General features: G+C 61.2%; 56 protein-coding genes and 1 pseudogene (2 of these 57 running past the window's edge). 35 read left to right on the forward strand and 22 right to left on the reverse strand.

Features of this window, described 5'->3' with window-relative positions:
- From ACD578_RS17655 to ACD578_RS17710, 12 genes are all read left to right on the forward strand, one after another.
- On the forward strand, positions 1-344 hold the 3' portion of the coding sequence (locus ACD578_RS17655) for an NAD(P)-dependent oxidoreductase (RefSeq protein WP_404287047.1). It extends 589 nt beyond the left edge of the window; 344 of the gene's 933 nt are visible here — the last part of the coding sequence; its start codon lies off the left edge, out of view; the stop codon is at positions 342-344.
- A gap of 16 nt (positions 345-360) precedes the next feature.
- Entirely contained in the window at positions 361-1,044 is a 684-nt protein-coding gene (locus tag ACD578_RS17660; protein ID WP_404287049.1) for an amino acid ABC transporter permease, read from the forward strand.
- A gap of 10 nt (positions 1,045-1,054) precedes the next feature.
- On the forward strand, positions 1,055-1,723 hold the full coding sequence (locus tag ACD578_RS17665) for an amino acid ABC transporter permease (RefSeq protein ID WP_404287051.1): 669 nt from the start codon (positions 1,055-1,057) through the stop codon (positions 1,721-1,723).
- 1 nt (position 1,724) lies between these two features.
- Positions 1,725-2,480: an amino acid ABC transporter ATP-binding protein gene (locus ACD578_RS17670; RefSeq protein ID WP_404287053.1), complete on the forward strand. Its 756-nt coding sequence runs from the start codon at positions 1,725-1,727 to the stop codon at positions 2,478-2,480.
- Positions 2,481-2,514: 34 nt separating this feature from the next.
- A complete protein-coding gene (locus ACD578_RS17675) occupies positions 2,515-3,306 on the forward strand; it encodes a transporter substrate-binding domain-containing protein (RefSeq protein WP_404293922.1) in 792 nt (263 codons plus the stop codon).
- A 65-nt stretch (positions 3,307-3,371) separates the two neighbouring features.
- On the forward strand, positions 3,372-3,818 hold the full coding sequence (gene rpiB, locus ACD578_RS17680; RefSeq protein WP_213566088.1) for a ribose 5-phosphate isomerase B: 447 nt from the start codon (positions 3,372-3,374) through the stop codon (positions 3,816-3,818).
- A gap of 33 nt (positions 3,819-3,851) precedes the next feature.
- On the forward strand, positions 3,852-4,772 hold the full coding sequence (locus ACD578_RS17685; RefSeq protein ID WP_404287056.1) for a ribokinase: 921 nt from the start codon (positions 3,852-3,854) through the stop codon (positions 4,770-4,772).
- A gap of 2,126 nt (positions 4,773-6,898) precedes the next feature.
- Complete coding sequence (locus tag ACD578_RS17690) at positions 6,899-7,156, forward strand: DUF6894 family protein (protein WP_404287058.1); 258 nt, start codon at positions 6,899-6,901, stop codon at positions 7,154-7,156.
- 356 nt (positions 7,157-7,512) lie between these two features.
- Positions 7,513-7,881, forward strand: a complete 369-nt coding sequence (locus tag ACD578_RS17695) for a hypothetical protein (protein ID WP_404287060.1) — start codon at positions 7,513-7,515, stop codon at positions 7,879-7,881.
- A gap of 236 nt (positions 7,882-8,117) precedes the next feature.
- Positions 8,118-8,462: a hypothetical protein gene (locus tag ACD578_RS17700; RefSeq protein ID WP_404287062.1), complete on the forward strand. Its 345-nt coding sequence runs from the start codon at positions 8,118-8,120 to the stop codon at positions 8,460-8,462.
- A gap of 28 nt (positions 8,463-8,490) precedes the next feature.
- Positions 8,491-8,763, forward strand: coding sequence for a hypothetical protein (locus ACD578_RS17705; protein ID WP_404287064.1), 273 nt, complete (start codon positions 8,491-8,493; stop codon positions 8,761-8,763).
- Positions 8,764-9,108: 345 nt separating this feature from the next.
- Entirely contained in the window at positions 9,109-9,345 is a 237-nt protein-coding gene (locus ACD578_RS17710; protein WP_404287066.1) for a hypothetical protein, read from the forward strand.
- A gap of 419 nt (positions 9,346-9,764) precedes the next feature.
- Here ACD578_RS17710 and ACD578_RS17715 read toward each other — a convergent pair whose 3' ends face one another.
- Positions 9,765-9,986 (reverse strand): DUF2934 domain-containing protein, encoded by a 222-nt coding sequence (locus ACD578_RS17715; RefSeq protein ID WP_404287068.1) that lies wholly within the window; start codon positions 9,984-9,986, stop codon positions 9,765-9,767.
- Between the two features lie 321 nt (positions 9,987-10,307).
- Here ACD578_RS17715 and ACD578_RS17720 point away from each other — a divergent pair, with 321 nt between their 5' ends.
- On the forward strand, positions 10,308-11,042 hold the full coding sequence (locus ACD578_RS17720; protein ID WP_404293924.1) for a PRC-barrel domain-containing protein: 735 nt from the start codon (positions 10,308-10,310) through the stop codon (positions 11,040-11,042).
- A 58-nt stretch (positions 11,043-11,100) separates the two neighbouring features.
- Here ACD578_RS17720 and ACD578_RS17725 read toward each other — a convergent pair whose 3' ends face one another.
- The 5 genes from ACD578_RS17725 to ACD578_RS17745 form a co-directional block, all read right to left on the reverse strand.
- Entirely contained in the window at positions 11,101-11,508 is a 408-nt protein-coding gene (locus tag ACD578_RS17725) for a response regulator (RefSeq protein WP_404287070.1), read from the reverse strand.
- A 134-nt stretch (positions 11,509-11,642) separates the two neighbouring features.
- On the reverse strand, positions 11,643-12,755 hold the full coding sequence (locus ACD578_RS17730) for a histidine kinase dimerization/phosphoacceptor domain -containing protein (protein WP_404287072.1): 1,113 nt from the start codon (positions 12,753-12,755) through the stop codon (positions 11,643-11,645).
- A gap of 66 nt (positions 12,756-12,821) precedes the next feature.
- On the reverse strand, positions 12,822-13,199 hold the full coding sequence (locus ACD578_RS17735; RefSeq protein ID WP_404287074.1) for a DUF6481 family protein: 378 nt from the start codon (positions 13,197-13,199) through the stop codon (positions 12,822-12,824).
- Positions 13,196-13,387, reverse strand: coding sequence for a hypothetical protein (locus tag ACD578_RS17740; RefSeq protein WP_404287076.1), 192 nt, complete (start codon positions 13,385-13,387; stop codon positions 13,196-13,198). Before ACD578_RS17740 ends, ACD578_RS17735 begins: the two co-directional genes overlap by 4 nt.
- A gap of 116 nt (positions 13,388-13,503) precedes the next feature.
- Complete coding sequence (locus tag ACD578_RS17745) at positions 13,504-13,713, reverse strand: cold-shock protein (protein WP_404287078.1); 210 nt, start codon at positions 13,711-13,713, stop codon at positions 13,504-13,506.
- A 341-nt stretch (positions 13,714-14,054) separates the two neighbouring features.
- Here ACD578_RS17745 and ACD578_RS17750 point away from each other — a divergent pair, with 341 nt between their 5' ends.
- Both ACD578_RS17750 and ACD578_RS17755 read left to right on the forward strand, forming a co-directional pair.
- The gene (locus tag ACD578_RS17750) at positions 14,055-14,336 is read left to right on the forward strand and encodes an aldo/keto reductase (protein WP_404293926.1); all 282 of its coding nucleotides are present in this window, start codon (positions 14,055-14,057) and stop codon (positions 14,334-14,336) included.
- 183 nt (positions 14,337-14,519) lie between these two features.
- Positions 14,520-15,151: pseudogene (locus tag ACD578_RS17755) on the forward strand (tyrosine-type recombinase/integrase).
- A 154-nt stretch (positions 15,152-15,305) separates the two neighbouring features.
- Here the strand turns inward: ACD578_RS17755 and ACD578_RS17760 are convergent.
- Complete coding sequence (locus ACD578_RS17760; protein WP_404293928.1) at positions 15,306-15,881, reverse strand: IS630 family transposase; 576 nt, start codon at positions 15,879-15,881, stop codon at positions 15,306-15,308.
- The gene (locus tag ACD578_RS17765) at positions 15,865-16,266 is read right to left on the reverse strand and encodes a helix-turn-helix domain-containing protein (protein WP_404287080.1); all 402 of its coding nucleotides are present in this window, start codon (positions 16,264-16,266) and stop codon (positions 15,865-15,867) included. Before ACD578_RS17765 ends, ACD578_RS17760 begins: the two co-directional genes overlap by 17 nt.
- A gap of 276 nt (positions 16,267-16,542) precedes the next feature.
- Here ACD578_RS17765 and ACD578_RS17770 point away from each other — a divergent pair, with 276 nt between their 5' ends.
- From ACD578_RS17770 to ACD578_RS17780, 3 genes are all read left to right on the forward strand, one after another.
- A complete protein-coding gene (locus tag ACD578_RS17770; protein WP_404287082.1) occupies positions 16,543-17,403 on the forward strand; it encodes a peptidyl-prolyl cis-trans isomerase in 861 nt (286 codons plus the stop codon).
- Positions 17,400-18,383, forward strand: a complete 984-nt coding sequence (locus ACD578_RS17775; protein ID WP_404287084.1) for a HupE/UreJ family protein — start codon at positions 17,400-17,402, stop codon at positions 18,381-18,383. Before ACD578_RS17770 ends, ACD578_RS17775 begins: the two co-directional genes overlap by 4 nt.
- An 88-nt stretch (positions 18,384-18,471) precedes the next feature.
- Positions 18,472-20,409: a DUF3604 domain-containing protein gene (locus ACD578_RS17780; RefSeq protein WP_404287086.1), complete on the forward strand. Its 1,938-nt coding sequence runs from the start codon at positions 18,472-18,474 to the stop codon at positions 20,407-20,409.
- Positions 20,410-20,574: 165 nt separating this feature from the next.
- Here ACD578_RS17780 and ACD578_RS17785 read toward each other — a convergent pair whose 3' ends face one another.
- Positions 20,575-21,489 carry an alpha/beta fold hydrolase gene (locus ACD578_RS17785; RefSeq protein ID WP_404287088.1) on the reverse strand — a complete coding sequence of 305 codons (915 nt, stop codon included), beginning with the start codon at positions 21,487-21,489 and terminating at the stop codon, positions 20,575-20,577.
- A 134-nt stretch (positions 21,490-21,623) separates the two neighbouring features.
- Here ACD578_RS17785 and ACD578_RS17790 point away from each other — a divergent pair, with 134 nt between their 5' ends.
- Together ACD578_RS17790 and ACD578_RS17795 are read left to right on the forward strand one after the other, a co-directional pair.
- Positions 21,624-22,523, forward strand: coding sequence for a LysR family transcriptional regulator (locus ACD578_RS17790; RefSeq protein WP_404287090.1), 900 nt, complete (start codon positions 21,624-21,626; stop codon positions 22,521-22,523).
- A gap of 266 nt (positions 22,524-22,789) precedes the next feature.
- Positions 22,790-23,332, forward strand: a complete 543-nt coding sequence (locus tag ACD578_RS17795) for a YqhA family protein (RefSeq protein WP_162003519.1) — start codon at positions 22,790-22,792, stop codon at positions 23,330-23,332.
- A 191-nt stretch (positions 23,333-23,523) separates the two neighbouring features.
- Here ACD578_RS17795 and ACD578_RS17800 read toward each other — a convergent pair whose 3' ends face one another.
- Positions 23,524-24,108 carry a helix-turn-helix domain-containing protein gene (locus ACD578_RS17800; protein WP_404287092.1) on the reverse strand — a complete coding sequence of 195 codons (585 nt, stop codon included), beginning with the start codon at positions 24,106-24,108 and terminating at the stop codon, positions 23,524-23,526.
- 189 nt (positions 24,109-24,297) lie between these two features.
- On the opposite strand from ACD578_RS17800, the gene ACD578_RS17805 reads away from it, so the two are divergent.
- The 3 genes from ACD578_RS17805 (at position 24,298) to ACD578_RS17815 (ending at position 26,253) form a co-directional block, all read left to right on the forward strand.
- Positions 24,298-24,798 (forward strand): fasciclin domain-containing protein, encoded by a 501-nt coding sequence (locus ACD578_RS17805; protein ID WP_404287094.1) that lies wholly within the window; start codon positions 24,298-24,300, stop codon positions 24,796-24,798.
- Positions 24,799-24,967: 169 nt separating this feature from the next.
- The gene (locus ACD578_RS17810) at positions 24,968-25,693 is read left to right on the forward strand and encodes an SDR family NAD(P)-dependent oxidoreductase (protein ID WP_404287096.1); all 726 of its coding nucleotides are present in this window, start codon (positions 24,968-24,970) and stop codon (positions 25,691-25,693) included.
- A 410-nt stretch (positions 25,694-26,103) separates the two neighbouring features.
- Entirely contained in the window at positions 26,104-26,253 is a 150-nt protein-coding gene (locus ACD578_RS17815; protein WP_404287098.1) for a hypothetical protein, read from the forward strand.
- Between the two features lie 348 nt (positions 26,254-26,601).
- On the opposite strand, the gene ACD578_RS17820 is transcribed toward ACD578_RS17815, so the two are convergent.
- Together ACD578_RS17820 and ACD578_RS17825 are read right to left on the reverse strand one after the other, a co-directional pair.
- A complete protein-coding gene (locus ACD578_RS17820) occupies positions 26,602-29,376 on the reverse strand; it encodes a PAS domain-containing protein (protein ID WP_404287100.1) in 2,775 nt (924 codons plus the stop codon).
- Positions 29,377-29,597: 221 nt separating this feature from the next.
- On the reverse strand, positions 29,598-29,972 hold the full coding sequence (locus tag ACD578_RS17825; protein WP_404287102.1) for a response regulator: 375 nt from the start codon (positions 29,970-29,972) through the stop codon (positions 29,598-29,600).
- A 300-nt stretch (positions 29,973-30,272) separates the two neighbouring features.
- Here ACD578_RS17825 and ACD578_RS17830 point away from each other — a divergent pair, with 300 nt between their 5' ends.
- Complete coding sequence (locus ACD578_RS17830; protein ID WP_404287104.1) at positions 30,273-33,641, forward strand: PAS domain-containing protein; 3,369 nt, start codon at positions 30,273-30,275, stop codon at positions 33,639-33,641.
- A gap of 475 nt (positions 33,642-34,116) precedes the next feature.
- Here ACD578_RS17830 and ACD578_RS17835 read toward each other — a convergent pair whose 3' ends face one another.
- From ACD578_RS17835 to ACD578_RS17850, 4 genes are all read right to left on the reverse strand, one after another.
- A complete protein-coding gene (locus ACD578_RS17835; protein ID WP_404287106.1) occupies positions 34,117-34,932 on the reverse strand; it encodes a sugar phosphate isomerase/epimerase family protein in 816 nt (271 codons plus the stop codon).
- Positions 34,933-34,981: 49 nt separating this feature from the next.
- Positions 34,982-35,854, reverse strand: coding sequence for a carbohydrate ABC transporter permease (locus tag ACD578_RS17840; RefSeq protein ID WP_404287108.1), 873 nt, complete (start codon positions 35,852-35,854; stop codon positions 34,982-34,984).
- Between the two features lie 10 nt (positions 35,855-35,864).
- A complete protein-coding gene (locus tag ACD578_RS17845) occupies positions 35,865-36,818 on the reverse strand; it encodes a carbohydrate ABC transporter permease (RefSeq protein WP_404293929.1) in 954 nt (317 codons plus the stop codon).
- Between the two features lie 97 nt (positions 36,819-36,915).
- Positions 36,916-38,217 carry an ABC transporter substrate-binding protein gene (locus ACD578_RS17850; protein ID WP_404287110.1) on the reverse strand — a complete coding sequence of 434 codons (1,302 nt, stop codon included), beginning with the start codon at positions 38,215-38,217 and terminating at the stop codon, positions 36,916-36,918.
- A 219-nt stretch (positions 38,218-38,436) separates the two neighbouring features.
- Between ACD578_RS17850 and ACD578_RS17855 the strand changes: the two genes are divergently transcribed.
- From ACD578_RS17855 to ACD578_RS17905, 11 genes are all read left to right on the forward strand, one after another.
- Positions 38,437-39,507 (forward strand): LacI family DNA-binding transcriptional regulator, encoded by a 1,071-nt coding sequence (locus tag ACD578_RS17855; RefSeq protein ID WP_404287112.1) that lies wholly within the window; start codon positions 38,437-38,439, stop codon positions 39,505-39,507.
- Positions 39,508-39,523: 16 nt separating this feature from the next.
- Positions 39,524-40,252: an SDR family oxidoreductase gene (locus tag ACD578_RS17860; protein WP_404287114.1), complete on the forward strand. Its 729-nt coding sequence runs from the start codon at positions 39,524-39,526 to the stop codon at positions 40,250-40,252.
- A gap of 41 nt (positions 40,253-40,293) precedes the next feature.
- Complete coding sequence (locus ACD578_RS17865; protein WP_404287116.1) at positions 40,294-41,046, forward strand: SDR family NAD(P)-dependent oxidoreductase; 753 nt, start codon at positions 40,294-40,296, stop codon at positions 41,044-41,046.
- Between the two features lie 153 nt (positions 41,047-41,199).
- Complete coding sequence (locus ACD578_RS17870; protein WP_404287118.1) at positions 41,200-42,231, forward strand: hydroxyacid dehydrogenase; 1,032 nt, start codon at positions 41,200-41,202, stop codon at positions 42,229-42,231.
- A gap of 481 nt (positions 42,232-42,712) precedes the next feature.
- Positions 42,713-43,633 carry a hypothetical protein gene (locus tag ACD578_RS17875; protein WP_404287120.1) on the forward strand — a complete coding sequence of 307 codons (921 nt, stop codon included), beginning with the start codon at positions 42,713-42,715 and terminating at the stop codon, positions 43,631-43,633.
- 32 nt (positions 43,634-43,665) lie between these two features.
- Entirely contained in the window at positions 43,666-44,985 is a 1,320-nt protein-coding gene (locus ACD578_RS17880) for a protein kinase (RefSeq protein WP_404287122.1), read from the forward strand.
- Between the two features lie 302 nt (positions 44,986-45,287).
- Positions 45,288-46,373, forward strand: a complete 1,086-nt coding sequence (locus tag ACD578_RS17885) for a metallophosphoesterase (RefSeq protein ID WP_404293931.1) — start codon at positions 45,288-45,290, stop codon at positions 46,371-46,373.
- Complete coding sequence (locus ACD578_RS17890; RefSeq protein ID WP_404287124.1) at positions 46,373-46,948, forward strand: hypothetical protein; 576 nt, start codon at positions 46,373-46,375, stop codon at positions 46,946-46,948. The genes ACD578_RS17885 and ACD578_RS17890 overlap by 1 nt, the downstream gene beginning before the upstream one ends.
- Before the next feature lie 472 nt (positions 46,949-47,420).
- Positions 47,421-47,837 carry a hypothetical protein gene (locus ACD578_RS17895; RefSeq protein WP_404287126.1) on the forward strand — a complete coding sequence of 139 codons (417 nt, stop codon included), beginning with the start codon at positions 47,421-47,423 and terminating at the stop codon, positions 47,835-47,837.
- Positions 47,838-48,904: 1,067 nt separating this feature from the next.
- Positions 48,905-50,041, forward strand: coding sequence for a S8 family serine peptidase (locus ACD578_RS17900; protein ID WP_404287128.1), 1,137 nt, complete (start codon positions 48,905-48,907; stop codon positions 50,039-50,041).
- A 239-nt stretch (positions 50,042-50,280) separates the two neighbouring features.
- Positions 50,281-50,646 (forward strand): hypothetical protein, encoded by a 366-nt coding sequence (locus ACD578_RS17905; protein WP_404287130.1) that lies wholly within the window; start codon positions 50,281-50,283, stop codon positions 50,644-50,646.
- Here ACD578_RS17905 and ACD578_RS17910 read toward each other — a convergent pair.
- From ACD578_RS17910 to ACD578_RS17935, 6 genes are all read right to left on the reverse strand, one after another.
- The gene (locus tag ACD578_RS17910; protein WP_404287132.1) at positions 50,615-51,172 is read right to left on the reverse strand and encodes a hypothetical protein; all 558 of its coding nucleotides are present in this window, start codon (positions 51,170-51,172) and stop codon (positions 50,615-50,617) included. The genes ACD578_RS17905 and ACD578_RS17910 overlap by 32 nt on opposite strands.
- Positions 51,173-51,651: 479 nt before the next feature.
- Positions 51,652-52,470 (reverse strand): M55 family metallopeptidase, encoded by an 819-nt coding sequence (locus tag ACD578_RS17915; protein ID WP_404287134.1) that lies wholly within the window; start codon positions 52,468-52,470, stop codon positions 51,652-51,654.
- A 34-nt stretch (positions 52,471-52,504) separates the two neighbouring features.
- On the reverse strand, positions 52,505-53,398 hold the full coding sequence (locus ACD578_RS17920; protein ID WP_404287136.1) for an ABC transporter permease subunit: 894 nt from the start codon (positions 53,396-53,398) through the stop codon (positions 52,505-52,507).
- Positions 53,395-54,315 (reverse strand): glutathione ABC transporter permease GsiC, encoded by a 921-nt coding sequence (gene gsiC, locus ACD578_RS17925; protein ID WP_404287138.1) that lies wholly within the window; start codon positions 54,313-54,315, stop codon positions 53,395-53,397. The genes ACD578_RS17920 and gsiC overlap by 4 nt, the downstream gene beginning before the upstream one ends.
- A gap of 53 nt (positions 54,316-54,368) precedes the next feature.
- Positions 54,369-55,997 (reverse strand): glutathione ABC transporter substrate-binding protein, encoded by a 1,629-nt coding sequence (locus ACD578_RS17930; protein WP_404293933.1) that lies wholly within the window; start codon positions 55,995-55,997, stop codon positions 54,369-54,371.
- Positions 55,921-56,742: the 3' end of a dipeptide ABC transporter ATP-binding protein gene (locus ACD578_RS17935; RefSeq protein ID WP_404293934.1), read on the reverse strand. The gene runs 1,020 nt beyond the window's last position; only the last 822 of its 1,842 coding nucleotides appear in the window; its start codon lies beyond the right edge, outside the window; its stop codon occupies positions 55,921-55,923. The genes ACD578_RS17930 and ACD578_RS17935 overlap by 77 nt, the downstream gene beginning before the upstream one ends.

Raw genomic sequence — 56,742 nt, forward strand, 5'->3', positions numbered from 1 at the left:
ACCTCCAAGCCATCTGCGAGGCGCTTGCGCTCGGCCGCGCCTCCGGCGTGGACCTCGACCAACTCCGCAATGTGCTCCTGGGCGGTTCGGCCGCATCGTGGATGCTCGACAAGCTCGGGCCGGCGATGATCGCCAGGGATGCATCCGCCGGTTTCCGGATCGACCTGATGCTCAAGGACCTGCGCCTCGTGCAGGAGCAGGCTCTCTCGCTATCAGTTCCGCTGCCGGGCACGGCACTGGTTACCAGCCAGTATGTCGAGGCGCGCGCCCATGGTGAAGGCACGAACGGCAACCAAGCTCTCTTCCGGGTCTACGACCGGATGACGAACCAAGCTGCAACCTAGCTCGGGGTCACCTGCGATGAACCTCAACTTGGATTTCGCCGCGATCCTCGAACGATGGCCGGCCTTCCTGGACGGGGCACTGCTCACCCTTCAGCTCGCCTTCATCGCAACGGTGCTCGGCACGGTCATCGGCGTTCTCGGGGCTATCGGACGACGCAGTAACCATCCAATGATCTCACGCATTTGCGGCATCTATGTCGAGGCGATCCGCAACACGCCGCTTCTGGTCCAGATCTTCCTTGTCTATTTCGGCCTCGCCAGCCTGGGGTTGAAGTTCTCCGCCTTCACGGTCGCCGCAGCGGCGCTCACCATCAATGTCGGCGCATACACGACCGAGATCATCCGTGCGGGCTTTGACGCCATTCCCCGCGGGCAGATCGAGGCCGCCGAGGGCCTCGCACTGTCCCGCGCCCAGATCTACTGGCACGTCGTCATGTGGCCGGCGATCGAAAAGGTCTATCCGGCGCTAACGAGCCAGTTCGTGCTGCTGATGCTCGCTTCATCGGTGACATCCCAGATCTCGGCAGAGGAGCTGACGGCGGTCGCGAACTACATTCAGTCCGACACCTATCGCGCTTTCGAGACCTATATTCTCGTCGCGCTCGTCTACATCGTTCTGTCGCTGATCATGCGGACCGGATTCTGGCTTCTCGGCCTCGTGATCTTCCCGCGTCGTCGACGCCTCGGCACCCCTTTGTGAGGAGGACAAGATGGGCGGTTCCCTCAATGCCAATCACCTGATATTCCTCGGATACGGTGCGCTCTGGACCATCGGCCTGTCGCTCATAGGCCTTCTCGGCGGCGGCGTCGCCGGCTTCATCGTCGCCCTCTGCCGCATCTCGCCGAACCGGACCGTGCGGGTTCTGAGCGCCGGCTATGTCCAGCTCATCCAGGGTACGCCGCTGCTCGTCATCATGTTCCTGACCTATTTCGGCCTGCCGGCGCTCGACGTAACTGTCTCTCCCCTGATGGCCGCTGGCGCCTCGCTCACGATCTTCGTCAGTGCCTATCTCGGCGAGATCTGGCGCGGCTGCTTCGAGTCCGTTCCGAAGCCGCAGTGGGAAGCTGCCGAAGGGCTCGCCCTCAGCCGGTCCCAGCGGATGATGAAGGTCATCCTGCCTCAGGCGGTCCGGATCGCGACGCCGCCGACCGTGGGCTTCATGGTTCAGATCATCAAGAACACCTCGTTGGCATCGGTGGTCGGCTTCGTGGAACTCGCGCGGTCGGGCCAGATCATCAACAACTCCCTGTTCGAGCCCTTTCTGATCTACACCATCATCGCCGTCATCTACTTCGCCCTCTGCTATCCGCTCTCGCGCTTCAGTCACCGATTGGAAGCACGGAGCGGCCCGGCTCGCATCGAACTTGAGACTGCCTGACATGCACAAGATCACCAGAACAGATGCCGCTTCATCGGTCGTCGGCCTTTCGAACGTGCACAAGAGCTTCGGCGCGCTCAAGGTGCTCAACGGGGTGAGCTTCGAGGTCAATCGCGGTGAGGTCCTCGTTCTCATCGGCCGCAGCGGTTCCGGCAAGAGTACCGCCCTTCGCTGCATCGATCGCTTCGAGACCATCGACAGCGGCGAGATCGTCGTGTGCGGCCATCGCGTCAGCGACCCGAAGCTCGATCTGAGAGCGCTGCGCCAGGACGTCGGCATCGTCTTTCAGAGCTATAACCTGTTCCCTCATCTGACCATCGAGGAGAACATCACGCTTGCCCCCTGCTCGGTGAAGGGCATTGCAAAGGCTCAGGCGAAGGAGCAGGCGCGCCGGGTGCTTGCCCAAGTCGGCCTGGAGGACAAGCTCCACCAATATCCCGAACAACTCTCCGGCGGCCAGCAGCAGCGTGCGGCGATCGCCCGCTCGCTTGCCATGCAGCCCAAGGTGATGCTGTTCGACGAAGTGACCTCGGCCCTCGACCCGGAGCTGACCGGCGAGGTTCTGAAAGTCATCGAGGCGCTCGCTGCGGACGGCATGACCATGGTGATGGTCACGCACGAGATGGGGTTTGCCAGAGGAATCGCCAACCGGGTGGTGTTCATGCATCGCGGCAAGGTCCATGAGACAGGACCTGCCGCGATCCTGACGTCGCCCGCAACTCCGGAACTCGCCCAGTTCGTTGGCACCGGGCTCTAAACCATAACCAAGACCTAGGGAGATAATGACGATGATGAAGCGCCCACTTTCCGCTGCCGCAGTCGCAATGACCTGCATGGTAGCGCTCGGCACCACCGCCGCGCATGCTGATCTTCTCGACGACATCATGAAGGCCAAGAAGATCCGCGTCGCGACCGACTTGGCAATTCCGCCATCCGGTATGATGGACGCCAATCTCAAGCCGACGGGATCGGACGTGGAAACCGCGCAGCTTCTCGCGAAGGATCTTGGGCTTGAGCTCGAGTTCGTCCAGACCACCGGCGCGACTCGGATCCCGAACGTCCAGACCAACAAGGCGGACATCATCATCTCGACCCTCTCGGTCACGCCCGAGCGCGCCAAGGTGATCGATTTCACCAAGGCCTATGCGGCCTTGCAGTCCGTTGTTGGCTGCCTGAAGACCGTTGAGGCAAAGGGCTGGGATGACCTGAAGGGCAAGACCATCGCCGTCTCCCGCGGCACGACACAGGATACCGAACTGACGAACATGAAGGATCGCAACCTCACCCTCGCCCGCTTCGACGACGATGCCACGATGGTGACGGCTGCCGTCTCGGGTCAGGCCGATTGCGTCGCGACTTCCGCGACGATTGTGAACCAGATCGGCGTCAAGAATCCGGCCCGTACGTTCGACCCCAAGGTGCTCATCCGCACCTTCGACCTTGCGATCGGTGCCCGCAAGGGCGAGCCGCGCCTGATCGAGAAGCTCAACGAGTGGATCTCGACCAATTTGAAGAACGGCAAGCTGAACGAGATCTACAAGAAATTCCATGGCAGTGAGCTTCCCCAGGAGATGCGGAGCTGAGCCAGGGAGACATCGGGTGGCGCTGAGCGCCACCCGGCCTGCAACCATGAAGGAAAGGTTACCCAATGCGCGTCGTAATCGGGTCGGATCATGCCGGATGGCCCCTCAAGAATGCGGTAGTCGAGCACGTGCGCTCGCTCGGCCACGAGGTCATCGATGTAGGCTCCTTCGATGACAAGCCCGTCGATTTTCCGGACATCGCCCGCGCACTGACCGGAAAAGTCAAATCGGGCGAGGCCGAGCGCGGCATCATGGTCTGTGGCACCGGCGTCGGTGCGTCGATCGCGGCCAACAAGGTCAAGGGCATTCGCGCCGCTGTCTGCCACGACATCCACTCGGCGCATCAGTCGGTCGAGCACGACGACGTCAACGTGATGTGCATCGGCGCCAAGATCGTCGGCTCCTGGCTCGCACAGGATCTCGTTGAGTCCTACCTGACGGCGGAATTCTCTACCGACGAGGACTGCCGTCGCCGCGTGGAAATGCTCCACGCCATGGATGCCGAAGGCTGATTCCGTCCGGATTGGACAGCAGGCGCGTGTGACATGATCCTTGTCTTCGGTTCCATCAACATTGATCTGGTCGCCCGCGTGGTGTCGATCCCACGGCCCGGCGAGACCGTCCTCTCGCCGCGTTACGAGACCCTGTTCGGCGGGAAGGGCGCGAACCAGGCGGTCGCTGCCGCGCGGGTATCGTTGCCGCATCGGGCGGCAATCGTCGCCTGTATTGGCGATGATGCCTTCGGCCAATCGGCACGCGACAACCTTGCTCGCAACGGTGTCGTGGACAATCTGGTTACCAGCGTCGCAGAGCCGACCGGCTGCGCCTTCATCACCGTCGACGAGCGTGGCGAGAATGCGATTACCGTCGGCAGCGGGGCAAATGCCTCGATTACGGAAGCGGCGGCCCAGAGTTTCCAGGTAGATGCCGCGACGGTTGCGGTCTTCCAGATGGAAGTCCCCTTCCTCGCATCCCTCAATGTCGCCCGGCATGTGCGTGCAGCCGGCGGACGCGTCATCTGGAACTTTGCACCGGCTCCACCAGCGTTTGCGGCGAGGGATCTCTCGGATCTCCTCGGCGCAACGGACATATTTGTTGTCAACGAGCACGAGGCGATCGCAGCGGCAACACTCCTAAGTTGCAAGACTGACGATTTCAGGAAGGCCGGGTCCCATCTGTCGGGAAGCGGATGCCTTTGCGTCGTCACTGCGGGTGCGCAGGGAGCATTTGCGTTTCATCCTGAAGGGCAAAGCGAGCGTGCCGAAGCGGAGCCGATCCGGCCGGTCGACACGACCGGAGCCGGTGACACCTTCGTCGGTGTCCTGGCCAATGGCCTGGATGAGGCCATGCCCTTCACGAGCGCTCCCCAACGGGCCGTTCACGCGGCATCACTGGCTTGCCTTGCCCATGGCGCGCAGGCCGGCATGCCAACCCGCGAGCAACTCGGAACAGCCCGCGCTGGATAGGTGACAATCCAGGTCCGCAGCGGAGGTGATCGCGAGTGTTTTGACCCGGATCTCCCGTCGTCTTGCATCGCACAAGTTCGTCGCGTTTTTCCTGGCTTGAAAGCGGAACCATATGGATTAAACTCGCCTCTGCTGGCGTCTTTTGCTTAGGGAAAGGAAGGCCAAATGGGCCAAGCGCTCTGCCCACGGTGCTCTTGCGACGCAGCATCCATCCTGAGTTTCGCTACGAATGATGGTTGCTTCGCCGCCGCTGTTCAGTGCCACGTCTGCGGCTTTGAGACGATCACCGATAATGGCTTCCAAGATGCGCGAACCGCTCGCGAGGCCGCAACCCACGCCTGGTTCGAGGGGTCGGATCCCCTGCCGCTAACCCCTCGCACTTAATTCGGCTCAGTGCCATGATGTGCCACGTGCTGTCATATAGGCCATGACCGACATTTCCAGCATGACTCCAGTCTCTGGTTCTCAAGTGTCCCAATGGCGACTTTGGCATAATCGCGGAACCTCGCCCTGAGGTGTTCTGGCTCATGGGTCTAGCCCCGCGTGCTGTCCCGACTGTTGTGGAAGGCGGATGGTACCAAACGGGTCAGTACCTGCTGATCCCTACCTTTCGGGCGCGTCTGCTCTGGCTGAGTTAGCTGCTCTTCTCCGGAGCGCCCGAGTAAGAGCTACTGACCATTCCGGACGCAATCTGCCTCCAAGCTGGCGTCGGCTCCCTTCGGTCTAGGTACCATCACGGTCCCTGGACTTTTCCCAGTGGGTGAGCGGATTGCGCGGGCGACCTCGTCAGATGATGATCTGCTCGGCTTGGTCGACGGGAAGTAAATCGCCAAGGTGATGGTAACGCCCGTGGACAGGCGACAGTCATTAACGTCAACGATAGCAGATCGATTTTCTGCTTCAGATCGGGATCCACTCCGCTATCTTCGGCGCGGAGCCAACGCTGACCGAGCGGAGGAATTTGATGCGAGTGCCGGCAATCGTACTGATGGGCATTGTCCTGTCAGGCTGCGTTTCGTCAAGCGAGCCGCCGTCCCAGCCCGTTCCGCCAGCCAATCTCGGGTCGACACAGGCGGCACCTCCCGTGCCCCCAGCTCCTATCCCGGCGGGTCTTCCTCCAGGATACACCCGGCACATCACATACAGGGATGGCAAGTTCACCCTGCCGGACGGCTCAACCGTGCCTGCCGCTTCTGATGGCGGATTCACGATCTCCACCGGGGCCTATATCCCGCCCGACGGAGCAGGTGGGGTCATCCTCCCCAATGGAGCACGATGCATTTCGGACAGTGCGCGGGGCTACTTCTGCCCCTGAGGCGTGCCTCTTCGGTCGGTTGTTGCCTTCAGGCCAGATAAGCGCGTGCAGGAGCCCGTTCATTCACCGCCGATACTCCTTGGAAAGGGGGAAGCTTCGCCTACGCCATTTGGCGTCAGCGTTGGTCCAGCAGCTCACCTTTCCATCAATTAGCCTGCATGGTTCTTCCGCCTTGATGCGGGCCAGCCATTTTGCTGGCGATGCGCTCCCTGACACCAACGCCGGCCGCCGCCTCTCGAACAGGTTGGCATTCTTCCAGGATGGGGCGGATCATTTCCGCCCGACCACCGGAATGTCTCCTGTGGTTCAAACTGAGTGGTAGCGGATGTCGGCCCGAAGGTCCGCTTATCCCAGCACTGCGGAAGTACGGCTAAGGTCAGCCCCATGCCAATAGCGGTCCTTCGCTGAAACTGGATCGGCCCCCGTTTGTTCGCGAGATGGCTGTAGCGGGGTTGGACGAGACCGGGTTCGAGGTCATCGAAACAGCCACTGGTGGAAACGCTCTGAGGCTTCTGCAAGACGGGATCCCCCTTGATGCCCTACTGACCGACATACGCCTGCCTGGAGCCAACGGCTAGGCCGTGGCGCGGGCCTACCGCGAGCGCTTTCCCGATCTGCCGGTCCTCTATGTCACAGGTTATGCGGAGCAAATGCAGCCTGTCCCCGGCGGGATCATCCTCTCCAAGCCTTACAGGATGGCTCAGGTGATTGGCGTCCTGGGAATGTGGGCAGCTTGAGAGACAGTCTCGTTTGGAACAGGGGGCGAGCCCCTCGGCGTTGACGGATAGCGTTCTCATGCGCCGGAGTCCCCATGCCTCGCTTTTTCTTCGACATCCATGATGGCGAGGACTTCACGCCCGACCGAGTAGGGCTGGACTTGGACGACCTTGAAGCGGCCAAGGAGGAAGCCAAGAAAACTCTCCCCGAGATTGTGAAGGACGAAATGCCGGACGGGGACCGGCGCGACTTTACCGTCGATGTCAAGGACGTGGCCGGACGGATCGTCTGGCGAGTGACGCTGTCGCTGGTCGTGGAAAGTCCGTCCCAAGGCTCTACAGCAAACACCTGACAGAGAGCCGCAAATTACCCGCAAGCCGATCTTCTTGCCTAAAATGGTAGACACGAAGCAAAAAAGTGCCCGCCAGAAGCGGGCACTTTAAGTTTACGGATCCGTAGGGGCAAATAAAAACAAACCCGATGAAGGTCACCTGCTCACATAAAGCCTGCTCTGTCTCTGGTTCATATGGATAAACTGTGCGGCATCTTGACGGAAACGATCCGAGATAAGTCAAATTTTGTTTTTATTTAATTGTCCTGGTAATGCGCTCCATAGAGGCACATCTATAATCGAACGCTGACCTGTGCCTGACTGGTGTCAGTAACCCAGGCAGACGTGCGCTCCCACCTGTGTCGCGGAGTTCGGCTATGCCTCGTCGCCTGCCTGATTTCCCGACCAGCACTGTGATCCTGATCAAGGAAGCACAGGCTGCACGGGTTGCGGAGCATAACTGGGCTGTTCCTGCCCGCTCCCACTCCCTTCCGAGCCAATCATCAAACCGAAAAGAGAAACAGATGCATAAGGGTCTTTTTGACGACTGCGAGGGACCCATTCGAGGTCTGCGTCTACCACTCAACGCCTGGAATGTGCTGTATCGAGAAAACATTACGACGATTGCCCAGCTCACCGCTATTGCGGACCGGATCGAACGGCTCCCCGGCATTGGGGCAAAGACGGCCCTGGCGATCAGAGTCGAGCTTGGTCGTATTGCCCTCCTTGACGCCCAGTCTCCCTGATCGTTGTCAGCCTCAACGGCTGTGAAACCCGCAACCGGACGGTGGCGGAAATCACGGCGCTGCTAATTATTTACCGATATCATCACTATAAACTACTTCTTTGCAGCTTCAGAGTCGCATTGAGAAGATACGTGCGATTAATAGCGAAAATAAAACTAACACCTAGAGTAGTATTACGTGCTATTGTTTGTTTCTGGTGAGAAGATAATTTCTTGCCTGATCCGAAAGATAATCTCATGAAAACCCCGGAATGGTTGAAGCCAGGCCTCTACGGCGTGGCGTGCGGCGCAATTGCCGTGACGGTGATCGGCTTCAACTGGGGCGGGTGGGTGACAAGCGGCACAGCCCGGCAGATCGCCACAGAGCAATCGCGAATCGATGTGGTCGCAGCGCTGACTTCAATCTGCGTCGACCAATCTAAGCGTGATCCGCAGCTCGCGGAGCGGGTTGTGCTCTTGAAAGCAGCTTCCTCCTACGAGCGAGGCGACATCGTGATGAAGAATGGTTGGGCAACCATGCCTGGTACGTCGGAAGGCAATCGCCTCGTCGCAGTTGCGTGCGCCGACAAGGTCGGGATCTAGGCTGCCTCTTGCATCACGGAGTATGGCCATGAGTTTGCGCACCACATCCAAGTCGATTACCTTCGCGCGGCCCTTCTCGCTGGATGGACTGGACGAGACACAACCAGCCGGGAGCTACACGGTCCAGACTGATGAGGAGCCTATCGAGGGTTTATCATTCTTGGCCTACCATCGTGTTGCAACCGTGATCTTTCTCCCCCTGCGCCACGGTGGGACAGGGTCCTTCGAAGCGATCCCTGTCACGCCGGAAGCTCTCGACGCCGCACTGGCGCGGGATGCTTCGGGATCTCACAATGCATGATCGATTAACCGGCCTTCTGAACTGATCTTGGCAGAACCGACGCTGGATAGAGGATACTCGGCCAGCGTTGCGGAGCGCGGTCGGCGACGATTGGGAAGGCGCAAAGCTCTCGACCTGCATCGTGTTACGCCGAACGCGCAACGCCTCTAACATCGAAGACGAGCCCACTCCAACGAGAGACGATTTGGTCATTGAAAGATTGCTGGACTTGTAGACACTTCCTTCTCCGCCGGCGAGTCTGGGAATTCTCTGGACCATCCTGCGCTTACGAGCGTTGTAGTGAGTCTGGCAGTTCAGATATCTCTATCCGTAGCGCTGAAACGGGAGGAAAGCTTGGATGTCATCGTGACACCAATCGCTGAGGGCGAGGCGTGGAATCTGACCGACCTACTCGGCCGTCCCATGGGTCGGATCACGGAAGTATCTGCCAAGCAGTTTACAATCGACCCGGAAGGCTATGCTCTGGAGACCATGGCCGGCATCGAGCATGGCCCCTTCGCATCCCTTGATGCCGCTTTGGCGGCCATCGAGAAGCACACGAGAGGCGTCTGCCGGCGCAATCCGGGCGAGGATCAATCATGATCAAAAGCAACCCAAATCTCACCCTGCTCCATCGCTGAGGAGAGATCATGCAGGTTCGCGTTGGCTGCGAGATCACATACGAGCTCGCGCAAGCTACGCTCATGCTCGCGAACTTCAATATGCATGCGTCGAGAGTGCCCAGTTTCGAGAGACCAGACGACCGCATCACGAACCCGCCCATGCCTCAGATGATCTCGCCCGCGCACTGCCGAACGATGGAGACTCGCCATGGCCGGGTGCGAACAACACGGCAAGCGATAGCATATTCATGCATCAACTGCTGAAGGGATCCTATTCAACGCGTCGAGTTGTCGGGATCATGCGCAGGAAGATGCGTGACGCGGACCAGTCGCAACGATGACGCAGAGGAATGCTGCGGACCAACCTGCCCGCTGTGAACCTCTGCGTGCTTTCGGTCATCACACCTTGCCCGGACCATCCGATCCGGAACCGCTCCTCGCCGAAGCTGCATTCGCGCTGACGCCTCTGCTGGTGTCGCTACTGCTTGCCTCACCTCTCAGCTCGCGCTCGGCTTGGTGCCAAAACTCTGCCTCATGGCCTTCGCGGCTGCCGTGTTGCTCCCAGAGCTCGTAAGCGCGCAGTCGTACCCGGTCCTGTGTCTCATTGGCATGGCGTTCCATATCATAGCCTTTCCTTCGTTTTCTAACGAAATGATGCGGCCTGCACGATGGCTTATTGAGGGCGGGAAGGGATATATTAGTAATAAACTTAAAGTTTTTTAGCTATAATCCTCGTCTAAAACGTGTAGTATACGTCGACAAACCTTCCGCAATATTATGTTTTATCTGAGAACATTCTTGGTTTATTATAAAACCTATCTCAGGTTTACCATATAAATCGTACCGACATCGCAATGCGGTGCACTGCTCCAGACACGTTTGGCTGGCGGCAGAAGCCGGCTTCTGCCTGTCAACCTGGCTCTCCCATAGATCGGACCAATGATGAAACCGGCACGAATTCTCCTTGCAGTTGCTCTCCTCAGCACGCTCGGGGTCACGCGAGCGATGGCCGACTGCCAGATCGCAGACGCCAAACTCGAAGAAGCCATCCTGCAAAAGCCCGAACTTCGCGGGAAGGCCAATCGCCAGACGGTTCGTGACCTGCGCAACTTGCGCGACGCCGCGATCACGCTCTGGTCGTACGGGCGTCATGACGATTGCGAGCGCCTCCTGGGCAATATCCGCGAACTGCTCTCTGGACCTTCAATGAACTCCTTGGGCGGCAACGACGAGGAGGATGCAGACACGCAGATGAGCGCACGCGAGCCAAAGGTCCAGCGGGGCGCCGTTCAAGGTCGCCGTGCTGACAAGGGTGCCAAGCCGCTGATCAACATTGAGGAGCTTGCCCCGGGCTTGAGGGCGGACCAGATCATCGGCGCCGAGGTGCGCAGTGCCGACGACAAGATCGTCGGCGAGGTCAGGAACATCGTGTTTGGCACGAAGGACCGCCGCGACTACGCGATTGTGGCCTCAGGAGGCTTCTTCACCCCCGGCAAGGACAGCATCGTCGTGCCGATCCGGTCCCTCAAGGTCTCACAAGAGCGAGACAGTTTCTTCCTCCCCATGCCGGAGGCGCAGGTGAAGACTATCCCGCACATGCCTGATCAGGATTACAAGTGGCTGTCGGACGACGCATGGCGCACGCGAAACGACGCGCTCTTTGCAGGGCGCCCGTAACCGAGTACAGGCTTGCGCTCATGCCTCGGTGCCACGAGCGCTCTCTTTCGTGGCGCACTCAGGCCTGAAGGAGCAGCAATCGGATCAGGTTAAGCAGTCTTTCAGGACGAACCGGCTTTTCGACGAAATAGGCGCCCTCCGGCAAATCCCCGGGTGCGGGGGCCACGCGTCCGGATGCGATCACAACACCGATATCCTGCCGATCATCACGCACTTTGCGGGCCAGCTCGAAGCCATTGATGCTCCCGCGTGGCATTTCCACGTCCGTGACGACCACCTGGACGTCGGGAGCGGCCGCGAGAATATGGAGCGCCTCGTCCGCGTGAGCCGCCTCCATGACCTTGAAGCCAGCATCATCCAGCACGTCGACCAGCATCATGCGGACAAGAGCTTCGTCCTCGACAACGAGAATGAGCGCGCGAATGTCAGGTTTCTTCTCAGCCATGTCGGGTGGAATGGGGATCAATCCTCTTCGTTCCTAAGGCCACGATTATATTCGGCGGGTGCGACGCATGGCTTCAATCCGCGTCATCACCTGTTGCGCCATCTCAATTGGGTTCTGGCGCTACTGGCACGCCTCCGGAAACGAGATCGTCACCGTCAACCCGGCATCGCTGCGCACGTCGATCTCCCCCTGATCTGCTGAATGAGGGACCGAACAAGGCCATAGCCGAGCGATCCTTGCCGCAGGCTCGACATTCCGATCCCATCATCCTGGACGACCAGTTCAATCCAGCCCGGCTGGCAGCGGCGCGCCTGGACGAGGATCGTCCCTGACCGTGGTGCCGGGAAAGCATACTTGACGGCGTTGGTGATGAGTTCCGTCAGCACGATGCCCAGCGGAACCGCTGTATCGGCATCCACCAGGATCCCATCCTCCATCACCGCCTCAAGGCGGATGCGATCGTCATTTTCCGTGATCGGCCTCAGCGCCCCGCATAGGTCTGCCACGTACACAGAAACGTCGACGCGTTGAGCCTTCTCCGACTTGCTGAGAAGGTCGTGCACCCGCGCCATGGCGTTGAGACGATCCTGAGCCTCTTCGAACAGAGCCCTGACCGCCGGGTCCCGCTGCCGTCGGCCCTGGATTGCCAAGAGGGAGGCTGCAATAGCAAGGCTGTTCTTGGCACGGTGGTTGACCTCGACCAGCAGCATCTCCCGCTCGGTGACCAGAGCTGATAGCCTAGTGTTGAGGGCTTCCAACTCCCGGGTTCGGGCCGCCACTCGGGCTTCCAGTTCCAAAGTCAGCGCACGAAGGTCCTCTTCAGCGTCGTAGCGTCGGGTGATGTCGAGGTAGGAGAGGAAGTGATTGGTGACGGTGCCTTGGCCGTCATCCACGGGGCTGGCGAACAGCATCGCCCGAAAGGGAGTGCCGTCCTTGCGATACTGAAGGATCTCCAGGGTTTCGTCCCGCTCCTCCAGGATCGCGACCTCATAACGCCGGATAGCCTCAGGGTCGGTGCCTGCGCCATTCATGAAGTGCGGGTCCTGCCCAAGCAGCTCGTCCATGCTGTAGCCGGACAGGTCGAGGAACGCCCCGTTGGCAAAAACGATGGGATTGCCCGGCAGGGTAGCGTCAGTCACGAGCATTGGCATGCGGGTCCGGCGAACGGCTTCGACGAACAGGCCACCTTGCTGTCGGACAGCCTCGATGTGGCGTTCGGCGACGGTTCGCTCGGGGGTGTCCGCCTTGTTCTCCTGAAACTCGTTCATGGCCACTCCGGTGTGATGGGGATGCGGTGGCAGGCTGGCAGGTGTTTGGCGGATGCCCGGTCTAGCTCACTGACGCGCCTTTCGGGCGGCATAGCGGGCATCGCGGGCTGCCTTTTGCTCAGCTTCCAGAGCAACCTGACGCTTGGCACTCTGGGCTCGCTCGACAACCTCGTTTGCTTCCTGAGCCAGGCGCTGCTCCTGTTCGGCCGCCTGGCGCGCCTCCCGCTCTGCTGCCTCGCGAGCCTGCTCAGCGACCTTGGCGGTCTCGCGTTCGGCCAGCCGCGCCTCACGGGCGGTGCTGACAGCCTGTCGTGCTGCCCTGCGCTCGGCCACAGCCGGATCGTCGGCACCCGGCTTTGCCCGGACGCGCTCCAGCATGGCCTTGCGCGCGTTCTCGGCGGTGCTCAGCCGATCGCTAAATCCCTTATCGCGGAAACCACTCATGCTCTGATCTCGTGCTCTCGAACGGCACGTTCCGTCGCACCTGATCTGATCCGGTACGAGACTTCCCCGGTCTCGTCGGCTGGCATGAGGCGCGTCACCTCATAGATGCCACTGCCAGTGGCGCGGCTGTCAGAAACCGGCGCACGGACAAGGCGCACTATCTGTCGGATCTTGTATTTGTGAAACATGCTGATTCTCCAGTGCGGACCGCAAAGGCAGCACCACGCGTGCAAACAAAAAGCCGCTCCCTGGGGAGCGGCCTCAATGGCTCAGTGCGGATAAGCCTGCACCGAAGAGACTGGCTTTATGCCGTCTCGATGTTGTTGACGGCAATCTTGCCAGAGCGGCGATCCTCCGCCGTGTCGAAGGCAACCTTCTGGCCTTCGACCAGGCCGCGCATGCCGGCGCGCTCAAGAGCGGTGGCATGGACGAACACGTCCTTGCTGCCGTTGCTCGGTTGGATGAAGCCGAAGCCTTTTTGATCGTTGTAGAACTTAACGGTGCCGATGTTCATGGGAGTATCCTTGGGTATGTGTGAGTGCACGTGAGCTTGAGGTCGCGCAACAATGCGGCCCTGTGCTTGGGTTCGTCGATGTTTGGGGAGAGTGTCTGAACGTGCGCCTGGCAAAGCCACAAGCGAAACGGCCCGATTGTTCGGCCAAAGTCGATAAGCTGAATATGGGGCTTCCATGCCGGATTGCAAGGTTAAATGGGAAACATACCCTCCTCACAACCTGTAGCGAGGCCGGGGCCCTCTCAAGATTGCCACCGAGATTGACATGTCGGCTGACGAGCACCTGAGCTCATCTGAGGCAATTCATAGGGAAGAAGGGGGCAACGCCGACCTAGATCACGCTGGCGTGGTTGACCACGCAGAAGCCGTGGATCGTTCCGGTCCCGGATACACGCAGCATCGATTACCTGAATGAGAACCTGGGAGCGCTCGACGTCGAACTGACGCCTGAAGATGTGCGGGAGATCGACACGGCTCTTTCCGCCATCACGGTGTGCGGTGGGCGCACGATCCCACCGCAAATGGAGCTGGTTGATACGTCACCTAGGATGTGGCCAGTCGTCACCTTGCTGGGCCCCATGATGCGCTCAGCAGGGTGGATACTCCGGTCCGCTCCTTGGTAAGACAGATCCCATCCTCTAAGTCAGCATCGGGTCAATAGGAGGAGATCGGCGCAAAGCAAGGAACGTCCTGATTGCCTCGATAGGCTGCCTTCCCGAGAACTTGGTAAGAATGCCCAGTCTTGGTTTTCCATACCTCGTTTCGGCCAAGCTTCATTGCGGGGGCTTCGTTTCAGGAGCACTGCAATGCAAGACAACATCGCTGACCATACTTGCCGAACTTCAGCCCCGTGGAACCGAGGCAAGCTGATCGGACCCAAGCCGCCTCTCAAGGCAAAGGAGATCTGGTCCATTCGGGTCAGACTCCAGGTTGCTCACCGCATTCGGGATTTGGCCCTGTTCAACCTGGCGCTCGACAGCAAGCTGCGCGCCTGTGACCTGGTTGCGCTCCGGGTCGACGATGTGGCGCTCAGTGGCCGTGTACGATCCCGGGCGATGGTGATGCAGCGGAAGACAGGACGGCCTGTTCAGTTCGAAATCACCGAGCAGACCCGAGAGGCTGTCGGGCGATGGCTCGAGAAGAAGAACCTGCATAAAGGCGAGCCACTGTTTCCAAGCAGGATCAATCGGCAAAGGCCCATGACGACGCGCCAGTACGCTCGCCTGCTCGGATCCTGCTCCGCGCGAATGGACTCGATCCTCTCGCCTATGGCACGCACTCACTGCGATGGACCAAAGCATCGATGATCTACCGAAGAACAGGCAATCTCCGGGCCGTTCAGTTCCTACTGGGCCACACCAAGATTGAGAGCACAGTCCGGTATTTCGGCATCGATGTCGATGATGCACTTGTAATTGCTGAGCAGGTTGAAAGCTAAACGCTGAGACGGCTCGTTAGCGAGCCGTCTCAGCGCCTCCTGATTGTTCAGGGGGAATGTCTGGATTGAAGTTTAAGCCGCCGCAAGACAAACGATCGGCGAGTGCCTAGCGCAGACCTTGGTGAAGGATATAAACACTAAAGCGCTTTTGGGATCAGTGTAGGGCATAGCCGGCGTGCCTGATCCAGCCTCGGGCATCCTTTGCGGTGATGGTGTCGAGGGCTGGTTTGAGTTCCGCTTCCAAAGCTTCAAGAGTGCGAGGCGCTTTCGCCTTGAGCCGCTCTTTCATCTTGGCCCAGGCGGGCTCGATCGGGTTGAACTCGGGCGAGTAGCGCGGCAAGTACAAAAGCCCGATCCCGGCCTGCGCGAGCAGGTTTCGCACTTCTGTGGCCCGATGCGGGCGCAGGTTGTCCAACACCAGAATGGCATCGGGTTTCACCAGCCGGAGTTTCGGCACCAGCACCTGCTCGAGATAAGCCAGCAGCACGGAGGTCGAGGTCGACGCCTCGATGCTCATCGTGGCCACCAGGCCCTCACAGGCGAGTGCGCCTAAGACCGTCAGCCGCTGCCATGAGCCGAGCGGGATCGACCCATAGGCGCGTTGCCCGCGTGGAGCTCTTGCCTGGGTGCGAGCCATCTTGGTCGTCACGCCGCTTTCATCCAGGAACACCAAGCGTTCTACGGGCAGCTCGCTCATCTGCTGGCGGTAAGCCTCACGCTCGGCGGCAATCTCGGGCCGCTCCTGCTCGGCCGCCCGAAGGGTCTTTTTTCGGACGCAGCTTGAGGCGCTTGAGCGCCTCGCAGATCACCGCCAGACACACCGTCACGCCCGTTCTCTCGGCCAGGCGCTCGCGATACTCGCGCAGCAGCGCATCATTGTCCTCGGACACGAGCTGACGCAGCACCTCCAGAGCTGCTGCATCCAGGCGCGAGGGCACGCCGCCGCTGTGCGGCTTGGGGCAGCGTCGGCCGTCCTCACGCTCTTGGCGGCGCCAGTTTGACACGGTAGCGGGGCAGACCTGGAAGCGGCGGGCAATCTCAACCTGAGGAAGATCGCCCCGCTCGCAGGCGACCAGAACACGCTCACGCAGATCAGGAGAATAGGGCTGGGGCATGGCTTGCCTCCCGGGCCATATCCCAGTCAACGCACAGCCCACCCGAAGGGATTCAAGTCCAGATCAAAAGCGCTTTAGGCTGTTGGCGAGAAACTCCCTAATGGCTGAGCCGACGCCCTATTAACCGCATGGGTTGTGCGAACAACAGGGATGTCGCTGGGCGCTGCACAATCGGACATGGACCCGGCTGTATCCGGAATTGCCAAGCCGATGCCCTCAACGGTCAAGCAAAAGCCCACAATCGGGTCACATTGGAGGCAGCCGGGAGTCTGATCCATGAGGTTGCTGAAGGAACCGCTCCTGCATTTCGTCATGCTGGGCGGACTGATGTTTGCGGCCTATTCCGCCTTCGGGACCGCTCGGCAGGAGCCGCAGCCCGTCATCCGCATGAGCGCCGCCGATGCCGAATGGCTGAGGGCGATGTGGACGCGCCAGTGGCGCCGCCCGCCGACCGACGAGGAACTCACGGGTCTCGTCGCGGATCATCTCAAGGAAGAGGTACTCGCCCGCGAGGCGCGGGTGCTGGAGCTCGACGTTGGCGATACCATCGTCCGCCGCCGGCTGGCGCAGAAGATGGCCTTCCTGCTCGACGATACGATCCGCACCACCGAACTACCCGAACCCGAGCTGCACGTGCTCTACGAGATGCGCCCGGATCTCGTCGGCACACCAGCGCGGGTGTCCTTCACGCAGGTCTTCTTCCGCCACGAGGATGGGGACGGCCGCGCCCGAGCCAGCCTCGTGGCCCTGTCCGATGCTGCTGCAACTCCCGGCGAAGAGGGAGATCGCCTCCTGCTCGGCGACACGTTCGCGGACCAGGACGAGCCGGCGCTCACCAACCTGTTCGGTGCCGCGTTCGCGCAGGCTGTCCTGGCTCTCCCGGTCGGGCGCTGGTCAGGGCCTATCGAATCCGGGTATGGGCTGCATCTGGTGAAGGTCACGGCCGTGTCGCCGCCTCAGGCGCGTCCGTTTGCGCAGGTCCGCGAACGCTTGGCGGAGGAATGGCGCCGCGAGCGGCAGGAGAAGGCCCAGGCGCAGCTTTTTCAGGGCCTGATGCGCAAGTACCAGGTTGTCGTCGATCCGTCCGTGCGCCCATGGCTTGGACCCCTCGCCAGCCAGGTGGAGGTCCGGCCATGAGGTGGCTCCCGATCCTCGTGGCCCTGGCGTCGCTGCTGGTGCCGCTCCCGGGCCACGCGCACGAGGTCAGGCCTGCCTACCTCGACCTGAGGGAGGAGCGACCTGGCGAGTTCAGTGTGCTCTGGAAGACGCCGATGCTCGGCGAGATGCGCCTAGCCCTGGATCCCGTCTTCTCCGGTCCGGTCGAGGCCCTGACCCCTATGGCTGCCCGGACGACGGGTGATGCCGCCGTGCAGACCTGGCGCGTGAGGGCGGAGAGCCTGCGCGGGCAGACCCTGCGCATCGTCGGCTTGGAGAACACCCTGACCGACGTGCTCGTCCGCGTCGCCTTCCTGGATGGCAGCTCGTGGGTTGAGCGCCTGTCGCCTCGACAGTCTGGATCCGTCATTCCCATGCGGCAGGGTGCCTGGGGCGTTGCGGGCACGTATTTCGGCCTCGGGGTTGAGCACATCCTGACGGGCATCGATCACCTGTTGTTCGTACTGGCCCTGCTGCTTCTGACGAAGGGGACGTGGCGCCTGGTGAAGACGGTGACGGCGTTCACGGTCGCGCACAGCATCACGCTCGGGCTGGCAACGCTGGGCATCGTCCATGTGTCCTCGAGACCCGTCGAGGCGGTGATTGCACTGAGCATCGTGTTCGTGGCGGCCGAGATCGTGCAGGCGCGACGGGGCCGCTCAGGGCTCGCGGCGCAGATGCCGTGGATCGTCGCCTTCATCTTCGGCCTGCTGCATGGGTTCGGCTTCGCCGGGGCGCTGAGTGAGATCGGCCTGCCGGAGGGTCACATCCCGGTGGCGCTCCTGTTCTTCAATCTCGGCGTCGAGGTGGGTCAGTTGCTATTCGTCGCCGCCGTGCTCGCCCTCGTGGCCGGCACCCGCCGCATTCCGATGGTGTGGCCGCGCTGGGCCGGACTGGTGCCGCCCTATGCCATCGGCAGTCTGGCGATGTTCTGGGTGATCCAGCGCGTCGCCGCATTTTGATCATCGCCTCACGGCCGACGTCCGGAGGCAGAAACAAGATCGTGTCGGCAGGTCGGGCCGATGCGGGATGAACAACGGGAGGACGCCCATGGCCAGGAAAGATGTCAAACGCTCGATCGTGACCGGCTTGATGGCACTCGGTCTCATCTCATCGGCCTGGGCCCAGGACGTCGGCTCTCCGTCCAAGGAGGAAATCGAGAAGGCGCTGCCGAAGCCACCCTATTCACCCTATGTCAACCGCGACTTTCCCACGCGACCCTTCTTCGGCGACACGCATCTCCACACCTCGTTCTCTATGGATGCAGGCGCCTTCGGGGCGCGGCTCGGGCCGAAGGAGGCCTACCGCTTCGCCAGGGGCGAGCAGATGACCGCCTCCAGCGGGCAGCCGGTGAAGCTCTCGCGACCGCTCGACTTCCTCGTGGTCGCGGACCATTCCGACAACATGGGCTTCTTTCCGGACCTGTTCGCGGGCAAGCCCGAGGTGCTCGCCGACCCGACAGGACGCCAGTGGTACGACCTGATTCAGTCCGGCCGGGGCGCGGAGGCTGCCCTCCAGATCATCAGCGCCTTCTCGCAGGGGACGTTCCCCAAGGATCTCATGTACATGCCCGGGACGCGGCCCTATCGCGGCGCCTGGCAGGAGACGATTGCCGCCGCCGAGCAGTACAACGAGCCGGGCCGCTTCACCGCGTTCATCGGCTACGAATGGACCTCGAACACCGGCGGTAACAACCTGCACCGCAACGTCATCTTCCGCGACAATGGCGACAGAGCGAGCCAGGTCGAGCCGTTCACGGTGTATCCGCCTCTCGGGAGCGACAACCCGGAAGATCTCTGGAAGTGGATGCAAGCCTACGAGCAGAAGACCGGCGGCAGCGTGCTCGCCATCGCGCACAACGGCAATCTCAGCAACGGCCTGATGTTCCCCGTCGTCGAGGCCTTCGGCAAGAAGATCGACCGGGCCTATGCCGAGCAGCGGACACGATGGGAACGGCTCTACGAGACCACGCAGACCAAGGGCGATGGCGAGGCGCATCCGTTCCTGTCGCCGAACGACGAGTTCGCCAACTTCGAGCGCTGGGACTTTGGCAATCTCGACGCCAGCGTCGCAAAGACCAGGGAGATGCTCGAATTCGAGTATGCCCGCTCAGCGCTGAAGAACGGCCTCAAGCTCGGACAGACGCTGGGCGTGAATCCCTACAAGTTCGGCCTCGTTGGCAGCAGCGACGCACACACGGGTCTCGCCGCGATGGAAGAGGACAACTTCTTCGGCAAGACCACGCCGCAGGAGCCCAGCCCGGAGCGCATGCTCGCCACCTTCATGAACAACCCAAAGACCGGCATCAAGATCATGGACTGGCAGGTCTCCTCCTCCGGGTATGCCGCCGTATGGGCCAAGGAGAACACGCGTGCCTCGCTGTGGGATGCCATGCAGCGCCGGGAGACCTATGGCACGACCGGGCCGCGCATGATCGTGCGGTTCTTCGGCGGCTGGGACTTCGTCGCGCAGGACGCCAACAGCCGTCTTCCCGCCTACACGGGCTATACCAAGGGCGTGCCCATGGGTGGCGAGCTGCGGGCACCGCCGCAGGGCAAGTCACCCACCTTCCTGGTGGCAGCACTGAAGGATCCGCTCGGGGCGAACCTCGACCGCTACCAGATCGTCAAGGGCTGGCTCACCCGAGATGGCAAGTTGGAAGAGAAGATCTATGACGTCGCCTGGGCCGATGCTGAGCGACGCAGGCCCGGAGGTGACGGCAAGCTGCCTCCGGTCGGCGACACCGTCGACGTGGCGAACGCCACCTGGACGAACACGATCGGAACACCCGAACTGGCGACGGTCTGGACCGACCCGGACTTCGACCCGAGCCAGCCTGCCTTCTACTACGGCCGGGTGATCGAGATCCCGACGCCGCGCTGGACCGCCTACGACGCGAAGCGGTTCGGGACCACGCCTCTGCCCGGCACCGTCATGACTATCACGGAGCGCGCCTACACCTCCCCGATCTGGTACACACCGGGATGATCGATCCGGGAACATTCAGCGGCTGCAATCATGCCCCTTCACGGGATTAAGGGCATAAGGGACCTTCAATGCACTGCCCTGGCGGAACGACTGCTTAGGGTCATAAGCGGTCCTCCCGTCCCATGGTCACCCGTTGGCGATCGGATAACAGCAGCGGGGCGTCCTTTACGGGGACGAGAGGAAGGAGCGGACCATGACGCTCGTCGCCTTCGGGTTCTCCTCCATGAGCCAATGGCCTGAATCGGGAATGATCCCTTCGGTCACGTCGCTGGCGGCAAACCGCATCACGGTCGCCATCATCGGGCCAAACGACTTCTCGCCCCCAATCGCCAGCACCGGCATCCCGAGCTTGCCCTTGGCAGCAAGGAAGGCCTTGTTGTCGACGGCATCCTGATCGAACGCGGCGAACTGAGCAAACCCTGAGTGCATGGCGCCCGGCAGGGCGTACAGCTTGGCATAGTGCTCGCGTGCGGCCTCGGAGAAGCGGCTGGGCACGGCCGAGAACTCGTTCCAGAAGCGATCGAGATAGATGCGCTCGCGACCTTCGACGAGGCGTTCCATGTCGGGCCCTCCAAACCGGAAATGCCACAACAGCGGGTTCTTCAGGATCTCTTCCCACGGGCCGATGCCCGGCACCGGAGCATCAATCAGAACAAACCGCCTCACGCGCTCCGGGTGCTGGATGGCGAAGGCGTAGCCGACCATGTTGCCGATGTCGTGAGTGACCAGATCGGCGCGATCGATCTTGAGCGCGTCGAGAACGCCTGCCACGTCGCCGGCTTGCGTCTTCTTGTCAAACCCTGTTTCCGGCTTGGAGGAAAGCCCCAAGCCGCGCAGATCCGGAACCACGACCGTATGATCACGGACAAGATCCTCGGCCAGAGGCGCCCACATGTCGCCGGTTTCGCCATAGCCGTGCAGCAGAACCACGGCCGGGCCCGTGCCGCCGACGCGGACATGGATCGTCGCGCCGTTGGCTGCGATCTCCTGCGTCCGGATTTCGGCCGGGAACTGGCCCTGCGCAGCGGCCGGCAGCGCGATGGCCGCGGCTCCGAGAGCCATGATTACGAACCTGAGCATCTGTCATCTCCGATCAACGGGAGAGCTTGAGCCGCGATTGCCGTCCGCGCTTCTCCGTTAAGGCGGAGATAGCATTGGGGCATCTTCCGGATTAGGCTCCAAAAGGCGAAACTGGCCTCCGGGAAATCCGAACGATGATGAAACTCGACGGCATCGCGACCTTCGTCGCCGTTGCGGAAGCCGGCTCGATCAGCGAGGCCGCGCGCCGGCTGAGACTGTCGAAGTCCGTGGTCAGCGACCGATTGGTCGAACTCGAGCGCAGCCTTGGCGTACGGCTCGTGCATCGGAGCACGCGCAGGCTGAGCCTGACGGAGGATGGGATCACCTTCCGCGAGAGAGCGTCCCGCATTGCCCATGAGGTCGAGGAAGCGATGGCGGAAATGGCCCAGCGCAGCGGCACTCTGGTCGGACCGTTGCGCATCTCCGCGCCCGTCACGTTCGGCCGACTGCATCTCGGGCCGGCGGTTTATCCATTTCTCGCCAAGCATTCCGACATCGAGTTGACGCTCGATCTCGACGACCGGCGGGTGGATGTGTCCGCAGAGGGTTATGATGCCGTGGTGCGGCACGGTCCGCTCATGGATTCACGGCTGGTAGCCTGGCGGCTTGCACCAAGTCGGCGGGTTCTCGTCGCTTCGCCGGATTACCTGGCGCGGCATGGCACGCCTGGCACGGCAGGTGACCTCGAGGGCCATCGCGGAATCTTCTATACCAACCGGGGCCTCGATGACTGGCGGTTCCCGGGCCCAGCCGGAGCAGTGAATGTACGCGGTCGGGCGGCCTTGCGCGTGAACAACGGCGACATGATGCGGGACGCCGCGCTGTCCGGGATCGGCATTGCCCTGCTGCCGACCTTCATTGTCGGTTCCGACATCGCGAGCGGCCGTCTTCGAGTCATCGATGTGGGAGTCCGGCCCGCGCCTGAGTTCATCTATGTTGCCCATCTGGAGGGACGACGGCCTTCGGCCAAGTTGAGAGCTTTTGCCGATTGCTTACGAGAGGCCTTCGGAGAGCCGCCCTATTGGGAGCCTTGAACAGGCCTCCCTTCGCAGGCTCGACACTGCCGTCACACGTGGGCCGGGCGTTTGGCAGCGCTTCGATGCATCGGCGGGTCCGCCTCGTGCCAACCCGGGGCACTCTTCGGTCAAGTCACTCTTCGGTTAAGTCACTCTTCGGTTACGTTGACGATGCCCAAGGCCGAGCGGCGGCTGCAAGGGTCTCGGCTAGGATGGGTGTGTTTCCTGGCCGATATGGTAAAACTGGACCTTGGCCACGATACTGGCTGAGGGCTCGTCGGCTGATGATCCACTTCATCCTGTCCCTGCGCTGGATCACCCTCGTCGCTGCTCTTGGGGCGGCGCTCGGTGCCATGCTGATGTTTTTCGAGGGCTGCCTGAAATTGGCCTATGCCCTGGAGATGGTGCTTCAGCCGGGCGCCGACACCGGAACATCGGTCATCGCCACAGTGATGCAGGCCACGGATGCGTTCCTGTTCGGCCTCGTCCTGATCGTGTTCGCCTATGCGATCACCTTCGGCTTTGCCTTTCGGCTCCCCGCCGGCCTGCGTACCAAGGCGCCGCTGTGGATGCGGGTTGAGGGGCTCGGGGAAATCAAGATCACCCTGATCCAGGTGGTGCTGGTCTACCTGGTGGTGGATTTCGTCACCGACGTGGTGGAGATCGAGACGCGCATCACCTGGGAGATGCTCGTGAAACCGGCTGCCATCGTGTTGATCGCGGGAGCCCTTCGTCTGCTTGGCTCCGCACTCCCGGATGACCAGCCGGGTCGTTCCGAGCAGCCTGGGCGAGCATCCGAGACGGCCCAACGACATGCCGAGAACTGATCTCAGACCCGACCACGAACGTTCGCGCTCACCGTGCCGCCCGATCTCAGGATGGTCCGGAGCGTGTCGAGAGCGGACAATGGCCAGGGAGGCTCGAAGCCGTTCGGATAACGTCCGCCCCGTGCCGGAAGCAGTCGCTCAACACACTGGAGGGAGAGGCCTTTCACAGCGTGAGCACAGAGGTCCGATCCTCATGGTGCCGTCACCACGATGGCTGAGCAGGAAGTGCGTTCATCGCACCTGTAGCTGTGCGGCGCAGCGGAGTCGAAATAGATCGCGTCGCCCTCATCGAGGACAAAGTCGCTCCCGGAGATGCTGAGCGTGAGCCGTCCCTTGAGCACGTAGACCAGTTCCGCGCCATTGTGCTTGTGCGACTTCGATTCCTTCGACCGGGCCGGAAATTCCGCAAAGAAGGCCTGCAGCTTGCGGTCGGTGACGGGGAAATCGAGACTTTCGAAAAAGTAGGACGCCACATCCTCGCCGGGCCGGTCCGGCAAGCGCAATCGCTCGGACTTGCGCACCACGGCGACCTTGGGTCGGTCCGGAGGCTCGGCGAAGAAATGGTCGAGCCCGACGCCGAACACCAGAGCAATGCGCAGCAGCGTCGGCAGCGTCGGGATGAGTTGCCCACGCTCGATCTTGGAGAGCATTGCCGGCGAGAGGCCCGTGTGTTCCCCGAGTTGCACAAGGCCGAGCTTCTTGCCCTGGCGCAGCGCTCGAATCTTGGCGCCTATCGCGTATTGCCCCAGCCCGGCCGTCAGCGTCTCCGAGAGCATTTTGCGCCTCCATTTTCTCCTGGATCAATTCAGGATCAGATATTCTACTGTAGTGATAAACTATGTTCATGTCACGATAAAGTGAGTATCATGAAAAACATTTTTCATCATAAGAGATAACTAGAGGCCATGTGATGGTTCTCCACGGCCGCCAAGGGGCGACCGATCCCCGTCCAAGGAGCATGAACGATGAAATTCGAGATCAAGAATTTGACGATCGCAACGATTGCGGCCCTGGGCATCGTGGCAGGCGGCGCAGGTGCCCGCGCGGCCGACCAGGATATCGTCGAAACGGCCGTTGCGGCCGGCCAGTTCAAGACCCTTGCGGCCGCTTTGAACGAGGCCGGTCTCGTCTCCACCCTCAAGGGCTCGGGGCCCTTCACGGTCTTTGCCCCCACGGATGCGGCTTTCGCCAAGCTGCCCGCTGGAACGGTGGAGAACCTGCTGAAGCCGGAAAACAAGGACAAGCTTACGGCGATCCTGACCTATCACGTCGTCCCGGGACGGGTGATGGCAGCCGACGTCGCCAAGCTTCAGACAGCAAAGACGGTGAACGGGAAGATGCTGAACGTCACCACGAAAGGCTCGGGCGTCACGGTCAACGACGCTAATGTCACGCGGGCCGATATCGCGACCTCGAATGGAGTCATCCATGTCGTCGATACCGTGATCCTTCCGCCGAACAACTGATCCTGCGGCTTGGAGCGCCGGTCGGGCGCTCCAAGCTTCTCTTCTGGCATTGCGGTGCCGTGATGGCCTGGTTCGTTACGGCTGTCAGGATGCAAACCATTGAACCACAAGTTCATGCCGTAAAGATCGGATGATCGCGATGCGTCCAGGCGGCTCAAGCTCTTTGCTCTTGAACAGTCTCGAACGACCTGCTCGGGCGCTTGTGATCGGCGCATCCGGCGGCATCGGGGCCGCCGTCACAGACCTTCTTGCGTCCGAAGGATTCGAAACCGTTCACGCACTCTCCCGCTCGGGGTTCGATCGGAGCTTGGCGGGTGTCCGGGAGGGGCGGATCGACATCGAGAACGAGGCGAGCATTGCCGCCGCAACCGCGCCGCTTGTTGAGGGCGCTCCCCTGCGCTTCATCCTGGTGGCGACAGGCCTCCTCCACGACACCACGCTCCAGCCCGAGAAGACCTATCGAACTCTGAGTCCGGAGCATCTCGCCCGGAGCTTCCGGATCAATGCGATTGGTCCGGCGCTCGTGGCCAAGCATGTGCTTCCCCTCGTGCCGAAAGCGGGCAAGAGCATCTTCGCGGTCCTGTCTGCGCGCGTCGGCAGCATCGAGGACAACGGTCTCGGGGGCTGGTACGGCTACCGGGCGTCGAAGGCAGCCCTGAACCAATTCGTGCGAACCCTTGCGATCGAGCTCAGTCGCCAGAAACCCGAAGCCGTATGTGTCGCCCTTCACCCTGGAACGGTCGATACGGCTCTGAGCCAGCCCTTTCAGGCTGGCGGCAAGAAGGTGTTCCCGCCGACGTCTTCTGCCGAGCGACTTCTGGCTGTTACGGATGCCCTGACGGCGGCGCACTCTGGTCAATTCTTTGCCTGGGATGGCCAGAGAATACCCTTTTAACAGAGAACATGAAGTCAATTTTGCACAACCTCCGAGGCCGCCTTCGGGTCGAAAGCGGAGATGGCCAAGGAGGCTCAAAGGTCTGCCAATACACTCAGCTCCGGACCTTGACGGTCTTGTCTCAAATCCCCCGCCATCCTTGAACCACCATTCCCGCATCTCCCAGCCATAGCCTTCCTCGTTCTTGTCCGTGAGTTGAACCAGCACAGCCCACGGTCGCTCTCCTCATCAAGAACCATCAACCCCATTCTCGGACGACTATCATGCCGCGGCTCAACCCCGCCTATGTTAAGGACTAGGCCACACATCGTTGAATGACCATTCGCCGGGGGGTATGAAAGCGCTCTTGATCCCATGGGTGTCCGGCCATTTCGCAATTGACCTTCCGCCCCAATCGGAAAGCGAAAGCTATGACCCTCGACATCTCGTTCCAGTCCATGCGCGTGCTCATCGACGGCCATGACACCGACGGCAAGCTCGTCCTCGCAAACAACCAGCTTGCCGCCGTGTTCGTCCGCCTCGATAGTCAGAGCCATGAACCTGAGCATCAAGGGCGGTGACACCTGGAAGCCGGGTTCGGCAAGTGCGACATTCGGGACGCGCCCCTGTTCAAGACACCCGACGAAGCCGGGACTTGGGTTGAACGAATCCTGACGGGAAAGGCCTCCTAGCCAACTCCTGAAGGACTACGCTGCGCATCAAAGTCCCCTCCCCTCTTGGCTTGTCGATACCGCTCAGAAACGAACGTTTGTGAGCGGTCTGAGCAGACGAGATCCTGGGATAAAGGCTGCCGTCGATCCAAGAGAAGAAATTCGGGCGATTTCAGCATTGTGCCATGAGGGAACCTTCCAAAACCCTACTCGGATCAGAGAATTGGACCATCCTTCAGGGTCTCGCTCTATTGATCGTTAACTGCGCTGTTGCGTCATCCGCCGCAACACCCGTGACACGTCCTCGACGGCATACGGCTTGTGCAGCAGCTCAAAACCGTGCCGACCATCCTCTGCCAACACGTGGCTGTAGCCAGACGTTAACACCAGTGGAAGGTTTGGGTAGCGCTGCCGGATTTCCCGCCCAAGTTCCACCCCGCTCATTCCCGGCATGACCACGTCCGAGAACACCACGTCAAACTGGCTCGCATCATCATCGAGCAGCTTAAGAGCCTCGGCCGCATTCGCCGCCCAGGTTGTTTCGTAGCCGAGGTCCTGGAGAAGCTGGGTCGAGAATCGGCCCACCTCGATGTTGTCCTCGACCACCAGCACCCGGCACCCGCGACCGTCCTCCTCTTGGCTGTTCCCGAGCCCGCGTCTCGCGGCACCATCCCGTTCAACGTCCCGCTCGACCTTCGGCAGATAGAGAGTAAAGGTCGTGCCCTTCCCGAGCTCACTTTCGACAGCGATATCGCCGCCGGACTGCTTGGCGAAGCCATAGACCTGACTCAGGCCCAGGCCGGTGCCCTTGCCGACTTCCTTTGTGGTGAAGAATGGCTCGAAGATCTGACCGAGCTGATTGGCAGGGATACCGGATCCGGTATCCCTGATCGACACCGCCACAAACTTGCCAGGACTGCCCGCATGCCCTCGGATCGATGGCATCTCCGCCAGGGCATTGATGTACACCGTCAAGGTACCTTCCCCGTTCATAGCGTCGCGGGCGTTCACCGCCATGTTCACGAGCGCCGTCTCGAACTGAACGACGTCCGCCTCGACGAAGCACGGATCGCAAGCGGCGTCAGTCTCGATCCGGATGCGGCTTCCCACGATGGTGCGCAGCATGTCGATCACAGCCTGGATCCGCTCCGGCACGTCGAACACCTCAGGCTTGAGCGCCTGCCGCCGCGCAAAGGCCAGCAATTGGCCAGTGAGCCTGGCGGCCCGATCCACGGTGCCCGTAATCGCATCGATGTACCGGCGTCGACGGTCCTCCGGCAGGTTGGGCCGCCGCAGGAACTCGACCGACGAGCGGATGATGGTGAGTAGGTTGTTGAAATCGTGCGCCACGCCGCCGGTGAGCTGGCCCACAGCCTCCAGCTTCTGCGACTGGCGCAAGGCCGCTTCGGTCCTTTCCCGTTCGGCGACGGCATGGCTCACGCGACTTTCCAGTTCCTCATTCAGCCGGCGCAGGGCCGCTTCCGCCTCCTTACGGTCGTTAATATCGATAACGAACTCGACTGCCCCATTGCCGACCTTGCGCGGCGCGAACAGGCCCCACCAACGCGAGCCGTCCTTGCGGAAGTACTGCTTTTCGTATGGGGTGGCCTCGCCTAGCGTCATGACCTGTTCGACGGCCCGCCAGGACCCTGGATGGAACTCCTCGGGTGTCAGCTCCTGCCATGTCTTGCCAAGCGCCTCCTCGCGGCTGAAGCCAGTCATCGCCAGGAAGGCGTCGTTCACCTCAATCAGTTCGAAGTCCTCGCCCCAGAACAGCACCCCGACCGTGCTGATGGCAAAGGCGGTGCGAAGGCGCTCCTCGCTCCGGCGCAGCGCTTCCTCGGCGCACATCCGCTCGCTGACGTCGCGGTAGAAGGCGGCCACTCCACCGGGCACCGGATATATGCGCAGAGCCAGCCAGCTGTCGTATCGGATGCCTGTATCCTGGTAGTGATGGATGAGCTCGACCGGCACGCGCTCAGTCATGGCCCGGCGGTAAGCGGCCTCGACCGGGGTGCCGAGCGAGGCGGGAAACGCCTCCCAATGGGTCTTGCCGAGAAGCTCGTTCTCGGGCCGGCCGTCGAGCCGCAAGCCCTCGGCATTGATCTCGGTGATGCGGTACTCCTCGTCGAGAACGAGGAAGCCCTCGCCCATCGCCGCCAGCACGCTCGTGTAGCGGGCATTGCTCGCGTCAATGGCGGTCCGGGCGCGGTGCGCCTCGGTGACGTCGTGGCCCTCGCAGAAGATGCCGGTGACCTGACCGGCATCATCCCGTACGGGCTCATAGATGAAGTCGAGGAAGCGCTCCTCTAGGACCGCACCAGGCGAGGGTAGAAAACGGATCGGCAGATGATGAGCGACGAAGCGCTCGCCGGTGGCGTAGACTTGGTCAAGTCGCTCGAAGAAGCCTTGTCCTTCGAGCTCAGGGAAGCTCTCGCGCACATTCCTGCCGACGAAGTCACGCTCGCCAAACAGGCGCCTGTAGGCCTGGTTGACAAACTCGAAGGTGTGCTCCGGTTGGGTGAGGATGGCCACGAAGCCGGGCGCCTGCTCGAACAGTCGTCGCTGGCGCTCGGTCTCGGCCGCAAGGCGTCGCTCTGCCATGATCTGGCCCGTGGTCTCGGTGCAGGGGCAGAAGAAGCCGGCAATGGTCCCGCTCTCATCGCGGACGGGCGTGTAAGAGAAAGAGAAGTGTGTCTCCTCCGGGTAGCCGCGACGTTCCATCATGAGGGTGATGTCGTCCATGTGAACAGGCTCGCCCGCATAAGCCAGCTGGACGATGGGCAGGAGATCGGGACGGATCTCCTGCCAGACCTCCAGGAAGTCGCGACCCAGGGCGACTGGATGCTTGCGCGCCAGGATCTCGGAATAGGCATCGTTGTAGAGCAACGTGCGATCCGAGCCCCATGCGATGAACATCGGCTGGTTGGATCCAAGCATGACCCCAACGAGGGTTTTGAGACCGAACGGCCAGCCCTCCGGTGAGCCGAGCGGCGTCGCCCTCCAATCGTGGGCGCGGATGAGGGCTCCCATTCCCCCGCCACCCGAAAGAAAGTCCAGTCTGGTATTCGTTCCAAACTTACCGTGCATCGCGTTTAGTCTCGTTACAACGCCTCATGACTAGCAGACTGTGGCCCCGACCCGGGGGTAGGCATGGCGTTTGACATGACTCCGAAGGAAGGAACTGTGAGATAGGTTCCCAATGGGCAGCCGTAAAGGCGACAGCGCTTTCTGGACTGACTATGGAAGCCATGTTACCCAGCCATCCCACGAATGATCCGCACGACATCCGTCATGCGGTAAGGCTTGGGCACGAATCGCGCGTCCGGTACCTCGCCGCTGAACCCGGGCGGCAGGGCACCGGAAGAGACCACGACATGGACGTGCGGGTATGTCCTTCGGACCAGACGGGCTAGGTCGAAGCCGTTGAGCGTCCCGGGCATCGTGATGTCCGTAAACACCGCGCCAATGTCGCGTCTGGCTTCCAACAGGGTCACTGCGTAGTCGGCGGATGAGGCCTCAAGCACCTCGAAGCCCTCTTCCTTGAGAGAATCCACCGCCATGGCGCGAACTGAGGGATCGTCCTCGACAACAAGGACAAGAAGGGATGAGGAACTGGATGCACGCATGGGGGGTGGGAAATAGCCTTGGTGGGGGGACGATCAAGACACGGGTTGAGACCATTTCGGCCAGTGTTTCCTAACCCAGGGAGCTAGCGCATCGTGCCGTCGCAGACTTGCTGCCATCTAGGCCTGGATCATTTGGGACGATGGTCGCGGTTCGCTAACCGAGACTCCTGACGCCCATTCGGCAAGGAACGGTAGGACGCCCGTTGCGGTGAGCAGCGCGGTGCCCTAGATCGCATTCCGCCGTCAAGCCCATCCGGCCGCGATCAGGCCAGCCTTGCCCAGTCCCCACCCGGAATCCCTATGCACGATGGAAACCTACGCTCAGCCCCTACCAACCGCGACTTCCTCACGGGCGGCGGGGAGATGGGTGCTCGCATGCGTTCGCACCACTGGTCGGGATCGCCTCTGGGAGACCCCGAGGCGTGGCCGCGGCCGCTGCGGATGCTCGTGCGGATGATCCTGAACGCCAAGCAGCCCATGTTCATTGCATGGGGTCCGGATCTCGCCTTCCTCTACAACGACGACTACATCCCAATTTTCGGTGCCAAGCATCCCGATGCGCTCGGGCGCCCCTTCGCCGGGGTCTGGTCCGATATCTGGCAGCAGATCAGACCACTGGTCGACCAGACCCTCTCCGGGCAAGCAAGTTGGCATGAGGACCTGCTGATCCCGATGGAGCGGAATGGGTATCGTGAGGATGCTTGGTTCAGCTTCTCCTACAATCCCGTCTGGGACGACACTGGGGCAGTTGCCGGCATGTTCTGTGCTGCGGCGGAGACAACCGGCAAGGTTCTCGGCCAGCGTGCGCTGCAGGAGAGCGAGGAGCGCGTCCGAGGCGTGCTCGACGGCATGGACGAGGCCTTCATCCTGCTCGACCGGGAGTTCCGCATCCTCAGGATCAATCCGGCCGGGTTGAGGCTGGATACGAGGCCCGAGGCAGAAATCGTTGGACGCATCCATTGGGAGGTCTGGCCGAACACCGAGAACTCGCCGTTGGGTAAGTTCTACAAACGGGCCATGGCCGCGCGCGTGCCGGCCACGTTCGAGAACCGGTACACGTGGCCTGACGGACGGGAGGCCTGGACCGAAATCCGAGCCTATCCGGCTCCTGATGGCCTGGCGGTCTTCTACCGTGACATCACCGAGCGCAAGCATGCGGAGGCCCAGCTTCGTGAGGCAGAGGACCACTATCGCCACACGGTCGAGCTCAACCCGCAGGTCACGTGGACCGCTCGCCCTGACGGCCAACTCGATCGTGTCGCCCAGCGCTGGCAGGACTGGACCGGCACCACGGGGTTGGGGGAGACATGGGCGCAGGCGATGCACCCGGACGATCTGGATCCATCCTTGACGGCGTGGGCCCACGCCGTTTCGACCGGGGAGCCCTACGATATCGAGCATCGCGCCCGCCTGCGTGATGGCACCTACCGCTGGATGCACTCGCGCGCCCTTCCCCGGCGCGGTCCGGACGGGGAGATCGTCGAGTGGTACGGCACTACCGAAGACATCCATGAACGGCGGGCCAGTCAGGAGGCGCTGCGGGAGGAAACCCGCGCCCTGGAGATCCTCAACACGGCCCTTTCCGCCGCGGCGTCGGAGCACGATCTCGAGCGGCTCGTCCAGCGTGTGACGGACGCGGGCGTGGAGCTCACCGGAGCCCAGTTCGGCGCGTTCTTCTACAACGTGCAGAACGAGGCCGGTGAGAGCTACATGCTCTACTCGATCTCGGGCGTTCCGCGCGAGGCGTTCTCGAAATTCCCGATGCCCCGCAACACGAAGGTGTTCGCACCGACGTTCAACGGTGAGCGTATTGTTCGATCGGACGATATCACCCAGGACGCGGCTTACGGACACTCCGAACCGCATCGGGGCATGCCGGAGGGACACCTGCCGGTCCGCAGCTACTTGGCCGTGCCTGTGACTTCCCGGTCCGGTGAGGTGATCGGTGGTCTGTTCTTCGGTCATGCGCAGCCGGGCATGTTCCACAAGCGCTCGGAGCGGCTCATCTCGGGGCTTGCCGCAGGAGCGGCCGTGGCCATCGACAATGCCCGACTGTTCCAGAAGGCACAACGGGAGATCGAGGAGCGCCGGCGCGCCGAGGAAGCGCTGCGGCGCCTGAACGAGACCCTGGAGGCCGAGGTCGAGGAGCGCACCCGGGAACGGGATCAGATCTGGCAGCTCAGCACCGACCTGATGGACGTATGCCGCTCGGACGGGACGCTCATTGCCGTCAACCCGGCGTGGACGACGATGCTCGGGTGGTCGGAAGAGGAGTTGCTCGCCAGCAACTATCTTGGGCTCATCCATCCCGATGATGTCGATGACACGATTGCGGAGCTTGCGAGCCTCGATCAGGGTGCTCAAACCTTCCGGTTCGAGAACCGCTTCCGCGCCAGAGACGGCGGCTACCGTCTGATTTCGTGGACGGCGGTGCCCAAGGAGGGACTGTTCTACGCCATCGGCCGCGACATCACAGCAGAGCGAGCTGCGGCGGACGCGCTGCGTCAGACCGAAGAGGCCCTGCGGCAGTCACAGAAGATGGAGGCGGTGGGCCAGCTCACCGGCGGCATCGCGCACGACTTCAACAACCTGCTGACCGGGATCGTAGGCTCCCTCGACATGCTGCGGACCCGCGTCACACAGGGGCGTCTCGAGACCGTCGACCGCTACATCACGGCGGCAACGACGTCCGCCAACCGTGCCGCGGCCCTGACGCACCGTCTGCTCGCCTTTGCCCGCCGGCAGCCGCTCGACCCGAGGCCTGTGCAGGCGAACGCACTGGTCGCTTCCTTAGAGGACCTGTTCCGGCGCACTGTCGGCGAGACGGTGACATTGGAGGTCGTGCTCGCGGGAGGTCTCTGGCCGACGCTCTGCGATCCCAACCAACTGGAGAGCGCGCTTCTCAACCTCGTCATCAACGCCCGCGATGCCATGCCGGACGGTGGCAAGCTCACGATCGAGACCTGCAACGCCCACCTGGACGAAGCCTACATTGCGGCGCAGCGGGATGTGAGGCCTGGCCAATACGTCTGCATCTGCGTGACCGACACCGGTACCGGGATGCCGCCGGACGTGATCGGGCGCGCGTTCGATCCGTTCTTCACGACGAAGCCTATCGGTCAGGGAACCGGGCTGGGGCTGTCGATGGTCTACGGGTTCGCCCGCCAGTCGGAGGGGCACGCGAAGATCTACAGCGAGGTGGGTCAGGGCTCCACGATCAAGATCTACCTGCCGCGCTACCGCGGCGAAACGGACGCAGAAATCGAGGCCTCGACACTTGCAGAGGCGCCCCGCGCCGAGTCCGGCGAGACCGTGCTGGTGGTCGAGGACGAGCCGGTGGTGCGCAGCCTGGTCATCGATGTGCTGGAGGACCTCGGCTACCGGACGCTGGAGGCGGCGGACGGACCGGAGGGGCTGAGAATCCTCCAGTCTCGGCGGCGCATCGACCTCTTGATTACCGACGTGGGTCTGCCGGGATTGAACGGGCGCCAGCTCGCCGACGCCGCCCGGGAACGCCGCCGCGACCTCAAGGTGCTGTTCATCACGGGCTATGCCGAGAATGCCACCCTGGCGGCGGGCTTTTTGGAACCCGGCATGCAGATGATCACGAAGCCGTTTGCCGTCGATGCGCTTGCGCAGAGGATCCGGTCGATCATCCGAGACGAATGATCCGGATGAAGGAATCCGGCGCGGTCAGGCGACGCCGGCGTCGAGCCGAGATGTAGGCGTTGCGAGATGTAGGCGTTGAAAGTCTGCGCTGGATCAAAAGCTGAAGTGAACCGCGGATCGAGAATGTCTGCATACGGAGCCTTCGCGGCCGGATGCCGACTTCCTGATTGCATTTCTGCGCTTCAAGGCCCCCTCCCCATGTGATTCGTCTCTCTAGGCCACTCACAAACGATCGTTTGTGAGTGGCTTGGGGAGACGAGATCGTGGCGTGACGGCCAGTTTTGATACGAGAGCATAGATTCGGGTGACTTCAGTTTTGTGCTAAAAGCGGTCGGTTGGATTGCTCCTGCCACCCATAGTCACTACTCCAAAGCATGGCAGAGTGCGAAGCCGTGGCAGCCAACGCGCCGGAATGCGCTTGGCAGTGCCCTTGTTCAATTACACGGCGTGGCTGCTCAAGGTGGAGCCCGAGGTCTCACCAATCTGCGACAAGCGACCTGAGGTGAGCCAAATCCTCCTTCAGGTACGGAATGACGTCGTCACCCATACGCTGTGGCTTGCCCGCTGGGTCGCTATACTCAGCGGGGAGGCACAAGGTACCGGCGAAGCCGATCTTCTTCAGGCAGTCGACGAACTCCCGCCACGAGTATCCTCCGTGCCGATGCGTCGTCCATTTGACCTTGTACACCGCCTCATCCTCCGGTCCGTTGACCCGGGCGTGATAGGCGTTCTTGAAGTTAACCTGGTGACTGAGCCTGTCTTTGATGATGTCGACGGCCATCGCGGTCGGCTCGCCATCAACGGCGCAGTGGGCCATGTCGAGCACCGCGCAAATATGTCGTGGGTCGTACTGCTCAATCAGGTGGAGCAGTCCAACAGCGCTCCCGACAAAGCAACCATAGTGGTTCTGGACACCAATCGTGACACCGTGACGGTCCAGAGCCGGGAGCAATGCGTCAAACTGGCGACGATAATTCTCAATCGATCGAATATAGCCAATACTGAGATCAATCGGCGCCATGATGCGGATGAGCGGTATGCCGTTGTCGCCACATGCCGCTATGATTGCTTCGTCTACCGTGCTTGCGATACTGGTGATCTTGAGCCCGCTTGTGCTCAACACACGGGTTGCGTCTGCCAAGCCGGCTGCCCCGTTCTCGGGTGTCACCTGGTAGCCCGGTCGGACGGGAAGCTCAATGCCATCCAAGCCCAGAGCCGCCACCTTGTCAGCCACGATTGGTAAAGGCTCGGTCCAGGGCTTCGTGAATACAGAGATCGGATGCTTCGCCATGGAATAGACCTTTTGGTGCAACGAAATTGACTGGCCGTTGCTGCCGGCTTCAGCCTTTGAGGCCCGACGTCGCAATGCCTTCGATCAGCCGGCGCTGAAAGATGAAAAACACGACGAACAGTGGCACTAGCGAGAGCAGCGACATGGCCAGCAACGGCCCCCATGATGACGCGCCTTTCGACGACATGAGAAGGCTCAGCCCCTGCGGTACAGTGTATAGATCCATCGAGGTGAGATACACCAAAGGCGACAGGAAGTCCTCATAGGTCCAGATGAATGAAAATACTGCTGTGGTCACCAGTGCTGGCGTCAGAAGCGGCAGGATGATTGACCAGTAGATGCGAATTGGACCCGCACCGTCTATGACGGCCGCCTCATCCAGCTCGCGCGGAATGCCTCGGATGAACTGGACCAAAAGAAAAATGAAGAAGGAGTCCACCGCCAAGAACTTCGGCACGGTGAGCGGCAGGAAGGTATTCACCCAACCGAGGTTATAGAACAGCGCATATTGCGGGATCAGCGTCGCATGCAGAGGCAGCATGATCGTGAGCATCATCAACGCAAACAGCGTCCTTTTGAAGACGAAGTTCAGCCTGGCGAACGCATAGGCAACCATACTGCATGCCATTACGTTGCCGACGACGGCTAGGCCGGAGATAATGAAGGAATTCAGGAAGAAGGTCGAGAACGGCAGAGCCGCGCCGCGCCACCCATCGACATAGTTTTGCAGCCGGACTTTGGACGGCCATAGGCTCAGATCAGAAAAGATCAGATTGGCTGGCTTCAATGAACTGCTCGCCAGCCAGAGCAGCGGATAGATCATCACCAGAGCGCCAAGGATCAGAAAACCATGAATGATGACACTGCGCCAACGGGTAGGTGGCTTCCTCATTACACGAGTAAGCATGGAAGCAGTGGTCATGACAGCATCCCTAGCGCTCGTCGCCATAATGGACCCAGTAGCGGGCAGACTGGAAGGAAAGAACCGTCGCCAGACCGATGATGGCGACGAGAACCCAAGCCATGGCGGAAGCGTAGCCCATTTGAAAGTTGGTAAACGCCTGTTCGTAGAGGTAGAGCGTGTAGAACAGCGTCGCGTCGGCAGGACCGCCCTTTCCGCCACTGATGATGTAGGCGGGGGTGAACGCCTGGAACGCGCCTATGATCTGCATCACGAAGTTGAAGAAAATGATTGGCGTCAAAAGGGGCAGCGTGACGCTGGAAAATTTACGCACCGGTCCGGCACCATCGACTTCCGCCGCGTCATAGATGTCCTGCGGGATCTGCTTGAGGCCGGCGAGGAAGATGACCATCGGGGATCCGAACTGCCACACGGCGAGCGCCACAAGAGTATAAAGCGCATAGTCAGTGCTTGTGATCCAACTGGGCCCGTCAATGCCGAACTTCAGAAGAATCTGGTTGATGATGCCGTCATAGGCGAACACCTGACGCCACATGATGGCGACGGCCACGCTGCCACCGAGGAGCGATGGCAGATAGTAAACCGAACGATAGAAACCCAGTCCCTTCAGGCCGCGGTTAAGCAGCATGGCGATTCCGAGGGCAAAGGCCAGCTTCAGCGGCACCGACAGGAACACATAGGTGAGCGTGACACGCAAGGACTGATAGTAGCGCCCATCTTCGGTAAACATCTTCACGTAGTTGTCCAAGCCCAGCCATTGGGGCGGCGTGAACATGTCGTAGCTGGTAAGCGACAGATAGAAGGACGCCAGGATCGGGCCGAGTGTAAGACACACCAAGCCGACAAGCCAAGGCGACAGGAATAGAAAGGCGGCCGCGTTTTGACGCGCATTGATCCCCACAGCCCTGCGCCGGCGGGCTTTTGGCGCGGTGACCGATTCAAGCGAAGTTGTCTCGGACAGGATCGTGCTCATGAACTATCTTCCGCTGAGACCACACCGGGGTGCGGCATACGGCGTGTCAGTGCCGCACCCCATGTATCGAAGGCTCCCCGCTCGGGGCTTATTTCTTCAGCCTGATGCTCACTTCGTTGATGAACTGTTGAGCAGCTTCTTTGGGGGTCATCTTGCCGAAGGCGACGCCCTCATTCGCGCGCGTCAGCATGCCCGTCATTCCCGGCACACCCGGGTACCGGGGAGGCGCCGGGTCCTTTTGCAGCAAATCCAGATAGGCGATGATCTTTCGATCAGCGTCGGTTCCCGAAGCGGCCAGTGCGTCGCGGCCGGCTTTCGAGCACGGGATCATGCCGCTGTTAGTGTAGTAGGTCTTGGCGCCTTCCGGATCGAAGTGCATGAAGCGGATGATATCAATGACCTGCTTTTGGTTAGGTGATTTTGCCGACACGGTAGTCGAGTTCCCGGCATAGCAGTAATGGCGCTGCTTCATCTCACCGCCTCTGAAGCCATTTGGCATCATGTGGAGAACGAAGTTGTCCTGCGACAGAGCCTGGAAACCGACGAAGCTGTCTGTGAGTGTGATATTCATCGCGGCCCGCCCTGCCACGATACCGGCCGTGCTTGGATCGTCGTTGCCTGCCATTGCCTGAACATCCCCGGGTGGCGTAGCCTTTGTGTCGCGCATCATTTTCCAATACGCATACCAAGCTTCCATGTCCTCTAATGCGAAGCCGAGCTTGTGATCTGGCGTGAACATCGACTTGCCGCGGCCACGCAAGAAAATATCGCATGGGATATAGTTGCCGCCGGCGTCCTCGACGCCCCAGAATCTCGGTCCGAGAGCTTTGCTGAGAGCCGCAGAGGTTTCAGCCAGATCCTCCCACGTCCACATTTGGTCCGGAACCTTGATACCAGCCTTCTCGAATGACGTGGCATTCGTGATGATGGTAGGCCCGATCGCGTCATTAGGGATCGCGTACTGCTTGCCGTCAAACTTAGCTGCATTGACGGCGCTTTGCAGATAATCGTCGAGATTGATCGGGTTAGGTACGTAAGCATCGAGAGGTGTCGTAACGCCTCGCCGCGCGTATTCCGCCAGCAGATCGACATTGACGCTGAACATGTCTGGCGCATTTCCGCCCGCGGTCTCGGTCGCGATTTTATCGGTGAAGGCACCGAAATTGGTGAACTCTGGAATGATCTCGACGCTGGGATTCTTTTCAGAGTACAGCTTCAACACGGCAAGAGTTTGCGTCAGCTGTTCCTGCGATTCAACATAGCCAGCAAAGCGCACACGCACCTTGGACTGCGAAAGTGCCTTGCCGAGGGGCAGCCCAGATAATGCTGCGCTGCCCAGCAACGTGGCGCCGTGGCGGAGTACCTCTCGCCGATTCATTCGTATCGACATCTCTTCCTCCCTATGAGCGAGCCATCTGCGGGCTTCGTTAGTGAAACGTAACACAAGAAATAGCAGGCACGTCAACTACAAAAAGGTCGACCGTAATGGTAGATACGGTGAGCGGAACTGCTACTTTATTTCACTTGTGTCCTTTGACAAAGGAACCACCCTGTCCTATCGGTAAATCGTTGCATCACCTGCGCCGCAAACAGGATTCGCAACGAGCCGATGGAAGAATCGATGTCTGGAATTCACGAGGTCGCGAAAAAGGCTGGAGTTTCGCCGAGCACGGTCTCCAATGTGATCAATGGTCGGCACGATAAGATGCGCCCGGAAACTAAGCGCCGCGTCCTCGAAGTTATCGAACAGCTCAAGTACACGCCTAATGTTGCAGCCCGGCAGCTGAAATCAGGTCAGAACTGCAGCATTGGCTTGATCGTCCCATCCGTGGCGAACCCATTCTGGGGTTTGGTCGCGCACCATGTTGAACGCGCTGCCAGACATCGTGGCTACAAGATCCTGATCTGTAATGCGGAGCGTGATCCAGACGTCGAGACGCGTTACGCCGAAGCGATGCTCGGCTCTGGAATAACTGGCATCATCCTAGGGTCATCACCCCTGTCATTCGACTATTTGCGCGACGTGACGGCTCGCGGCCTCAAGATCGCCGCCTTCGATCAACGCGTTAATGGCGCCCGCGACGTCATCACCTGCGGCGTGAGCCTCAATCAGGAGTTGGGTGGCACACTTGCTGCTCAGCACCTGATAGGGCTTGGGCACAAGCGTATTGCGACTGTCTCTGGACCGATCAAGACCAACAGCCGCATCGGCCGCATGAACGGCGTGAGGTTGGCCATGGCCCGGTCTGGCCTGCAACTCCCTGACGATATGATCTGGCAGGGTGGCGGTGTTGCCGGATTCGGCGACCTGGAAGGAGCAGAGCTCGGACGGATGGGCGTACGTGAATTACTAAGTCGCGACAATCCGCCGACCGGGATCGTGGCTAACAACGACATGTACGCTCTTGGCGCCTATGCGGGCGCGCGCGATCTTGGCTTTCGTGTTCCGGACGACATTTCGATCGTCGGCTTTGATGACATCGTTCTCGCCGAGATCGCCCAGCCCGCTCTGACAACGATCCGCCAGCCAGTGCCGGCCATGGCCGAGATGGTCGTACGCATGCTCGTCGCCCACTTGGAGGGTTCGGCTCACGCTGATGACCCCGCCTTCATCGACATCACGCCACAACTCATCGTGCGCGGGTCAACGGCGCCTGCGCGGGCACTGCAGAGTGCGTAGGGATAGGAATGGATTGATGGCTCGGGATCTATCCGACCAAACGGTTTTTATCGCCGGCGCAAGCAGCGGCATGGGACGTGCGACCGCCCTGGCTTCGGCAAGGGCTGGGGCCCGTCTCATTCTGCTCGGGCGCCATGAAGCGGGGCTCGATGAGACCGCAGCATCCGCCCGCGCTGTAGGGCAGCAAGCGCGGATTGCGACTGTGGTCGCCGATGCCTCCAACGCGGACGCCTTGGCCGACGCCGTTTCCGAGATTGATCTGAGCACGGTCGATGTCTTGATCAATTCGGTCGGCACGAACATCGTGGAACGGGCATTCGACCAGCTGACCGCAGCCTCCTGGGAGTCGATGCTTCAGGTCAACCTGATGGCGGCGTTCAACCTGTGCAAGCTGTTCGTGCCACCGATGCGCGCGAGGGAAGAAGGGTTGATCATCAACATCTCGTCGATTGCGGCGCGAAAACCGGATCGTTCGGGCGCAGCCTACCAGGCTTCGAAGGCCGGCGTGCTCGCCCTGAACCACGCCATCATGGAGGAGGAGTGGGCAAGCGGCATCCGTGCGACCGCAATCCTGCCTGGCATGACCGATACGCCTTTGCTTGATCGCCGACCATCCCCGGTGAGCACCGAGGTCCGTCGTGCTGCCCTGCAGCCCGAAGACATTGCCGAGGCCTGCCTGTTCGTTATGCGCCTGCCCCAGCGCGCTCACGTTTCGGAACTCACGATCCAACCGAGTCGACGGTAGGCACAGAAACTATTCGTATCTCACTGCAAAGGACCAAAAGAATGGATTTTTCAGGGAAGGTTGTCCTCGTCACCGGAGGTGCATCGGGGATCGGCGGCGAAACGACCCGCGCGTTCGCTGATGCTGGAGCAAAGGTGGCATTCACCTACATGACGAGTGCCGACGAAGCTGGCGCGATCGAGACGGAGTATAAATCACAAGGCAGGCATGTCCTCTCCTTGAAGGCAGACATGACGAAGCCGGACGAAGTTGCTGAGGTAGTCCAGCGCACGGAACATGACCTTGGACCAATCGACGTTCTGTTCGCCAATACGGGCGGCCTGTTGAAAAGGAGCCGCTGCGTCGACTCAACGCTGGAACTCTGGCAGGAGGCAATTTCCCTGAACCTCCTGAGTACGTTCCTGGTGGTGCAGGCAACTCTTCGATCCATGGAACCCCGCAAATCCGGCTCCATCGTCCTGATGTCTTCACTTGCCGGTTTTGACGGTGGCGGCCCAGGCGCCTCACATTATGCCGCGACCAAGGGTGCCGTTGCCACGCTGGTGCGGTCGTTGGCGAAGGAAGTCGGCCCTCTCGGCATTCGCGTCAATGGCGTCGCACCCGGCCTCATCGGCACGCGCTTTCACGATACCTTCAGCACTCCGCAAGGCCGCGCCGACTCAGTCGCGAGGACTCCATTGCGGCGTGAGGGAACGCCAAAGGATGTGGCCGGCACGGTGCTCTATCTGGCCTCGGAGCAGGCCGGATATGTGACTGGAGAGGTTGTTCAGATCAACGGCGGCGTCGGGTTCTAGCCAGCGAAGAAGATAAAGACACGGTACCGGCCCCTGCCGAGTTGAAGGACCAGCGCAGGCAGTATCCGACAAGCCGCCCCAATAGAACCTTAAAGAGAACCGTTCGATTGCAACCAGCAAGACGCGGTCAGCCTGGAAAAGGGAGATGACGACATGAGCAGCGTGAGCGAGTCGCCGACGAATAAGCCAACGGTCGTGATCCTGCTAACGCCTGACATGCGGGCAAAGCTTATCCCCGCATCCGCTGAGAAGCGGCTCGCAGAAGTGGCGAGTGTTCGCGCGCCTCAAGATGGAGACATGACTGCCGAGAATCTCCCCAATCTGGTCGACGGTGCAGTGGCGGTGATAACCGGCTGGGGAACTCCGCCGCTCGACGAAACGCTGCTTGCCCATGCGAAGTCATTGAAACTGGTAGCCCATGCTGCCGGCAGCGTTCGGCACCTTGTTCCTTTCGCGGCTATCGAGGAGGGCCGGCTGCACGTCACACATGCGGCAATCCATATTGGCGAAGCGGTCTCCGAGTTTGTGATGGCGCAAGTTCTGTCATTCCTGCGCCATCCCGCGGAACTCTCCGACGGGATGCGGAACAACGAGCCCTGGTTTGACCTTCGGACGCGCCTGCTTGGGCGGCTCCTCGGCGAACAAACGGTGGGCCTGCTCGGTGCAGGCTATATCGGTCGGATGATGATGCGCCTGTTTCGCGCCTTCAACGCTCGGGTTCTTGTCTATGACCCTTATCTCACTGAGCCTCAGGCTTACGAAATGAGCGTGGAGCTATGTGGACTGGATGATCTTCTACGCCGTAGTGACATCGTATCTCTGCACGTGCCCTCCCTACCCGAAACCCGCCACATGATCGGTGCCGATCAACTTGCCATGATCAAGGATGGCGCCCTCTTCATCAACACTGCACGCGGTGCAATCGTAGACGAACAGGCTCTCATCGCGGAGCTGCGCAAGGGCCGATTTACAGCTGTGCTCGATGTCTATGAGAAGGAACCGCTATCGCACGACAGCCCTCTACGCACCCTACCGAATGCAATCCTCGCGCCCCACGCTGCCGGGCACAGCCACGAGACCTATCTACGTCAGGGTGCCACGGCTGTGGACGAGGTCTGCAGGATGCTGGCGGGTGAGCCCTACCGCCACGAGGTGACGAAGGCGGTACTGTCGACTATGGCCTGAATAGATCTTTGTCACCGGTTAGCTGGCCGGTCAGCAGACTCGAAGCAGAGCACATCGCATGTTGAACGCATCCAGAGCGGCCCAGCCGTTCATCTGCTGCCGCGAAGCGGGAGGGTCAGCGCAAGGGCGATTGATTCATGCCAAGCCCGCCACCACATCGAAATGGCTGTAGGCCTAGGAAGGTCTCGGAAGTCTGGAACGGGTCAAGCAGAGCCCTTGAGGGAGTTTATACGAAGGTCGCCTTACAGCTCCAATGCGGAAATACGGCCAAGGTCGGCCTCGTGCCAGAAGGCGACGTTCGCAGCATTGGTCTGACAAACAACTTTATTCCCTCAGAGAAAGTCTGCGGCTCATCCGGGGACAATTCCACCTCAGAGCGCCTAAAGCGCAGCCGGGAACTTCAATCTGCCAACCCTGTTGTCGGATAGCTTGGGCCGGTGAAACCGGCCGAGAACAAAACTACGCCAAGTGGAGCGGACGCATGAGTGATATGGAGCATTCCGACCAGCCTACTCCCGCAACGCCTGGGAGCGCGGCTTCGGCTGAGGCGACAAGCCCGACGGAACCGGCGATCGGAACGCCCGCAGATCCGATCGCATCCACGCCGGATGAGCCAGTAGAGGCAGCTCCGACGGAAAGCGCACCAGCTGAAATGGCCGCTCCGCCAAACGTGCAGGAGCGCCCGAAGACCAAAGGCGTGGCCGATATCGTGTTCCTCGTCGATGTCAGCGGCAGCATGTCTCCCTGCATCGACGCGCTCCGCAGAAACATTGAGGCATTTATCGATTCCCTGAGCCAGGGCGATGCCAACAACGCTGCCCCTGTTAGGGATTGGCGCGGCAAGGTCGTCGGATATCGTGACATCGAGGCGGCGCAAGCTGAAGGCCTGCCCTGGATCGTCGACAACTTGTTCGTGCGTGACGCCGGCGCCCTCAAGGCGCAACTCGGCACCTTGCAGGCAAACGGTGGCGGCGACGAGCCAGAATCGCTTCTCGATGCCCTCTACACGGTTGCCTCCATGGAGGCGGTCCCGAAAGGTTCGCAGACAGAGGATCCAGCAAAATGGCGCTATAGGAGCGATGCGGCTCGTGTTGTCATCGTCTTCACCGATGCGTCGTTTAAGGAAACCATGAGCCTTCCTGAGGCGAAGGGCGGTTCGCTCCAGGATGTTGCAAACCTGGTAATGGCCAATCGCATCATTCTCAGTCTCTTTGCCCCCAACTTCGAGGGCTATGACCGACTGAGCCAGATCGACAAGTCGGAATGGGAGGTCGTGGAATACGAAGGATTGAACCCGCAGGAGGCACTGCAGAAATTTACATCGGACCCGGTCAATTTCCGCAACACCTTGAAGCAGCTGGCCGCTAGCGTGTCGCGGTCGGCAGCGACCGTGGCGCTGTAGACGCTCCGCCTCTGGCACGCTGAGCGCAAGCCATGGCCAAGAAGCTGAAGGTCGGTGATCGGATCCGGCAGTACCGCGTCACGAAAGTCTTCGGACCGGGCATGATGGCGATCTCCTATGGCGCCGAGGGGCCGACAGGAGAGAAAGTCTTTCTGAAGCAGTACAAGTCTCCTGCTCCCACCGTCGTTTGGTACAAGGCGTTCGTCGCCTATCAGAACGAGCTCGGAGCCCGCGTCCGGACCGGGCGGGCGGCTCAGTTCGCAGTGCGCCAAGTGGATGCGTTCGAAGAGGTCTGGGGCGGACCCTGCTACTTCCAAGCCTATGAGTTCGTCGAGAACGGCGCCGACCTGCAGCAGATGCTCGATGAGGAGCGCGAGTGGCATCGCCGAACGAAGTCGCCCGCCACCCGTGATCCTGCGGTCTGGGCGCGTCATGTCACTTGGGCCAAGGTCTTCATGACCGGAATAGCGGCGCTGCACGAATCCAAGATTGTCCATGCCGACCTGAAACCGGCGAATGCGTATCTGATCCAGGACCCCACGATCAGTTCCGGTTACCAGCTCAAACTGATTGACATGGACTTCTCACTCCTGGCTGACCGGCGCGCGCCATGGCATGGCCATCAGGGATATGTCGGCACCGACAATTACCGCTCTCCCGAGCATATGGCCCGAGGATCCGTGCCGGGGCTTGCGTCCGATGTCTTTACCTGCGCGCTGATGCTCTACGAACTTCTCGCAGGGTATCATCCCTATTGGACCGACGATCAGGCCGAGTACGCAAAGCTCGTGCAGAGCTATGCCGCTAAACCTCCAGCGCTTGCGGGGGTGATGCCGTCGCCGGCGAGCAATGCCGAGGTCAGCTCTTTCCTGCACCGCTGCCTTTCTCCGAACCCGGCTGACCGACCGACGGCTGCGGAGTTGCGCGCCGTTCTGAGCGGACGCGGGGAGAAACCATCCGTCTCCAAAGCCGGCTCTGCGACGGCTTCGGCAAAGGCGCCGGCCAGCAGCGCTCCTCGCTCTGCCGCCGAGCTGATCCTGTCCGACAGGATCGAGTTGCTGGGCCCGGACGGCCGCTCGCTGCAGATCGGCGTAAGGACGGAACTCGGAAAAACCCTGGTGCGGCAGTTCGGGCCGGACAGCGAGTTCTGGGACAACCGCCAATGTGTTCTGGAACGCCAATCCGGCCAGCAATGGGTGCTCTCGCCTGTCGCAGGAACGACCAACGAAACCCTCGTGAACGGCACGGCGCTAACGGCGCCATACCCGCTCAGGCAGGGTGACCGGATCGCTGTCGGACGCCAAGCCAAAGGCATCGTCAAGATGCCGCTCACGGCGCGGGCGCTCAAATGAACCTACCCGACGGACATGAAGCACCCGAGTCCGACCCTCCGTGGGAAGAGCCGAAGCAGTCAGAGGCAACTTCAACACCGGCCGATGTGCCCAAGGATGAACCTGATACGCAGGATCCTGCACAATCTTCCGAGACTCTTGCCCCTGAGACTCTTGCCCCGGGAGCTCTCGTCGCAGGCGTTGAAGGTGCATCGGAGGTTGCTCCAACCCTGCCGTTGACCGGGGAGCCTCCGTCTGGCCCGGGCAGCCCGCCTTCGGACGCGGTTCCGGCCACTCCCATCGGGCAAGATACCTTGCAGATCGTGGAGGTGGAAGACCTGGATTGGCAGGGCGTCCGTAATGCGGTCAACCCATCCTCCATCCGCGCCAACATGCGGTCGATAGTGGAGCGGATGGAGGCGTTGCTCGATAGAGCCGACGGGCCCGGCATGCTGTTCGAGAACGACCGGGCCGTGCCTGCCGACAAGGTGATCCAGATCTCCGCCATGGATACCACAAGTCCGTTGTGGATCGTCGGCGATCTGCACGGCGATCTTCTGGCGCTCGAGGCCGCCTTGGCGGCAATGCGCGGTCAGGCCTCGCAAACCGGCGAGGCCAAGCCACGGATCGTGTTTCTCGGCGATCTTTTCGACGATGAAGGTTTCGGGCTCGAAGTCCTTCTCCGCGTGTTTGAGTTGATCACGGAGGCGCCGGATCGTGTGTGCCTGATCGCGGGCAACCACGACGAGGCGCTGTCCTATGATGGCGTACGCTTTGCGTCGAGCGTGACGCCGTCGGACTTCGCGGATTTCCTCAATGCCAATCTCGCGCATGAATGGATCGAGCGGGCCGGCAAGGTGGCCGTGCGTCTGTTTGAGCACGCTCCGCGTGCGCTCTTCTTTCCGGACGGTCTACTGGTAGTTCATGGAGGCTTTCCGCTCGTGGATCTGCACGCGCGTCTCGCCGAAACGGGAGATTGGAACGACCCGATGTGTCTATCGGACTTCGTGTGGACCAGAGCGCATCCGAAAGCCCGCAAGAAGCTCCCGAACCGCTTTTCGCGGGGGAGCCAGTTCGGGCATGAGGACTTCGCGGCTTTCTGCTCCCTGAGCGCTGGCTTGGGACGCCCGGTCACACACATGGTGCGCGGCCACGATCATGTCGAAGAGAGATACGCAGCCTATCCCGCCTATCGGGCTCATCCGGTGCTGACGACGGTGGCGCTCTCGCGTCGATTGAGCCGCGAGAGCTTCGGCTCCTACGAGCGCGTTCCCACCATGGCGCAATTTGTCGAAGGAACGCTTCCCCAGGTGTATCGGCTGCACATTCCTGCGGACATGATCCGCGAGGTTTATCCGGAACTCGCCCCCGGCAGCCCTGAGAGTGAAACGATCCAGGAACCTCATTGATGACCGGCGTAATTCTGCGTTGCCCGAACTGCGGCACCTCGACCACGACTCCTGGCGAATGCGAAGCATGCCACGAGGCGCAGGTCCGCTATTACTGCACGAACCACAAGCCCGGGCGATGGCTTGATGCCTCCGTATGTCCGCACTGCGGCGCGACATTCGGCGATCCGGTCCATCCGACGGCAAGGCCCATTCCGCCTACCACCCCGCCTGGTCCACGGACGACGGCCACGTCCGCTGCACCGCCGCGCGTCGATCCTCCGCCATCGCCCCCGAGAACCCGCGCCAAACCTTGGGACCGCAGAGAACGGGAGAGATCTCCCGATCCGGATCTAGGTGCAAGCGACGAGAGCGCCTCGGTGCGTGACATCCGTACGGCAAGAATGCTGGAGATTCTCAGGGCCGCTTCACGGGCCGGCCGCATGTCCCGAGGAGCAACCTACACCACTCCAGAGGCCCCACCGGTCGGGGCGGCGCTGGGCGGCTGCCTGATGCGCTTCGTGATCCTTGCGATATTCCTGTTAATCATGCTTTCGCTGGTGGGTGGGGCGCTGTTCGGGCCTTACTATTTCTGAGACCGCATTTAACCGACAGCCGCACGACGGCGAATCTCATGTCCTCGCGTCTGCTACCTACCTTTTCGTAGCCATGATCCAGGGTTGTGCTGTAACCGCTAGTACAGCGAAGACGCTTTCTTCGATGCCTGTGAGTACACCACACCTATTGCCGAGCTTAAGGTCAGACACAATTCGTGATTGGTTCGCTTCCGTTCATCTCAGGTACGCTACAAGACATGCGATTCAGTGCATTGCGCGATCAATCTTGCAGGTTAGGTTCTGCTTTGACGTCTAGACCGCGCTGTATGGGCTGAGTTCACGGCTGAGTTTCTGGCACGAGAGGGAAGCATGGCACGCTGGTGGCGACATACCCTCATTGCAATAGCAGGCCTTGCGGCTGCCTTTCCCCTGCGCGTTCAACTCGATCTCGGCCACGGATCCACCCTTCCCATCATCAACGGGTCTGCGCTTGCCAAGGGCGAGGGCGGGAATGGTGACGGGAGCGGGGATGGCGGCGGCAATGGCAATGGAGGCAGTAAGGGCGACGGTGGCGGAAACGGCGGGGGCAACGCAGGAAACGGCAATAGCGGTGGCAAGGGAAACTCTGATGGCGGACGCGGCGGTGGGAACGGAAACGCTGGCGGCAACGGAAATGGAGGTGGTAACGGCAACGGTGGTGCCAGCGGAACCGGTGGTGGCAACGCAGCAGGTGGGAGCAACGGGAATTCTGATGGCGGCGGACGTGGCGGCGGGAACGGAAACAACGGTGGAAATGGGAGCGGCGGCGGGGGGAATGCCGGCAATCAGGGCAATGCTGGCGTCAGTGGGAACAGCAGCAACGGCGGAAATGGCAACGGCAATGGCGGCGGCAAAGGCAATTCCAACGCTGGAGGTCTCGGCGGCCTAGACGGCGGGGCTGGTCATGGTAACAGCGGGAGCGTCGGGGGCGGCATTGGTGGGGGCAATGGCGTTGGCAACAGCGGCGGAGGCAGGCCCGGAGGCAGTGCTGACAGTCCCGCCGGTCGCAGCAATGGCACAGGTGGCGGTGTAGGCGGGGCTCCTGGAGGCTCGGGTGCAGCCCCCAGTAACGGGGCTGGCCGTAGCAACGGCGGCGCAGGTGGCCTCAGCGCCGGTCAAGGCAGCAACGATACTGGAGGCAACAGCGGCAGGTCCGCAGGCAAAAGCAACAATGCTGGCGGGAGCAGCGGCAAGGCGGCGAGCGGAGGCAGCACCGTAGCTGGCCGCACCGCTAATGCAGCCAACTCAGAATCCAGCAAGAATAAGGCCGGGGCGCAGGCTGGCACCGGCACCGCAAAGGCTGGTGGCAAGGCTGCCCCTGGCAGCAGCACCGGAAGCGCCGGTAAGGCCGGCAACAGCAAAAGCCAACGTGGCAGCCCAAAGGCAACGGCGCGCATCAACCCTGCTCCAGCGAGCCAAGGCAAGGCCGCCGCAGCCAATCGGCCGACAATCAGCCGGACCAAAGCTGTCTCTAAGACACCAGTGACATCGAAAGCGCCAATCCAGGCGGGGGCGGAAGTCAGTGCCCCCACTAGCCCGACATCAATCCATCAAGGCACAGTTCCCGCACCCGATCCACCAACATCGACCCAGGCCCAACCAGTCACTCCAGCACCAGCACCATCACAGGTTTCGGCCCCGACGGAGACCCTCCAATCCGGCGCTCTCGCCAGCCCTCCTTCGGCGAGCCCGGCCACGGTTCCCACACCTGACCAGCAAACATCGGGCCAGACCCCAGCGGCCTCTCTGGCCCCGTCAAACACCAGCCCAGCTCCACTGAGCCAAGGCGCTGTCACCGCATTTGACCAGCAAACACCGGTCCAGGCCCAGGCGATCTCCGCGCCACCGGCGACATCACAAGCTTCAACTCCGATCGGGACCGTACAATCAAGTGCCCTCAGTAGGGCCGACGTCGTTGACTCCCGGCCGAAGCCGCGTCAGTCCACAAACTTCATCGTGGCGTCAGGCCTGTCGCGCGAGGATCTGGCCAAGCTCACCGCCCAGGGTTTCCAGATCGAGACCCAGACGCAAGGCACCATTGCCCCTCAGGTCGTCAGGCTGCGTATTCCGCAAGGCACCTCCCTGACTCAGGCCCGGCGAACAATCCAGTTGGTCGATGTGCGAGCCGCAGCGGACTTCGACCATTTCTACTATCTTGATGACGGCTCGGAGACATGCACCGGCGCTGAGTGTATGGCAACCGCCCTCGTGAACTGGTCAGCGTCCAATGCCACTCAATGCGGCCCTCCCCCGCTCATCGGCCTGATCGACACGGGCATCGATGTCGCGCATGAAGCCCTCAAGGGTCAGGCGATCGAGGTTCTGGGGCGGCCTGGGAGCCATGCCGACGCCTCGTTGCAGGAGCATGGCACCGCGATTGCCGCTCTCCTGGTAGGGCGGCGAGGAAGCCCAACGCCAGGCCTGCTGCCGGACGCGAAGCTGATTGCGGTGGATGCCTTCTACCGCGACGGCGGCACGGCCGACCGCACCGATGTGATGTCGCTTGTGACCGCTATCGAGGCGCTCGCCGAGCGTGGCGTGCAGGTCATGAACCTGAGCCTGTCAGGCCCCGCCAACGCGGTCCTCGAGAAAACCATTGAGGCCGCCCAGGCCAAGGGCATCGTGATCATTGCCGCGGCGGGCAACAATGGCGCCGGGGCCGAGCCGGCCTACCCGGCCGCCTATCCGGGTGTCATCGCGGTCACAGCCGTGGACCAGGAGCTGAATGTGTACCGACGCGCCACACAGGGCGCCTACGTCGACCTTGCGGCCCCCGGAGTGAATGTCTGGACGGCGTCGATCCAAGGCAATGGCGTCCTGAGGACGGGCACGTCCTATGCGGTCCCGTTCGTATCCGCCGCGGCAGGCCTGCTGCTCGCATCCAACCCCGACTTGGATCCCAAAGCGGTTCAGGCGCGCCTGGAAGCGCACACCCGCGACCTGGGCAAACCCGGGTGGGATCCGACATACGGGTTCGGCCTGATCCACACGGCGGGCCTGTGCGCACAACCGACGGAGACGACGCCTGTTGCTGCGACCCGAACGCAGCCGGCGGCTTTACCGTTTGGTGATCCGGCTTCGCGAATGCCTTGATTGCCGTCAGGCATCCTCAAGGTGGAACGAACACCTGACACGGCTCTGATCGTGCAGCCAACTCCTGACCTTCAGATAGGCCGTAGTGACAGGACTGTTGTGGCAGGCAGATCGCAAGCGGCGCAGCGCCACCTTCCTAATACTCCAGGATAAGGAACTGGGGGGCAAGGTGAGAATTCTTGAAGCAGTCATCATAGCACCTGAGCCAAGCGTCGGCGGGGTGCTTGGGGTGAACAAACATGCTGTGGGTCATTCTTCTCCTTGGCGCCTCTGGGATGGTCGGTGGTTATGCGGCTGAGCGGGCCATCATCCCCAAGCTCCAGTATCGTCCGGGCACGCCCCATGAGATCGTTGAAACCTGCCGACAGGCCGCCATTGCGGCGGCTCGCACCCATGCAAGTCAGATGGGCGCGCAGTTGATCCGGGTGGACGCAACCAGCGCCGGCGAAATGCGGCGCACCCGAAGCGGCCAGCGGGCACCGGTGGAGGTTGGGATCGTCTACTCGCGGTCAAGCGGGCGCGAAGCCCGCCAGGGTATCGTCGAATGCCGTGTAGACCGCCGCGGGCAGGCGACTATTGCGGATCTTGCAGGCGCAGCACGCTAGGTAGTTCCTGCGATCGGGCAACCGGCGCCCCCTGACGCGGTGCCGGCTCAGACTGTCTGATGGCTGGGCGTGGCGAGGGGCGAGCCCGCACGACCTGTTGCTGCGCACGCGCCGTGGTCGCCCTCAGAACCGATCCGGTCGCGGCCGGTGCCGCCGGGCGCACGCTCTGGCGACGAGCGGCGGGTGATGCTGCGGCCGCAGCACGTTGCTGCGGCTGGGCTTTGGTCTCAGCCCTCAGCACAGGGCTGGCGGGTTTGGCGTTGGCGGCCTCCTTCAGCCGGGTGAGTTCGGCCTCGGCGGCATCGCGTGCCTTGAGGGCTTCGTCCCGTTCGGCACGGGCAGTGGTCGCTTCCGCTCGGGTCTTCACGAGTTCCTCAAACAGGTTGGTACGCACGCGGTTGAGCCGGGCGATCTCGTCCTCGGGTGACGCGGCGGCCGCGGATATCCCAGCGGGGCCGAGCCCAACAGTGGTCACTAACGCAAAGGTGGTGGAGCGCAGGATTCTTATGGTCTGTGGACGTAACATTGGAGGCCCTCCCAATGGTGTCCGTCACAGCACGAGCGTGACGAGGGGTGATCCTGCTCTCCTCGCCTAGCCCCAGGTAGACCTGCAGAAGAGCTAACCCTTGTGGGCAGGTTCTCTTTGGCTGCCATCCAACGAAACGGACAATGCATATGCTAGCGCCAGTGCCGCTTTTGGGCTAGCCTTCTTGTGGCCTACTCCGATCACCCTGCCGAGTGTCGGTCATCGTGGACCTGTCCTGAAAGCTTGAGCAGGTGAGAAGGCGCGCTCTGTCAACGTTACGTCACCTGATCACAACTCATATTACCTCTTGCCTATGAACTTATGGTCAGCTCCGGGTCAGGTACTGACGATCACCTGACCTCCAGGAACGTCCGCTTTCTCCTGCTATAGCCGACAATCGGCCTACTTCCGAGAAGTGCCATGATCGTACATTTGGCATAACCAAGGCATGGCATAAGCTCCGAGGAATGGCACAGCGATCAGCGCAGCACTGCCGAAAGTGCGGACAGCGTGTTGATCCAGCGGACAGCGTGCTCGACGCTTTCAGGCGCGAAGGCTACCGTCATGGCATCCAACCGCATCGCGGAGGGAATAACCGATGCGAGGTCGCACAGTGCAGGCGTGTTAAGCTCAACCTCCAGCCGATACGGCCTTTCGATGATGAAAGGCCGACTTGAGGATGCATGCCGGACGGCTGCCTCGGTCTCGCTGCGAATGAGGTTGCGCGCATGCTCGGGCGAACGACTGCGTGCCGCACGCTGGCTGATGGCTTGTTTCACAACCGCATATCGCGCGTCAGGGAAAAGTGGCTGCGTCTCGGATTTTAGGCGGTCATCGCCGCTGAGCATGATGACGGGAACACCAAGGCTACCGGCATAGGCGCCATACAGCCCGGCCTCTCCGAGTTCTACATCATTTAACCGAATACGGCCGAAGGCGAAGCCGTTCGTGGTGTGGGCCAGAACGCCGGCCTCGCGCGCCCTGGCGTGGTATCCAAGGCATATCACACCCGCATGATCGGGAGCCAGCCCCTCAAACATATTGAGCAGTTTCGGCTTGCCGGAGATCAGTTCCGCGCGTGGATCGAGTTCGTCAGGAAGCAGGTTGCGCATGTCGCCATGAGCGTCATTGACCAGCACCTCGGTGGCCCCGCCAGCGAAGGCTCCCTCGATAGCTGCGTTGGCCTCCTGCGTCATGAGCCGGCGGGCACGCTCGTACTCGCCGTTGCCCATGCTGCCCTGCTGTGGACTCACGACACCCGCCACGCCTTCGATATCTGCCGATATGTAGATCTTCATGGACAATGTGCTTCCTGTCTTGCCGTTTGGTGCCTCAGAGCTGGCTCAACTTGGGATCCAAAGCGTCACGCAGCCCGTCACCGAGAAGGTTGAAGGCGAGAACAGTGACGAAGATGGCCAATCCCGGAAAGAAGGTCAGATGATCGGCAACTCCGATGAAGCTTCGGCCGGCCGAGAGCATGGCACCCCATTCTGGAGTCGGAGGTTGAGCCCCGAGGCCGATGAAGCTCAGGCTTGCGGCCGTCAGAATCGAGGTACCAAATCTCATCGAGAAGTAGACGATGACGCTCGGTAGAGCTCCGGGCAGAATATGACGAGCCATGAGGACCACGTTGCGCACGCCGATGGCTCGCGCGGCGTCCACATATATCGCCCGCTTGAGCGCCAGTGCCGAGCCTCGCACGAGCCGGGCGAAGACAGGGATGCTGAATACGGCAACCGCCCAGATTACATTCTCGACGCCAGGACCCAGGATTGCCACGATTCCGATGGCGAGCAGGATGCCTGGAAAGGCAAGGAGGACATCGCAGATTCGCATGATGATACGGTCGATCCAGCCTTCATAGAACCCACTCAGCAGCCCCATTACGATACCGACAATGCCGCCTATGGTAACTGCCAGGAAACCGACCATCAGGGAGATACCGGCTCCGTGAATGATACGGCTGAGAATGTCCCGTCCATAATCATCCGTCCCGGCCCAATGCAACCAGGACGGTCCCTCGAGAACATGGTCGTAATCCGGAGCGGCAGGATCGTATGGGGCAATCCAGGGTGCCAGAAGCGCAACGAGAACCAGCAGCAGCAAGAAGATGCCTGAGGCAACGGCCAACTTCTGTCGCCGGAACTTACGCCAGAACTCGGACCAGGGTGTGCGGATGCGCTCGGCAGCCGGCCTAGCAGTGGAAGACAGAGCAGCGCTGCTCATCGATAGCGGATCTCCGGATTCACCAGCGCGTAAAGAACGTCGACGATGAGGTTGATGAGGATGAACTCAAGAGAGAACAAAAGGATTTCCGCCTGAATGACAGGGTAATCCCGGAACGAGACCGAGTCTACCAGGAGCCGCCCGAGCCCTGGCCAGGCAAAAACAGTTTCGACCACGATCGAGCCACCAAGAAGGAAGCCGAACTGAAGGCCGACCATGGTGATGATGGGAATAAGCGCATTGCGCAGAACGTGTTTCCACACGACCAGCCGCTCGAAGGCCCCTTTGGCCCTTGCTGTTCTGATGTAGTCCTCTCTTGCGATCTCAATGAAGGAGGAGCGTGTGAAGCGCGCCATGACCGCGGCCACGCCCACGCCCAGAGTGATGGATGGCAGCACGAAATGTGCCAGCGTTCCGTATCCGCTTGTTGGAAACCACCCCAGTCTCACGGAAAACCAGTCGATCAGGAGCAGGCCTAGCCAGAAGGATGGCAGAGAGATGCCAGAGACGGCAACGAGCATGCCGCCATGATCCTGCCAACGCCCTCGCTTCACGGCGGACGACACGCCGATGATGAGGCCAAACAGGGTCGCCCAGACCATACTGATGATCGTCAGCCAGAAGGTCGGGAAAAAGCGCTCGCCGATCTCCTCCGCGACTGGGCGGCGCGTTTTAAGGGAGATGCCGAAGTCCCCATGTAGAATGTTCCATACATAGGTGACGTACTGTTCCCACAAGGGCCGGTCGAGCCCGAGCGCCGCACGGACAACAGCAATGTCTTGCTGTGTCGCATCTTGGCCCGCAACGAGGCGAGCCGGATCACCCGGCAGGAGATGTACAAACCCGAAGACGAGCAGTGAGATGAGCAACAGGACCGGCAGGATGCCGAGCAGGCGATGGATGAGATATTTGGCCATGATGTTTCGCGGACAGTGCCCCGGAGCCGGTCATGGCTCCGGGGCTATCCTGATCAGTTGAGCTCTGCTTCTTCGAGCAGAATACCGCGATCGGGAAGGTAATAGGCGCCCGACAGCGACTTGGATTTGGCAGCCAAGAGGCGCTCTACCCCAAGATAAATCCATGGAACATTCTTCCATGCAGCCTCTTGGGCTGTCTTGTAGGCCTCTGCCCTTTTCTCATTGTCGGCAGTCGCAATTCCGGCCTTGATCCCGGCATCGACATCGGGATTACTGAAATAGGCGACGTTGAACATCTTCGGTGGGAAGCTCTCGCCGAACAGGAGCGGGCGCATCTGCCAATCGGTGTCACCGGTCGAAGCGGACCAGCCGCCGTAATAGAGCTGAACGGTGGTGTCCTCCGGCTTCGACACGCCCCAGATCTTCTGTGCGGCCACACCCGCCTCAAGTGGCGTGACTTTCAGCTTCACGTTCACCTGCGCGAGCTGCTGCTGAAGGAACTGCATGGCACGGATTGAGGTCGTGTTGTTTCCGGCAAAGATCTCGGTCTCGAATCCATCGGGGTAACCGGCTTCCTTCAGAAGCTCCTTGGCCTTGGCGACATCGAACGGCCACTCTCCCTGCTTAGCATAAAATGGCAGCCCGGGTGGAACAACCGAGTCCATGGGATCCATGTTTCCGTTGTAGACGATCTTGGCATAGGCCCGCTTATCGACGGCGTAATTCAGCGCCTGCCGCACCCGAATATCGTCGAATGGCTTCTTGAGATTGTTCATCGCCACATACCATGTGACAATGGACGGCTTGCTGATGGTGTCGAGCTTGGGGCTTTTCTCGGCAACGGATGCCATCTCAGGCGGCAGTGGATAGATGAACTGCGCCTCCCCCGCCTGAAGCATGGCAAGCCGCGAGCCATTCTCGGGAACGCTGCGAAGCGTGACGCTATCGACCTTGGGCAATCCCTGCTTCCAGTAGTTTTCGTTCTTGGCGACCTTCAGGGTGTCCGCCTGCCAACTCACGAACTTATAGGGCCCTGTCCCAACCGGGTTGCGCATTACCTCCTTGCCGTACTTTTCCAGAGCGGCGGGGCTGTGAAGCATCGCTCCGGGATGAGCGAGGTTGTTGATCATGGCCCCGAAGGGCTCTTTCAGGATGAGCCTGATCGTCGAATCATCGACCACCGTGAACTGGGAGACCATGTTGACCAGGCTGGCGCGGCTCAGGCGGTTCTCAGGGTTGGAGAGACGCTCGAAATTGATCTTCACCGCCTGCGCATTGAATGAGGTGCCGTCGTGGAATTTCACATTCTTGCGCAGGTGGATGGTAAATTCGGTTGCGTTGGGGTTGGCTTCATAGCTCTCCGCCAGGACAGGCACCAGCTTCATGTCCTTGTCGAAACCGAAGAGGCCCTGAAGAATCAGCCGCGTTGCCGATTGCGACAGCGTATCGTTGACATTGTGGGGATCCAGACCAGTCAGGTTATCCGGAACGCCCACCACCAAGTCCTTCGCCGCTAGCGCCGGCGTCGAGACTGACAGCAGCAGGGCGCCCGCCACCACTAATTTTTTGAAGTTGAACATGCTCTCTCCTCTGGTTTTACTGGGCTTAGTAGGCGCCGACTGAATGCGTAGCGACGAAGTGGGTCGGCGAGACGGCGGTGAGCGGTGCGACAGTCGGCTCATCACCGACTCGGCGGGTGGGGCTCGGGATTTCTCCCGTGATCAAGGCGCGATTTCTGTTACGCATCTTCGGATCCGCGACGGGAACAGCCGACAGGAGCCTCCGGGTATACGGATGCTGCGGATTTTCAAAGATGTCCCGTCTTGATCCGATTTCCACGATCTGGCCGAGATACATGACGGCGATCCGGTGGGAGATGCGTTCGACCACGGCCATGTCATGCGAGATGAAGAGGAAGGCCACCCCGAGCCGTTTCTGAAGATCCATAAGAAGATTGATTATCTGCGCTCGAATGGAAACGTCGAGCGCAGCGACGGACTCGTCGGCGATCACGAGCTTCGGGTCAGAGGCAAGGGCTCGCGCAATCGATATGCGCTGCCGTTGCCCTCCTGAGAATTCGTGCGGATAGCGCTCGGCATGCTCAGGTTGGAGGCCGACGACGCGCAGGAGCTCGGCAACGCGCTCCCGCACGGCTCCACCAGAGGCTAATCCATGGGTGATGAGGGGTTCGGCAATGCTGAAGCCCACCGTCAGGCGTGGATTCAGCGAGGCGTAGGGATCCTGAAAGATGTACTGGATCTTACGGCGAAGGCCGCGGCGCTCAGTGGAAGACAGCGTCGAGACATCTTTGCCCTCAAACCTGATGGTACCGCTCGTCGGCTCGATGAGTTGCATGAGGGTGCGACCAGTCGTGGATTTTCCGCAGCCGGATTCTCCGACAAGCGAAAGAGTCTCGCCGGGCATGAT

It is taken from the genome of Microvirga sp. RSM25 (assembly GCF_044784385.1).
Taxonomy (GTDB): domain Bacteria; phylum Pseudomonadota; class Alphaproteobacteria; order Rhizobiales; family Beijerinckiaceae; genus Microvirga; species Microvirga tunisiensis.

Coding starts and splice junctions, on each gene's coding strand:
- ACD578_RS17660 (WP_404287049.1), top strand. CDS start 361: ATGAACCTCAACTTGGATTTCGCCGCGATCCTCGAACGATGGCCGGCC.
- ACD578_RS17665 (WP_404287051.1), top strand. CDS start 1,055: ATGGGCGGTTCCCTCAATGCCAATCACCTGATATTCCTCGGATACGGT.
- ACD578_RS17670 (WP_404287053.1), top strand. CDS start 1,725: ATGCACAAGATCACCAGAACAGATGCCGCTTCATCGGTCGTCGGCCTT.
- ACD578_RS17675 (WP_404293922.1), top strand. CDS start 2,515: ATGAAGCGCCCACTTTCCGCTGCCGCAGTCGCAATGACCTGCATGGTA.
- rpiB (WP_213566088.1), top strand. CDS start 3,372: ATGCGCGTCGTAATCGGGTCGGATCATGCCGGATGGCCCCTCAAGAAT.
- ACD578_RS17685 (WP_404287056.1), top strand. CDS start 3,852: ATGATCCTTGTCTTCGGTTCCATCAACATTGATCTGGTCGCCCGCGTG.
- ACD578_RS17690 (WP_404287058.1), top strand. CDS start 6,899: ATGCCTCGCTTTTTCTTCGACATCCATGATGGCGAGGACTTCACGCCC.
- ACD578_RS17695 (WP_404287060.1), top strand. CDS start 7,513: ATGCCTCGTCGCCTGCCTGATTTCCCGACCAGCACTGTGATCCTGATC.
- ACD578_RS17700 (WP_404287062.1), top strand. CDS start 8,118: ATGAAAACCCCGGAATGGTTGAAGCCAGGCCTCTACGGCGTGGCGTGC.
- ACD578_RS17705 (WP_404287064.1), top strand. CDS start 8,491: ATGAGTTTGCGCACCACATCCAAGTCGATTACCTTCGCGCGGCCCTTC.
- ACD578_RS17715 (WP_404287068.1), bottom strand. CDS start 9,986: ATGGAACGCCATGCCAATGAGACACAGGACCGGGTACGACTGCGCGCT.
- ACD578_RS17720 (WP_404293924.1), top strand. CDS start 10,308: ATGAAACCGGCACGAATTCTCCTTGCAGTTGCTCTCCTCAGCACGCTC.
- ACD578_RS17730 (WP_404287072.1), bottom strand. CDS start 12,755: ATGAACGAGTTTCAGGAGAACAAGGCGGACACCCCCGAGCGAACCGTC.
- ACD578_RS17735 (WP_404287074.1), bottom strand. CDS start 13,199: ATGAGTGGTTTCCGCGATAAGGGATTTAGCGATCGGCTGAGCACCGCC.
- ACD578_RS17740 (WP_404287076.1), bottom strand. CDS start 13,387: ATGTTTCACAAATACAAGATCCGACAGATAGTGCGCCTTGTCCGTGCG.
- ACD578_RS17745 (WP_404287078.1), bottom strand. CDS start 13,713: ATGAACATCGGCACCGTTAAGTTCTACAACGATCAAAAAGGCTTCGGC.
- ACD578_RS17765 (WP_404287080.1), bottom strand. CDS start 16,266: ATGCCCCAGCCCTATTCTCCTGATCTGCGTGAGCGTGTTCTGGTCGCC.
- ACD578_RS17770 (WP_404287082.1), top strand. CDS start 16,543: ATGAGGTTGCTGAAGGAACCGCTCCTGCATTTCGTCATGCTGGGCGGA.
- ACD578_RS17775 (WP_404287084.1), top strand. CDS start 17,400: ATGAGGTGGCTCCCGATCCTCGTGGCCCTGGCGTCGCTGCTGGTGCCG.
- ACD578_RS17780 (WP_404287086.1), top strand. CDS start 18,472: ATGGCCAGGAAAGATGTCAAACGCTCGATCGTGACCGGCTTGATGGCA.
- ACD578_RS17785 (WP_404287088.1), bottom strand. CDS start 21,489: ATGCTCAGGTTCGTAATCATGGCTCTCGGAGCCGCGGCCATCGCGCTG.
- ACD578_RS17790 (WP_404287090.1), top strand. CDS start 21,624: ATGATGAAACTCGACGGCATCGCGACCTTCGTCGCCGTTGCGGAAGCC.
- ACD578_RS17795 (WP_162003519.1), top strand. CDS start 22,790: ATGATCCACTTCATCCTGTCCCTGCGCTGGATCACCCTCGTCGCTGCT.
- ACD578_RS17800 (WP_404287092.1), bottom strand. CDS start 24,108: ATGCTCTCGGAGACGCTGACGGCCGGGCTGGGGCAATACGCGATAGGC.
- ACD578_RS17805 (WP_404287094.1), top strand. CDS start 24,298: ATGAAATTCGAGATCAAGAATTTGACGATCGCAACGATTGCGGCCCTG.
- ACD578_RS17815 (WP_404287098.1), top strand. CDS start 26,104: ATGACCCTCGACATCTCGTTCCAGTCCATGCGCGTGCTCATCGACGGC.
- ACD578_RS17820 (WP_404287100.1), bottom strand. CDS start 29,376: ATGGGAGCCCTCATCCGCGCCCACGATTGGAGGGCGACGCCGCTCGGC.
- ACD578_RS17825 (WP_404287102.1), bottom strand. CDS start 29,972: ATGCGTGCATCCAGTTCCTCATCCCTTCTTGTCCTTGTTGTCGAGGAC.
- ACD578_RS17830 (WP_404287104.1), top strand. CDS start 30,273: ATGCACGATGGAAACCTACGCTCAGCCCCTACCAACCGCGACTTCCTC.
- ACD578_RS17835 (WP_404287106.1), bottom strand. CDS start 34,932: ATGGCGAAGCATCCGATCTCTGTATTCACGAAGCCCTGGACCGAGCCT.
- ACD578_RS17840 (WP_404287108.1), bottom strand. CDS start 35,854: ATGACCACTGCTTCCATGCTTACTCGTGTAATGAGGAAGCCACCTACC.
- ACD578_RS17850 (WP_404287110.1), bottom strand. CDS start 38,217: ATGTCGATACGAATGAATCGGCGAGAGGTACTCCGCCACGGCGCCACG.
- ACD578_RS17855 (WP_404287112.1), top strand. CDS start 38,437: ATGGAAGAATCGATGTCTGGAATTCACGAGGTCGCGAAAAAGGCTGGA.
- ACD578_RS17860 (WP_404287114.1), top strand. CDS start 39,524: ATGGCTCGGGATCTATCCGACCAAACGGTTTTTATCGCCGGCGCAAGC.
- ACD578_RS17865 (WP_404287116.1), top strand. CDS start 40,294: ATGGATTTTTCAGGGAAGGTTGTCCTCGTCACCGGAGGTGCATCGGGG.
- ACD578_RS17870 (WP_404287118.1), top strand. CDS start 41,200: ATGAGCAGCGTGAGCGAGTCGCCGACGAATAAGCCAACGGTCGTGATC.
- ACD578_RS17875 (WP_404287120.1), top strand. CDS start 42,713: ATGAGTGATATGGAGCATTCCGACCAGCCTACTCCCGCAACGCCTGGG.
- ACD578_RS17880 (WP_404287122.1), top strand. CDS start 43,666: ATGGCCAAGAAGCTGAAGGTCGGTGATCGGATCCGGCAGTACCGCGTC.
- ACD578_RS17890 (WP_404287124.1), top strand. CDS start 46,373: ATGACCGGCGTAATTCTGCGTTGCCCGAACTGCGGCACCTCGACCACG.
- ACD578_RS17895 (WP_404287126.1), top strand. CDS start 47,421: ATGGTGACGGGAGCGGGGATGGCGGCGGCAATGGCAATGGAGGCAGTA.
- ACD578_RS17905 (WP_404287130.1), top strand. CDS start 50,281: ATGCTGTGGGTCATTCTTCTCCTTGGCGCCTCTGGGATGGTCGGTGGT.
- ACD578_RS17910 (WP_404287132.1), bottom strand. CDS start 51,172: ATGTTACGTCCACAGACCATAAGAATCCTGCGCTCCACCACCTTTGCG.
- ACD578_RS17915 (WP_404287134.1), bottom strand. CDS start 52,470: ATGAAGATCTACATATCGGCAGATATCGAAGGCGTGGCGGGTGTCGTG.
- ACD578_RS17920 (WP_404287136.1), bottom strand. CDS start 53,398: ATGAGCAGCGCTGCTCTGTCTTCCACTGCTAGGCCGGCTGCCGAGCGC.
- gsiC (WP_404287138.1), bottom strand. CDS start 54,315: ATGGCCAAATATCTCATCCATCGCCTGCTCGGCATCCTGCCGGTCCTG.
- ACD578_RS17930 (WP_404293933.1), bottom strand. CDS start 55,997: ATGAGCCGACTGTCGCACCGCTCACCGCCGTCTCGCCGACCCACTTCG.